Source organism: Paenibacillus validus NBRC 15382 (genome assembly GCF_004000985.1).
Classification (GTDB): Bacteria; Bacillota; Bacilli; order Paenibacillales; family NBRC-103111; genus Paenibacillus_G; species Paenibacillus_G validus.
This window is the reverse complement of sequence record NZ_BIMH01000022.1, coordinates 1-57,671: the sequence shown is the minus strand read 5'-3', so window position 1 is coordinate 57,671 and position 57,671 is coordinate 1. Positions and strand designations below refer to the sequence as shown.

Annotated in this window: 46 protein-coding genes (1 of these 46 running past the window's edge); 3 read left to right on the top strand and 43 right to left on the bottom strand. The window is 48.7% G+C overall.

The window, feature by feature from the left end:
* From PVA01S_RS15505 to cyoE, 18 genes are all read right to left on the bottom strand, one after another.
* Nucleotides 1-64 carry the beginning of an amidohydrolase family protein gene (locus PVA01S_RS15505; protein ID WP_127608367.1) on the bottom strand. The gene continues 845 nt to the left of window position 1, outside the view, so only the first 64 of its 909 coding nucleotides appear in the window; the start codon lies at nucleotides 62-64; its stop codon lies off the left edge, out of view.
* A gap of 2 nt (nucleotides 65-66) precedes the next feature.
* Entirely contained in the window at nucleotides 67-1,596 is a 1,530-nt protein-coding gene (gene argH, locus PVA01S_RS15500) for an argininosuccinate lyase (RefSeq protein ID WP_412760901.1), read from the bottom strand.
* Between the two features lie 140 nt (nucleotides 1,597-1,736).
* Nucleotides 1,737-1,961 (bottom strand): hypothetical protein, encoded by a 225-nt coding sequence (locus PVA01S_RS15495; RefSeq protein ID WP_127608365.1) that lies wholly within the window; start codon nucleotides 1,959-1,961, stop codon nucleotides 1,737-1,739.
* Nucleotides 1,958-2,134, bottom strand: a complete 177-nt coding sequence (locus PVA01S_RS26675; RefSeq protein ID WP_155615143.1) for a hypothetical protein — start codon at nucleotides 2,132-2,134, stop codon at nucleotides 1,958-1,960. Before PVA01S_RS26675 ends, PVA01S_RS15495 begins: the two co-directional genes overlap by 4 nt.
* A 314-nt stretch (nucleotides 2,135-2,448) precedes the next feature.
* Nucleotides 2,449-6,084 (bottom strand): immunoglobulin-like domain-containing protein, encoded by a 3,636-nt coding sequence (locus PVA01S_RS15490; RefSeq protein WP_127608364.1) that lies wholly within the window; start codon nucleotides 6,082-6,084, stop codon nucleotides 2,449-2,451.
* A 102-nt stretch (nucleotides 6,085-6,186) separates the two neighbouring features.
* A complete protein-coding gene (locus tag PVA01S_RS15485) occupies nucleotides 6,187-9,264 on the bottom strand; it encodes a GH92 family glycosyl hydrolase (RefSeq protein ID WP_127608363.1) in 3,078 nt (1,025 codons plus the stop codon).
* Between the two features lie 81 nt (nucleotides 9,265-9,345).
* Nucleotides 9,346-15,243 carry a GH92 family glycosyl hydrolase gene (locus PVA01S_RS15480; RefSeq protein WP_127608362.1) on the bottom strand — a complete coding sequence of 1,966 codons (5,898 nt, stop codon included), beginning with the start codon at nucleotides 15,241-15,243 and terminating at the stop codon, nucleotides 9,346-9,348.
* Between the two features lie 146 nt (nucleotides 15,244-15,389).
* A complete protein-coding gene (locus tag PVA01S_RS15475) occupies nucleotides 15,390-17,423 on the bottom strand; it encodes a cohesin domain-containing protein (RefSeq protein WP_127608361.1) in 2,034 nt (677 codons plus the stop codon).
* Nucleotides 17,424-17,474: 51 nt separating this feature from the next.
* Nucleotides 17,475-18,494 carry an S-layer homology domain-containing protein gene (locus tag PVA01S_RS15470; protein WP_127608360.1) on the bottom strand — a complete coding sequence of 340 codons (1,020 nt, stop codon included), beginning with the start codon at nucleotides 18,492-18,494 and terminating at the stop codon, nucleotides 17,475-17,477.
* A 290-nt stretch (nucleotides 18,495-18,784) separates the two neighbouring features.
* Nucleotides 18,785-21,595 (bottom strand): glycoside hydrolase family 3 N-terminal domain-containing protein, encoded by a 2,811-nt coding sequence (locus PVA01S_RS15465; RefSeq protein WP_164751852.1) that lies wholly within the window; start codon nucleotides 21,593-21,595, stop codon nucleotides 18,785-18,787.
* Nucleotides 21,596-21,982: 387 nt separating this feature from the next.
* Nucleotides 21,983-22,804 carry a carbohydrate ABC transporter permease gene (locus PVA01S_RS15460; protein ID WP_054799339.1) on the bottom strand — a complete coding sequence of 274 codons (822 nt, stop codon included), beginning with the start codon at nucleotides 22,802-22,804 and terminating at the stop codon, nucleotides 21,983-21,985.
* A 1-nt stretch (nucleotide 22,805) separates the two neighbouring features.
* Nucleotides 22,806-23,789 carry a carbohydrate ABC transporter permease gene (locus PVA01S_RS15455; protein ID WP_127608358.1) on the bottom strand — a complete coding sequence of 328 codons (984 nt, stop codon included), beginning with the start codon at nucleotides 23,787-23,789 and terminating at the stop codon, nucleotides 22,806-22,808.
* A 64-nt stretch (nucleotides 23,790-23,853) separates the two neighbouring features.
* A complete protein-coding gene (locus PVA01S_RS15450) occupies nucleotides 23,854-25,197 on the bottom strand; it encodes an ABC transporter substrate-binding protein (protein WP_127608357.1) in 1,344 nt (447 codons plus the stop codon).
* Between the two features lie 136 nt (nucleotides 25,198-25,333).
* Complete coding sequence (locus PVA01S_RS15445) at nucleotides 25,334-26,113, bottom strand: response regulator transcription factor (RefSeq protein ID WP_127608356.1); 780 nt, start codon at nucleotides 26,111-26,113, stop codon at nucleotides 25,334-25,336.
* Nucleotides 26,110-27,462, bottom strand: coding sequence for an ABC transporter substrate-binding protein (locus tag PVA01S_RS15440; RefSeq protein WP_127608355.1), 1,353 nt, complete (start codon nucleotides 27,460-27,462; stop codon nucleotides 26,110-26,112). Before PVA01S_RS15440 ends, PVA01S_RS15445 begins: the two co-directional genes overlap by 4 nt.
* Nucleotides 27,463-27,464: 2 nt before the next feature.
* The gene (locus PVA01S_RS15435; protein WP_127608354.1) at nucleotides 27,465-29,267 is read right to left on the bottom strand and encodes a cache domain-containing sensor histidine kinase; all 1,803 of its coding nucleotides are present in this window, start codon (nucleotides 29,265-29,267) and stop codon (nucleotides 27,465-27,467) included.
* 235 nt (nucleotides 29,268-29,502) lie between these two features.
* Nucleotides 29,503-30,036 (bottom strand): RDD family protein, encoded by a 534-nt coding sequence (locus PVA01S_RS15430; RefSeq protein WP_127608353.1) that lies wholly within the window; start codon nucleotides 30,034-30,036, stop codon nucleotides 29,503-29,505.
* A gap of 39 nt (nucleotides 30,037-30,075) precedes the next feature.
* On the bottom strand, nucleotides 30,076-30,984 hold the full coding sequence (gene cyoE / locus PVA01S_RS15425) for a heme o synthase (RefSeq protein WP_127608352.1): 909 nt from the start codon (nucleotides 30,982-30,984) through the stop codon (nucleotides 30,076-30,078).
* 183 nt (nucleotides 30,985-31,167) lie between these two features.
* On the opposite strand from cyoE, the gene PVA01S_RS15420 reads away from it, so the two are divergent.
* Nucleotides 31,168-31,773, top strand: coding sequence for a TetR/AcrR family transcriptional regulator (locus tag PVA01S_RS15420; protein ID WP_127608351.1), 606 nt, complete (start codon nucleotides 31,168-31,170; stop codon nucleotides 31,771-31,773).
* A gap of 110 nt (nucleotides 31,774-31,883) precedes the next feature.
* Here the strand turns inward: PVA01S_RS15420 and PVA01S_RS15415 are convergent, their stop codons facing one another.
* The 8 genes from PVA01S_RS15415 to PVA01S_RS15380 all read right to left on the bottom strand — a co-directional run bounded on the left by PVA01S_RS15415 (nucleotide 31,884) and on the right by PVA01S_RS15380 (nucleotide 39,166).
* The gene (locus PVA01S_RS15415; protein WP_054796613.1) at nucleotides 31,884-32,543 is read right to left on the bottom strand and encodes an ABC transporter ATP-binding protein; all 660 of its coding nucleotides are present in this window, start codon (nucleotides 32,541-32,543) and stop codon (nucleotides 31,884-31,886) included.
* Entirely contained in the window at nucleotides 32,540-34,192 is a 1,653-nt protein-coding gene (locus PVA01S_RS15410; RefSeq protein ID WP_127608350.1) for an ABC transporter permease, read from the bottom strand. Before PVA01S_RS15410 ends, PVA01S_RS15415 begins: the two co-directional genes overlap by 4 nt.
* Before the next feature lie 2 nt (nucleotides 34,193-34,194).
* The gene (locus PVA01S_RS15405; RefSeq protein ID WP_054796612.1) at nucleotides 34,195-35,298 is read right to left on the bottom strand and encodes a Fe(3+) ABC transporter substrate-binding protein; all 1,104 of its coding nucleotides are present in this window, start codon (nucleotides 35,296-35,298) and stop codon (nucleotides 34,195-34,197) included.
* 123 nt (nucleotides 35,299-35,421) lie between these two features.
* Entirely contained in the window at nucleotides 35,422-36,843 is a 1,422-nt protein-coding gene (locus PVA01S_RS15400) for a HAMP domain-containing histidine kinase (protein ID WP_127608349.1), read from the bottom strand.
* On the bottom strand, nucleotides 36,840-37,517 hold the full coding sequence (locus PVA01S_RS15395) for a response regulator transcription factor (RefSeq protein ID WP_127608348.1): 678 nt from the start codon (nucleotides 37,515-37,517) through the stop codon (nucleotides 36,840-36,842). The genes PVA01S_RS15400 and PVA01S_RS15395 overlap by 4 nt, the downstream gene beginning before the upstream one ends.
* Nucleotides 37,518-37,689: 172 nt before the next feature.
* Nucleotides 37,690-38,331 carry an S-layer homology domain-containing protein gene (locus PVA01S_RS15390; RefSeq protein ID WP_127608347.1) on the bottom strand — a complete coding sequence of 214 codons (642 nt, stop codon included), beginning with the start codon at nucleotides 38,329-38,331 and terminating at the stop codon, nucleotides 37,690-37,692.
* Nucleotides 38,328-38,969, bottom strand: coding sequence for a hypothetical protein (locus PVA01S_RS15385; RefSeq protein WP_127608346.1), 642 nt, complete (start codon nucleotides 38,967-38,969; stop codon nucleotides 38,328-38,330). Before PVA01S_RS15385 ends, PVA01S_RS15390 begins: the two co-directional genes overlap by 4 nt.
* Entirely contained in the window at nucleotides 38,966-39,166 is a 201-nt protein-coding gene (locus tag PVA01S_RS15380; RefSeq protein WP_164751851.1) for a glycerophosphodiester phosphodiesterase, read from the bottom strand. The genes PVA01S_RS15385 and PVA01S_RS15380 overlap by 4 nt, the downstream gene beginning before the upstream one ends.
* 321 nt (nucleotides 39,167-39,487) lie before the next feature.
* On the opposite strand from PVA01S_RS15380, the gene PVA01S_RS15375 reads away from it, so the two are divergent.
* Nucleotides 39,488-40,180 carry a helix-turn-helix transcriptional regulator gene (locus PVA01S_RS15375; RefSeq protein WP_164751850.1) on the top strand — a complete coding sequence of 231 codons (693 nt, stop codon included), beginning with the start codon at nucleotides 39,488-39,490 and terminating at the stop codon, nucleotides 40,178-40,180.
* Nucleotides 40,181-40,269: 89 nt separating this feature from the next.
* On the opposite strand, the gene PVA01S_RS15370 is transcribed toward PVA01S_RS15375, so the two are convergent.
* From PVA01S_RS15370 to PVA01S_RS15360, 3 genes are all read right to left on the bottom strand, one after another.
* Complete coding sequence (locus tag PVA01S_RS15370) at nucleotides 40,270-41,361, bottom strand: NAD(P)-dependent alcohol dehydrogenase (RefSeq protein WP_127608386.1); 1,092 nt, start codon at nucleotides 41,359-41,361, stop codon at nucleotides 40,270-40,272.
* A 102-nt stretch (nucleotides 41,362-41,463) separates the two neighbouring features.
* Nucleotides 41,464-42,396 carry an alpha/beta hydrolase gene (locus tag PVA01S_RS15365; protein ID WP_127608343.1) on the bottom strand — a complete coding sequence of 311 codons (933 nt, stop codon included), beginning with the start codon at nucleotides 42,394-42,396 and terminating at the stop codon, nucleotides 41,464-41,466.
* 38 nt (nucleotides 42,397-42,434) lie between these two features.
* Nucleotides 42,435-44,087, bottom strand: coding sequence for a flavin-containing monooxygenase (locus PVA01S_RS15360; protein ID WP_127608342.1), 1,653 nt, complete (start codon nucleotides 44,085-44,087; stop codon nucleotides 42,435-42,437).
* A gap of 336 nt (nucleotides 44,088-44,423) precedes the next feature.
* On the opposite strand from PVA01S_RS15360, the gene PVA01S_RS15355 reads away from it, so the two are divergent.
* Nucleotides 44,424-44,618: a hypothetical protein gene (locus PVA01S_RS15355; RefSeq protein WP_054796608.1), complete on the top strand. Its 195-nt coding sequence runs from the start codon at nucleotides 44,424-44,426 to the stop codon at nucleotides 44,616-44,618.
* A 16-nt stretch (nucleotides 44,619-44,634) separates the two neighbouring features.
* Here the strand turns inward: PVA01S_RS15355 and PVA01S_RS26670 are convergent, their stop codons facing one another.
* The 14 genes from PVA01S_RS26670 to PVA01S_RS15290 all read right to left on the bottom strand — a co-directional run bounded on the left by PVA01S_RS26670 (nucleotide 44,635) and on the right by PVA01S_RS15290 (nucleotide 57,650).
* Nucleotides 44,635-44,772: a hypothetical protein gene (locus tag PVA01S_RS26670; protein WP_155615124.1), complete on the bottom strand. Its 138-nt coding sequence runs from the start codon at nucleotides 44,770-44,772 to the stop codon at nucleotides 44,635-44,637.
* Between the two features lie 210 nt (nucleotides 44,773-44,982).
* Nucleotides 44,983-45,396: a hypothetical protein gene (locus tag PVA01S_RS15350; RefSeq protein ID WP_127608341.1), complete on the bottom strand. Its 414-nt coding sequence runs from the start codon at nucleotides 45,394-45,396 to the stop codon at nucleotides 44,983-44,985.
* Between the two features lie 23 nt (nucleotides 45,397-45,419).
* Nucleotides 45,420-45,842 carry a hypothetical protein gene (locus PVA01S_RS15345; RefSeq protein WP_127608340.1) on the bottom strand — a complete coding sequence of 141 codons (423 nt, stop codon included), beginning with the start codon at nucleotides 45,840-45,842 and terminating at the stop codon, nucleotides 45,420-45,422.
* A gap of 591 nt (nucleotides 45,843-46,433) precedes the next feature.
* Entirely contained in the window at nucleotides 46,434-47,129 is a 696-nt protein-coding gene (locus PVA01S_RS15340) for a response regulator transcription factor (protein ID WP_054798517.1), read from the bottom strand.
* Between the two features lie 17 nt (nucleotides 47,130-47,146).
* Nucleotides 47,147-48,580, bottom strand: a complete 1,434-nt coding sequence (locus PVA01S_RS15335) for a sensor histidine kinase (RefSeq protein ID WP_127608339.1) — start codon at nucleotides 48,578-48,580, stop codon at nucleotides 47,147-47,149.
* A gap of 13 nt (nucleotides 48,581-48,593) precedes the next feature.
* The gene (locus PVA01S_RS15330) at nucleotides 48,594-49,346 is read right to left on the bottom strand and encodes an ABC transporter permease (protein ID WP_127608338.1); all 753 of its coding nucleotides are present in this window, start codon (nucleotides 49,344-49,346) and stop codon (nucleotides 48,594-48,596) included.
* On the bottom strand, nucleotides 49,333-50,070 hold the full coding sequence (locus tag PVA01S_RS15325) for an ABC transporter ATP-binding protein (RefSeq protein ID WP_127608337.1): 738 nt from the start codon (nucleotides 50,068-50,070) through the stop codon (nucleotides 49,333-49,335). The genes PVA01S_RS15330 and PVA01S_RS15325 overlap by 14 nt, the downstream gene beginning before the upstream one ends.
* Nucleotides 50,071-50,133: 63 nt before the next feature.
* Complete coding sequence (locus PVA01S_RS15320; protein ID WP_127608336.1) at nucleotides 50,134-51,408, bottom strand: hypothetical protein; 1,275 nt, start codon at nucleotides 51,406-51,408, stop codon at nucleotides 50,134-50,136.
* A 252-nt stretch (nucleotides 51,409-51,660) separates the two neighbouring features.
* On the bottom strand, nucleotides 51,661-53,190 hold the full coding sequence (gene ahpF, locus PVA01S_RS15315) for an alkyl hydroperoxide reductase subunit F (protein ID WP_127608335.1): 1,530 nt from the start codon (nucleotides 53,188-53,190) through the stop codon (nucleotides 51,661-51,663).
* Between the two features lie 12 nt (nucleotides 53,191-53,202).
* Nucleotides 53,203-53,766 (bottom strand): alkyl hydroperoxide reductase subunit C, encoded by a 564-nt coding sequence (ahpC, locus tag PVA01S_RS15310; protein ID WP_054799352.1) that lies wholly within the window; start codon nucleotides 53,764-53,766, stop codon nucleotides 53,203-53,205.
* A gap of 211 nt (nucleotides 53,767-53,977) precedes the next feature.
* Nucleotides 53,978-54,877: an NAD(P)-dependent oxidoreductase gene (locus PVA01S_RS15305; RefSeq protein WP_127608334.1), complete on the bottom strand. Its 900-nt coding sequence runs from the start codon at nucleotides 54,875-54,877 to the stop codon at nucleotides 53,978-53,980.
* 275 nt (nucleotides 54,878-55,152) lie between these two features.
* Nucleotides 55,153-55,794, bottom strand: coding sequence for a GntR family transcriptional regulator (locus tag PVA01S_RS15300; protein WP_127608333.1), 642 nt, complete (start codon nucleotides 55,792-55,794; stop codon nucleotides 55,153-55,155).
* A gap of 426 nt (nucleotides 55,795-56,220) precedes the next feature.
* Complete coding sequence (locus PVA01S_RS15295) at nucleotides 56,221-56,919, bottom strand: 4-carboxy-4-hydroxy-2-oxoadipate aldolase/oxaloacetate decarboxylase (protein WP_127608385.1); 699 nt, start codon at nucleotides 56,917-56,919, stop codon at nucleotides 56,221-56,223.
* Entirely contained in the window at nucleotides 56,919-57,650 is a 732-nt protein-coding gene (locus tag PVA01S_RS15290) for a PIG-L deacetylase family protein (protein WP_174817587.1), read from the bottom strand. Before PVA01S_RS15290 ends, PVA01S_RS15295 begins: the two co-directional genes overlap by 1 nt.
* Nucleotides 57,651-57,671: the final 21 nt, after the last annotated feature.

The window sequence follows — 57,671 nt, the reverse complement described above, 5'->3', positions numbered from 1 at the left end:
TAAACCCGAAAGGATAGGGCAGGTGTCCGTGGATGTCATAGACTCGGAATCCATTCGTGAACATAGCTAAGCTCCTTCCGTTTGAACGAATTGATGGGCCCATCCCTCGACGGTACGCTCCACCAGCTGCTGCGCAGAGCGGGCTGAGCTGTACGCTGCTTCGAGCCACTCCTGCCGCTCGTGAAGCGTTTGGCGCTGCTCTCCGATAGCGCGCCGGACTTCGTCCGGATTCGGGCCTCCCTGAAGCGCACGCACCTCGATGAAGTGCTGCGGATCGAGTGCGCGCCTTAGCTTTTCCTCGCCAAGCGTCAGCTGCCGCCCGATTACCGCCAAAGCCGCTTCATCGAGCAGCCTGAGTGAGATATGGCGGACCGTTCCGCCAAATTCGAGCACATTCCTGACCGTTCGGCTTACAATGTTGTGCGCTGTGCGGAAGGACAACCGCTCTTCGCGGACCAGGGTATCCGCCAGCTCGGTTACGGTGGCGAAGCTTTCCTCCGCCCTTATGCGCAGCACGTCTTTGCTGATCTCAAGCGTAGCGATAACGTTGGCGAGCAGCTTGTAGACCGATCCAAGCGTCGCCAGCGCTTTCCAGGCGTAAGGCTGCATATCGTCCTCTGTGTCGACAATGTCCCCGAACGGCGTGTTATGCGTCATCGTCAGCACGGTTTGTGCGTCCCCGAAAGCGGAAGACAGCAGCGACCGCATATGCTCGATCGAGACGGGATTGCGCTTCTGCGGCATGATGGAGCTTATTTGCACGTAAGGTGCAGCCACCCGCAGCACGGCAAATTCCTGCGTGCTCCACAGCAGCAGCTCCTGGACAAAGCGGCCGGTGTTGACCGCCGCAAGCTGCACAGCGGATGCGGCTTCGCCGATATAGTCAGCACCGCTGACCGCATCGTAGGCGTTGACGATGACGCCGTCGAAGCCAAGCAGCTCTGCCATCCGCTGCCGATTGATCGTGAAGCCGGATGTGGTCAGCGCAGCCGCACCCATGCTGCTGCGGTTGCAGCCGGAATAAGCAGCCTGCAGCCGCTTAATGTCACGGTCCAGCGAATCGGCCACCGCTGCAATGTAATGCCCAAGCGTCGTCGGCTGCGCTTGCTGTGTGTGGGTGTAGCCGATCATCAACGTATCGGCATGCGATTCGGCAAAGCGCAGCAGTTCCTGCCGCAGAAACAGCGCAGAGGAGATCGTCTTCAGCAGCTTTTCCCGCAGCGCCAAGCGATAGATGGCAATCCCCATATCGTTGCGGCTCCGCCCCAAATGAAGATTTCCCGCAGCTTCCCCGGCAAGCTCGGTCAGCTCGTGCTCAACCCGGAAAAACAAATCCTCGAACGCGCCCGTATATGCTTCAGCGCGGATTCTGGCAACAGGTACGACCGTTAATGCCGCTGCGATGCGATTCGCCTCATCCTCTCCGAGCAACCCTTCCTCGCGCAGCATAATCAGGTGAGCTTTATTGACAGCCAGCATGGGCTCCAGCAACTCCGCTTTTGCTTGCTCAAAGGCCGGTCCAAGCACGACCTCGGCATAGGTTGTTCCAGGAAAACGCTCACTTCCGTCCAATCGCCATTCTTTTGCTTCAGCCATCATGGCCCTCTCTTCTCCAACCCTGGGAAACAATGAAAGACACAACTCCTTCCGGTATTCCGTTCGAATGACGAGGCCTTAAAAGAAAAGAGATGCTCTCTCCGGTTGAGTGAAAACATCTCCAGTGATCTGAACGATAGTCAAAAGATAGGTATACGATACTTATCTCCGCCTGAGGAATATAAAAAAGCTTCCGAGCTAAATAAATCAATCCGTACCGGAGCTTCTTGAATAGAGGATAGAGTGATCTTGTTATTTTTCAAAGCAGATAGCAATGCTGGAATAAGCTTTTCATCGGTACCGACTAAATTAACCTGTACAGGAGCTTGATCGTTATTGTAAAGGATCCTCGTATGATTCATCATTCTAATACCCTCATTTCCAATTCTTTGATTATGCTTTTATTGTTCGTCATTAACCTGGATGAATCTTTAAACGAACGAAGATAACCCAAATGATCCTTACGATTTTCAACAGAGGATTGTCGTTTCGACTTTACCGTTTTTAAAAGCTTTACCGATTCCAATAAAATGGCCATGTGCTGCACCTCCTAAAGGATTATACAAAAAAAGCATGGAACGAAATCTCCATGCCTCCGGTTTTCCGGTCCGCTGCTATATCCAAGTTTATTAATAGGTATAATATGTTTTATTAAAAGTACCATTTTATTCCTCATATGTCAATACATTTTAATGTGATGCAATGCCGCCGTCGAGTGTAAAGCATCGTAATCACCAATCACCCGTTCTAGAGTAGAGGGAGTCACTGAACAAGTTTCTAAACGGGCAATCCCCAGTCATTATGAATGACCGGGGACTGCTTCGTTGTATCATAGTTCTCAACGAATAGACACTAACCGAGAATCTTTCTTGCCAATGCCGCAAGATCCGCAATGTCGATGATTCCATCCTGAACCAGATCTGCTTTTTTGTACAGATCCCAATTCGGGTCTTCTGATGTTTTGCCGTAATAAGCAGCCATCATACCCAAGTCGCCGATACTGTATTTATCGTCTCCGTTCAAATCATCCGGAAGCCTGGTAATGACGGATGCCCGGAACGCTTGCAGTGCAGCACTCAACTGTGCAGCGCCTTGATCCACCTGCGTTTGGGTAGCTGTCGGGCTGCCGGCGATCTGGCCCGCAGCCTGTATAGCGGTTTGCAAAAGAGCTTTCGTGCCTGCCGGATATTGGCCGCTTTGTGTGCCTTCTACGGCCGCGTCATGAACCTCTTGCGCCTCGGCGATCAAAGCTTGGAGTGCCGCTTTGTCTACGGCGTTAATTTGAATATGGTGGGAAGTCCCTTCAACTTCCGTTTCCGTTCCCTCGCCGTCAGAGATAACCAGATTGGATATAGTTATCGTTGCGGCCGATGATTCAGCAAGAAGCTTGGCGTTCCACTGCAGCCGCAGCAAATCACTGCCGGCGTTAAGTCCGCTTCCGATGCTTACGGCCAGGATTCGGATTTGGCCTGATGTCAGCTTTTGATCAGCAATCACAAAATCGTCCCGCAGAGAATCTACAGAAATAAACTCAACCTTATCCGGATCATACGTGAAGCTTATATCCTGAGCATAGACGCTTTGGCTCACGCTGCTCAAGCCGTAAGTAAGGTCGAAGGAAGCGCCCGTTGTAACACGTGCTGCGCCTTCTAATTTCGCCGTGTCTTTAATGGGTGCACCCGCTAAAGTAAAATGAACGGTATACGTTTGCTGCGTCATTTGGTCCTCTGCCGTAACTACAATCACCGTATTGCCGGGAAGGTTCGCCGCCGGTGTAATCTCAACGTCTGCATTCGAATCGGCCGCCGCCGCACGGACAACCGGTACTTGAGCTGCGTCTTCCGGAAGCTCGACCGTGTAGTTCAACGTGTCCTTATCGAATCCGGACAACGGATTGCCGTCTATCGTGATTCCGCTTAATGTCGCGTCATCGCCAAGAGGCTCTTCGCTTTCTCCGAGAGCAATGACCGTCACGTTAAAGGTTCTCGTCACGCTGGCAGTGCCGCTGCTGATCTTCGCCGTTAACGCTACCGTTACATTCGGTTCACCTAAGCATGGCCGCTCTACCCGACCCTGGAAATCAACGACCATCGGATCTGAGCTTGCCCACGTCAATACAACGTTCGGCATACCTGCAATGCTTATAGGCAATGCCAAATGATTCGTAACAGCTCGGGTGTTCCCCAAATCAAGAGCCTCCGCAGCCGATAACACCATTTCCTCATCCACGCTTTTCGCTTTGACGTTCACTGTAAACGACTTCGTATCGCTTTCGGCTCCCTTGGTTAGCGACGCTGTCAGCTGCACCGCAGCATCAAGCTGCCCTGTGCCGGGACGATATACATCCCCCGTCACACTAATTACAGCCGGATTTGAACTTGCCCATGCTATCCTCGAACCGTGCTGTCCGAAATCCGGCAAGTACAAGCTGCTTGTCACCTGACTGATCTCACCAAGATCAAGCTGCGCTCGGTCTGCCGCTACATCTCCTTTATCTCCCTCTGCAACCACAATCACCGTAAACGGCTTGGTTAGGGATTCTGCACCGCTGATAATCGTTGCCGTCAATGTGACTATCGCGTCCGGTTGACCCGCAGCCGGACGGTTCACATCACCCGTGCCGTCAATGATTGCCGGATGCGAACTTGCCCATGTGATCGTTGTGCCATATTTACCAGCAGCAGGCAATGCCAGATCATCAGCTGCCGCGCTTGTGTCTCCCAGATGAAGCTCCGCTTCAGCGAGGGCTGCCGCATCTGCATGGGTGATCGGCAGCACATGAACGGCAAACGTCTTCGCCGCAATCGAGTCTCCTTTTCTGATCGTCGCAGTCAGTATGACCTCTGCACTCGGCTCACCCGGAATCGGCCTCGCTCCAAGTTTGCCTGCATGGCTAACCATAAGCGGATTCGAGCTCATCCACGAGATTGTCGTTTGCAGCTCGCCTGCCGCGGGCAAATTCATGTCGCCGGATACCGCGGAGGTATCGCCTAAACTTAACGCGGCTTTCGCAGCGTTTACGGACTGAGTATTTGCTTCCCCGGCTGTTGAATCATGCTCGATCGTGATATCATCGACAGTTCCACGGAAATACCCGGTATCAGCGCCGCTGGAGTCAAATCCGAACAGGATTTTATCGATGATTTTCCCGTTCGCAACAGCGCCGATGTTCGAAGAAATGAAATTCCATTGATCTTCGATCACGAAACCGCCATTGCCTTGGGCATTCGGATGAAGCGTAACCTCATGTTGATCTTTCGCACCCAAATCATGCAAATAGGTGCCATCGGTAAAGAGGATATCGAGTGCTGTATATTTGCTGGTCGTTCTCACCAGTGTCGGCAGAACATCCGTTTCTTTTTCCGGGAAGAGCCAATATGACAGCGTAGTAGACGGTCTTACTACGATTTCATGATCGAATATCTGGTTGTAAGCATAAGACTCATCCCTATTCAAAGCACTTCCCGAAAACTGTAAGGCGCCCGCTCCGTTATGAGCCCCGTTGCCCTTTTTGGATTCCATTCCGCCGATCGAGCAGCAAAACTGTCCGACATTTCGCGTCATCGACAGCAGCCGGTAAGTATTGTCCGGTCCGGTCGTATCGGTGGGAGCGATATCGCCCGATTCGAAACCGGATTCAAAATCGATACCCGCTTCATATTGAAAATCGGCTGCGCTGAGCGCAAGCACCGTAACGTTAAACGGCTTGGTCTGGACGGCGGCGCCTTTATTCACCGTTGCCGTCAGCGTCAGCTGCGCGTTCGGCTGGCCGAGCTCCGGACGCTTCACTATTTTCCCGTTGTTATTCATCACGGAAGGATTCGAGCTTACCCAATTGACCGACGTGCCTTTCCGGAAATTCACAGGCAGCGCCAAGCCCTGGATCAAAGCTGTCGTATCTCCCAACTGAAGTGCCGCCACCGCGGAATCAACCGAAGCGTCATCATCGAGCTCCACGGCATACAATTTCCAATCCGCTAACTGCGTATTGGTAGACTCCCCGTTGTTATTCAGAATAAATAACCGGTAATAGGCGTAGTCCTTCACCTTATCTTCCGCAATCATATATTCCTTCGTTTGGAAACGGGCGCTGAAGGTTTGATTGCTTCGCTCATCCAGCACATCCCAATTCAATCCGTCATTGGAGCCCTCGACTCTCCAGTTTCTAGGGTCCCGTGTCGGCGCATCATTGGCTGACACCATGGCGTACTTGGGGACCGCCTGTGTGTCGCCAAATTTGAATTGGAGCTGAACCCATACATTCGTCGTCTGTGCGGCTAACCACTTTGTACCCGAACTGTTATCAAACAATTTCACGGCTGTTTCACTTGGCGGGTTTTCTCTGCTAAAGGTAACGTTCAGGTTGTTGGCCAGTGCGACGTTGATCAAATCGCCCGGAGCTGCCTGCACCGTTAGAGCCGGAAGCAGGATGGACAGGAGAGCGGTACAGAACATGACATTCAACATTCTCAAAAGCCTTTTGCTCATTCTCTTGGAACCTCCTTGTACAATGAATAACAGACTGGGCTCACCCCTAAAAAGGCTTTACTCCGGGATCTCGTTAAACACCCGCAATTAAGCGATATTAAACTATAGGTTAGGTGCACAAGAAGGTCCGGTCACCGCCCACTTCTGATAATCCCCTTCATGATCCGTTCCTGTCCGGACCCTTGTGCCATCGGAGACCGGGATTTCCCCTGCCGGATCAAGGCCCCTTCCGGCCGTTTGCGCTCCGAGGTAACCGTTGGACGGCGGCGCTAACGGCTCCGGCGGATGGGTTGCCCAGCTTGTATCAGGCGTTGTGCCCAGTGTAAAGTCCAGTACGCCTCCGTTCTCAATCAACCCGTAAGGCAGCCATGTGCTGTCATAATCATGTCCGTTCAGCTTTAGGCTATGGATATATTTCGCTTGTTCCGAAGCACCGTTACCGATAATCTTGAGCTGCTTACAGTCTCCCAGCTTGATGGTCGCTTCATCGAACAGCGGAGCATTCAGCGAAAAGCCGCCGACACCCGGAATGGACGGATACAATCCTAAAGCTGTTAATACATACCATGCTGAACCTGCACCCAAATCATTATTGCCGATCAATCCTGACGGACCGTCATGAAACAGCTCAACCATGCCCTTGCGCACGATTTCTTGAGTTTTCCAAGGCTGCCCGGCAAAGTTGTAAGCCCACGGGATCCCGTAACTCGGCTGATTGCCCAAGAACGAATGCGGTTCTCTGGATCCGGCATTTAATTTTTGGAAGAAGAAATCGAGACGAGCCCTGGCTGCTTCCAAGCCGCCCATTTTCTCAAACAATCCTTTGTAGTTAAAAGGAAGCACCCAGGTATACTGAGCGGAGTTGGCTTCCTGGAAGCCGTGCTCGCTTGCAGGATCGAAGCCGGCCTCAAAATTCCCGTTGGCAAGCCGGGGTTGAATGTATCCGTCTTTGAACGATTGCATCCAGCTCTGCGAACGGTTCATATAGATATTGTATTTTTCCTCATCGCCGAGCGCTTTGGCAAACTGGGCGATGGCAAAGTCCGCATTATTATATTCCACGATATAACCGGTCACCCATCCGCCTCTTTCGATCGGAATATAGCCCAGGGACAGATAGTCGGCCAGGTTAAACCGGCCGTTCAGGCTTGAAGGAGTCGACGCATGGAAGTCCATGACCTTCAAAGCTTCTTGCAAATTAAAGCTTCTGGCCCCGAATGCATACATATTGGAGATCGTAATCGATGCAGGATCGCCGTTCATGACATTCGTTTCGGAATTAGCTATACTCCATTTTGGTAAAAATCCGTTTCTGCTCTTGGCGTCATCGACAAAGGACTGTGCGATATCCGCTCCGATATCCGGGAAAAGAACGGCGATCAGCTGCATCTGCGTCCGGTAGACGTCCCATCCGGAGAAGGTCGAATAATGCGTATATTTGCCTTCCGTGTTATAGATCTTTTGATCGAAGCCTCTGTAATCGCCGTTCACATCGCTGTACACATTGGGGTGGATCAACGAATGATACAAGAAAGAGTAGAACATCCGTTTATGCTTCTCCGTTCCCCCCGATACTTCAATCGTACTCAGCGCCTTTTTCCATTTTGCCTGAGCCGATTGCTTGACAGCCTCAAAGTTCCATCCCGGGTTCTCGGTCTTCAAATTCAGCTTGGCATGCTCGATATCGGTATAAGAGATCCCAACCTTCACGTACACTTCTTTATTGTCGGTCGTATCAAACTTGACGAAAGCGCCTACTTTACGGTTGTTAGGAATATCCGATCTTTCAGAAACCTGATCCTTCATAATTTGAGCGCCCTTATAGGTGCCGACTTCAGTGAAGGGCTGACTGAACTCTGCGGCGAAGTAAACGGTATAGTTGTTCGTATTTTCCGCCAAGGTTCCGCTTCCCTTGCTGCCGCAAAAGCCGCCGGCATTCACAGAACCGGTTACGACCCTGTCATTGGTTTCAATATTCACGGTTGCATCTCTAACGCCCGTACCATTAATACCGGTATTGATCAGCATCATGGATTGCGTGGAGGAAGGGTAGGTAAATTTACCGATACTGGTACGTTCCGTTGCAGAAAATTCAGTCTTTATGTTGTATTTATCCAACACAACACTGTAATAACCAGGAACCGCTGTTTCATTCTCACGTTGAAAAGGAGAGGAATAGTCCTCAAAATGGGTTGCAGGAGACTTGCGTAAGTTACCTACAATCGGAAGAAACGGGATGTTCTGAGCGATGTCGCAGCCGGGTCCGTCAATGTGTGTCAAGCTGAACCCGGCAATGGATTTGCGGTCGTAATCATATCCCGAGCCCAGAGGCGCTTTACCGGTGCCTAGGTCGTTGTAGCCGGTATCCGGACTCCACTGAATCATGCCGAACGGCACTACCGCACCCGGGAACGTATTGCCCCTGTTGCCGCCGAAGCCGACAATGTCCAGCTTGTTATTTTGCGATCCGAGTAACGGGTCTGCATAGGGAGTCGGGTCGAATTCCGAGTTCCTGATTTGAATTTCATCGATAAAGCTGCGGAACGTACCGATTTTCCCCGTTTGTTCATAGGAAACGAGAATCCGCTTAATCGTTCTTCCATTCGCGACGCCGCCGATATCAGATGAAATGAAGTTCCAGGTGTCGAGTCCTAAATGCCCGCCCTTGCCCTGCTGTTCGGGATGCATGAGGATCCCATGCTGGTCCACTGCATGGGATCCGTGCAAGTAGGTTCCGTCTTCAAAGGCGAGATCAACGGCGACAAACGTGCTGTTTTTCCCATGGTTTATGCTCATGCCGTCTAGGGCCGATTTGCTTTGCGGGTATATCCAATAGGATATTGTGGTATTCGGTTTTACAGGTATGTTCACATCAAACACTTTATTGTAGGTGTAAGAGCTGCCGGTACTCGCAGCTTTACCGGAAAATAATAATGCCCCTTTACCCGATTGGCTTTTCTCGCTGCTTACTTTGGATTCCGGTTGAATCACATTGCTGCCGGCTTCCGCCTCATTCTCCCAAGTCGGTTTCCAAGTATCTTTATTCTCAAAACCCGAATAGAAGCTTGGCACCGCAGCATCGGCAGTCTGAACGAACGCCGGCGGAATAGAAAGCATTCCCCACATCAACATCAAACAAAGCAGCTGACTTATCGATTTCTTCATGGCCGTTGTGCTCATCCCGATGACCTCCACATTTTTTCTCCTTGCGACCAAAGCTTGGGGAGGAAGGCGTAAACGCCACCCTCCCCAACTGAGCAATTATTGCAAAACCTTTCTTGCTAATGCTGCAAGGTCTTCAATATCGATTTTTCCATCGTTGTTCAGATCCGCTTTTTTATACAAATTCCAATTGGGATCATCCGATGCTTTACCGTATAATGCCGCCATAATACCCAGGTCACCGACACTGAATTTGTCGTCTCCGTTCAGATCCTCCGGAAGCTGCGTATTCACGGATGCCCGGAACACTTGCAGTGCCGTAATCAGCTGTGCCGCGGCTTGATCCACTTGCGATTGGGTGGCTGCTGCATCGCCCGCGATCTCGCTGGCGGCATGAATGGCAGCCTGCAGAATCGCTTTCGTGCCTGCCGGATATTCGCCCGTTCTTGTGCCTTCCACAGCTGCATCGTGAGCCGCTTGGGCCTCGCTGATCGAAGCGTTCAGCGCCGCTTTATCCACCGTGCTGATGACCGAATTCTTGAACGTTTGCAGCGCTGTTCGCAGCTGAGACAGGGCCAGTTCAACCGCTTCCTGTGTGGCCTGCGCGTCAGCGGCTACAGCCTGGGCTGCGTTAATCGCCGTTTGCAGTATCGCTTTCGAGCCTGCCGGATACTCTCCGAATTTGGTGCCTTCCACGGCTGCATCATGCGACGCCTGGGCCTCGACGATCAAGGAGCTGAGCGCCGCTTTGTCGACATGCTTGATTTGTACCGTATGTGAAGCGCCGGTCAATTCGGTTTCCATTCCTTCGCCGTTAGCAACGGTCAGACCGGTTATCCTCATCGTACCGTTTGCCGGAAGTACGGATGTCTTCGCTTTGAAGCGAAGCGTCAGCAGAGCGCCGTTCGGATTCGACGCCTTGGTTCCGACATGGACCGCGATAAACCGGATTTGACCCGGCGTTTCTTGTTTATCCACGATCAAGAATTCATTATCGATCAAGGATTCCCCGGAGATCCACTCGAACTTCTCCGGATCATAGGTGACGGTCACGTCTTGGGCGTATACGCTTTGGCTCACACTGCTCAATCCATAGGTCAGATCGAAAGTCTCGCCGGGCGAAACGGCGTCTGTACCCGCTAAGAGCGCGCCAGGCTGACTCTTCGCATGCTCGATGGTGATATCATCGAAGAAGCCGCGTGCGTATCCGGTTTTTCCGGTCCCGTTATAAGAGATGAGAATCTTATCAACCGTTTTCCCTGCCGCTACCGCTCCGATATTGGACGTAACAAGGTTCCACTGATCCGCTGTCAGCTTTCCGCCGCTCCCCTGCGCATTTGGATGAAGACCTACACCGTTTTGATCGGTGGCGCCCAAATTACGCAAATAGGTGCCGTCCGTGAACTGAAGGTCAACGGATACATATTGACTTGTCGTTCTTGTGTTTTCCGGCAGTACGGTCGCGCCGCTTCCTTCCGGATAGATCCAATAAGACAACACCGTAGAAGGTTTAATATCGAAATGAGCCTCAAACATTTTATTGTACGCGTAGTTCTCCTCCGCACCCGTTGCCTGGACCGAATACAAAATGGAATTGGTGCTGTTGTGGCCGGTTACTCCGGCCTTCGTCTCGAATCCGGTGAGACCGCAGCAGAATCCCCCGATGTTTTTCGACTCGATGGTGTCGTTTTCCCAAGTCGGGATCACGTCGCCCGCCTCCAGGCCCGTCTTAAAATCGACACCTTCGCCATATTCAAGGTCAGCCGCGGTTAAAGCAAGCACCGTGACAGTAAATGACTTCGTCCCGCTTGCGCTGCCTCTCTTCACCGTTGCGGTCAGCGTAAGCTGCGCATTTGGCTGTCCGATACCCGGACGTTTTACGATTTTTCCCTCGTGATTGATGACTGACGGATTCGAGCTTACCCAGGTGATCGTCGTTCCGTAGTCAAAATTGCCGCCCGGTAAGGCTAGTTTTCCGGTAATCGCATGGGTATCGCCCAAATCCAGTCCTTGGATGGTCTCTGCTACCGCTGCTTCATCGTTTAAGGAAGCCGGCGGATTTGCCAGGAGCTCGATTTCAGCCAAAGAAGTCGTGGCAGTGCCGCTGTTTTCGGTAATCTCCAATTTGTAGAATCCGTATTTCCCAGGATTTTGAACGCTGAAAGGTCGGGTATATAAGCGCCACGCAAACGCTTCGTTGCTTCTTTGATCCAATACCGTCCAGTGTTGACCGTCATTGGAACCTTTCAGAACCCAGCTTTTCGCGTCGCCTTCCGTATTGCCCGAAGTCAGCGTATACATCGTCACCTGCTTCTGCACGCCGAGGAACTGAAATTGGATCCATGGCGTCTGGCTGTTGAAGGTTACACGTGTATTCGAGTTATTGTCGAACAAGCTTCCTATTGCAGAGCTGTTTTGGCTGTCGGTCGCTTTAGCTGCGCCTTGGGTTATCAGCTTATCGGTCGAATCTTTGAGTGGAGCCGGAGCTGCCGGGCCTTCGGTAATGGATGAAGGCACATCGCTTTCACCGCTGCCCCATGCGGATGGTGCCGGGCCCATATCGAAATCCAACGTTGCTCCGTTTGCGATGTCAGCATGCAGCAGGGAGGTTTTCGTATGCTCCTCGCCGTTCAATCTGAAGGATTGGATGTACTTGTTCTCCATGCTGTTATTCGGAGCATTGACGATGACTTTCTTCCCGTTCTCGAGGTTGATCGTCGCTTTCTTGAATAACGGCGACCCGATGGCATATTCCGGGCTTCCCATTTTGAGCGGATAGAAGCCCAACGCGCCGAAGATATACCAGGCGGACATTTCGCCGTTATCTTCATCGCCTGCATATCCTTGGCCGATTTCACTGCCGATGTAAAGTCTGCTTAATGCTTCCCGAACCTTTTCTTGCGTTTTCCAAGGCTGGCCGGCGTAATTATACATGTAAATGATATGATGGGACGGTTGATTGCTGTGTCCGTATTGTCCCATACGCACATCCTTGGCTTCTCTCATTTCGTGAATCACGCCTCCGTAAGAGCCCGCATTGGCCGTAGAAGCAGGTTCCGGTATGCTGAAGAATTGATCCAGCTTGTCGGCCAGCTGTTCTCTTCCGCCGTAAAGATTGGCCAGCCCCTGCCCATCTTGAGGGACATGGAATGCCATATTCCAGGCGTTTGTCTCCGTATAATCGTTACCCCAATCAATCGGATTGAAGTTCTCGGGTGTCGAGCGCCAAGCACCGCTTGAGGTTCTACCGTTGAAAAATTGCACATTGGGATTAAACATGTTGACATAATTTTGCGCTCTGTTGATGTAATACTGGTAATCTTCCCCGTAATGAGCGTTATATGGATCGCTCGGATCGTTCTTCACGGCTAGCGCTTGGGACAAGTTCGCAATGCCGTAATCGTTGATGTATCCATCCATAGCCCATGACAAGCCTTCACCTGTGCCGGTGTTTGTATAGCCGTCGAAAATAGATGTGGCCATCCCTTTTCTGCCGACATTGGCATTAGGCGGAGTCACGGCAGCGTCTTTCAACGCCGATTTGTAAAAGCTTTGCACGTCAAAATTCGTGATCCCTTTCAGGTAAGCGTCAGCAAAAGCGACATTCGCGCTTGTTCCTACCATCAGGTTGGCATAACCCGGTGAAGACCATCTGGAAATCCAGCCGCCATCCCGGTAATGTTGGACGAATCCGTCAATCATTTCGCCGGCTTTGGTCGGCGTCAGTAAAGCATAGGCCGGCCATGTCGTCCGGTACGTATCCCAAAAGCCGTTGTTGGCATAAGTTTTGCCGTCTGCGATGCTAGCGCAGGTCTGGGTTGCCGTACTCGTCGTGCAGGTTGTAATCGGTGTCTGGTCGGCATGCTTATAAACCGGTGCTTCGTTAGTGCCGACATTTTCAAATGTCGAGTTTGGATACAAGTATAAACGGTACATATTCGAGTATAGAGTGACTAACTGATCTTCTGTCGCCCCTTCAACTTGAATAATTCCCAGGAGCTGATCCCACTGCGTCTGAGCCTTCTCTTTGATCGTTTCAAACGTATCGCTTGGACCGATTTCCAACTCCAGGTTCTTCTTCGCCTGATCTAAACTGATCAAGGATGTGGCGATTTTCATTGTAACCACTTTATCCGCCGTGGTATCGAATTTGTAATACGCCTGCACATTCGACCCGCCGCCTCCGCTTCCGGTCAGCTTTGTACCGGCCGTTACCGGCTTATCGAATGCCGCGTAGATGAACATGCGCGTCGCGCCGGTGGAAAGGCCGCTTCGTTGATCCGTGTAGCCCGAAATGGTTTGGTTGACTGGATCAAGCGCAATACTGCCGTTGTTGCTCTGGTTATCAAAAATAAGGTTGGAGGAATCGCCGGTGAACGTAAATCTGAAAATGGCGGCATGATCCGTAGGAGTGAACTCCGTTTTGATGCCGTTCTCAAAGGTTACGCCGTAATAGTAAGGCTTCGCAATCTCGTTGGCATGCTGGAAAGGCAATGCCCGGGTTGTACGGCTGATACTTGGCGTCCCCGCCGTGTCTGACGGCATGACATGAAACGTTTGGCGGTCTCCCATCCAGGGACTTGGCTCATGGCTTAAGGCAAAGGCCTGAATGGTGGGGAGATTGTTCGCGTTATTGCTTTGATTGTAGTAATAAGTCCAATCCGAACCTGCATTTGTTTTGGGTATCCAGAAGTTGAATCCGTGCGGTACGGCAACGGCCGGAATATTATTGCCCCTGGAGAATGTGCCGTTCGATTGTGTGCCTCTGAGGATGTTGACATATTCAGAAAGCCTGTTGTAGGTTTGGGGAACGGGATTCCCTTCGATTTTGACATCGTCAATCGTCCCTTTGAATCCTGTGCCTCGAACAGCCGCCGGGTTATCATACGCAATCAGGATGCGCTTGATCGTTTTTCCGGCCGCAACGGCACCGATTCGGGATGTTTTGAAATTCCATTGATTGTTATAGAGTGTTTTCGAATTCCCTTGATCCTGAGGATTCACTTTAACACCGTGCTGGTCTACCGCGCCTAGACTATGAAGATAAGTCCCGTCGGAAAAAGCAAGATCAACCGCAGCGTACGTGCTGGAATAATCCATTTGAGCGTTGTCGGTAAACTCCGGAGCTATGTAGTAGGAAAGCTCGGTATTCGGTGTCACGGTAATGTCAACATCATAAAGTTTATTGTACGAATACGCCCTTCCATCCGCCAAATGGATTCCGGAATAAGTGAGGGCCTTCAAACCGCTCCAGCCGGCATTAGATTTCGCGGCATAGAGACCCGAAGGACCATTCGAAATAAACGATTTCATATCAGCCGGGGGCGGTGGAGGCAGTACGATCCCGTCGGAGAGCTGAAACTCTGCCAGCTGGATGTAAGAATCCCCGCTGTTAGCCGTGATGTTAATCCGATAATACAAGTACGGTGTGTCGTTCGAGAAATCATATACTTTAGTCTGGAAACGATTGCTGAACGTTTCATTTGTTCTTGTATCCACAGTAGTCCAGGTGCTGCCATCATTCGAACCTTCAAATTGCCAGTTTTTAGGATCCCTTCCCGGAGAATCGTTCGCCGAGGTCAGCGCATATCTCACGATGGCAATCGGTTCGGAAAGCTTGAATTTCACCCAACTGGTCGAGCTCGTATCCAGCCATTTTGAATTCGAGCTCGAATCAATCAGATTGGCTGCCACTTCGCCGGATGAAGCATATTCTCCTCTTGCCGTTACTTCCACGACCTTGTTCGTGACACTCCCCGGAATGCCTGCAAACGGGGTGTTACCGTCTATTCCGGCTGTCAAACGATTGCCCTCATGGTCCGTATCCACGGTGTTTTGCCATGTCACTGGCGGATCACCGGCTTCAAAGGATGAGAGAAAATCGCTTACTTCATTAGCCGCAAACGCCTGCTGATTCGAAGGGTCGTATAACCCCCCCGTCAGCAGAGCGACGCTCATAGCTGCAGCCAGGAATTTCCCGGCTCTTCGGTTACCCATTTCAACAAACCTCCCTGTAATTTTGTTATTGGTAAATCAATGAAAGCGCTTACTATAAACCATCTTACTTCATTCATTTGGCTTTAACTACGCGCTAAATCTATCTTTTCTTCCGAAAAAATAATCAGTTTTACTCGACGGCGCCACTAATCGAGAATTAATCTTGCGATCCATGCAAGATCCTTGACATCTACCTTACCGTCAAGGTTGACATCCGCTCTCGCCACCTTCGACCAATCCGGATCGGCCGGTGTTCTGCCGTAAGCCGCAGCCACAATAGCCAAATCTCCTACCGAGTACTTGCTGTCGCCATTTAAATCCCCCGGTTCAGACTTAATGACCGAGGCGATAAAGGTTTGCAGCGCCGCCTCCAGATCACCCGCCGCTTCCTGCACCTGCTGATCGTCTGCAGCGGGATTGTCAGCCACCGCTGCTGCACGGTCAATCACCGCCTGCAGAGCAGCTTTAGCCCCTGCCGGATACTGCCCGGACTTGGTACCTTCTATCGCAGCATCATGCTGTGTTTGGGCATTGGCGATTAAAGCCAGCAGCCCTGCTTTATTCACTAGGGTGATTTGTACGTGATACGATGTGTCGTTTAGCTTCATTTCCACGCCTTCACCGTTGGAGACTACGATGTCTGTCATCGTAACCGTAGCGGAGGCGGGCTCGGAAAGTGGTTTTGACCTCAAGTGAACGACCAGCAGCTCCCCGTCCTCATGAATGGCATGATCCGCTCCTTGACTCACCGTACTGATCCGGACCCGGCCCGGCGTATCCGATTGAATAACGACCGAGATCCCTTCTTTTAACGATTCCGCATCGATAAAATCCAACTGCTCCGGATTAAACATGAAGGTCAGATCCTGAGCATAGACACTTTGGGATACACGGCTCAGCCCATAGGTCAGGTCGAAGGATTGACCGGACGCAACGACTGCGGGACCGCTTAATACGACCGAGGGAAGAGCAATGGGCTGCGTCGTCACGGAAGCGCTCGGACCATCGGTACTCCAGAGACCGGATGCATTACCCGCTTCCACCTTAAAGGTATACTGCTTGTTGGGCGTGAGACCGGTAACCTGGTATACACTGCCGGTAACAGCAGCCAATTCGTCGCCATCCTGATAAATTTTATAGCCGGTCACACCAGCCGGATCGGAAGCTCCCGACCATGTCAGCATCAGTCCGGTCAGCGTGACATCGGATACGCTCAACTGCTTATCTGCCGACCATTCAGGCGCACGCGGAGGATTAGGCACTCCCTTGAGTATCTCTCTGGCTATCATGGAAAGGTCATCGATGTCGACCTTACCGTCATAATTAAGATCCATCTTCACATATCGCGTCCAATCCGGATCGGCGGACGTCCGGCCGTAAGCGGCCGACACAATGGCCAAATCTCCTATCGTATACTTGCTGTCGCCGTTTAAATCTCCCGGAAAAGGTGTATGGACCGAAGCGATGAAGGTCTGCAGCGCTGCATTCAGCTCATTCGACGCCTGCTGCACCTGCTCATCCGTAGCAGCCTGATTGTCAGCCACTGCTTGAGCACGGTCAATAGCCGCTTGAAGAGGCGCTTTAGAGCCTGCAGGGTACTGCCCGACGCCCGTTCCTTCAACTGCTATGTCATGTTTCGTTTGTGCGCTGGCGATTAAAGCCAGCAGCCCCGCTTTATCCACCACGGAAATTTGAACGCTGTGCGAAGCAGAGCCCACCCTCATTTCCACACCTTCGCCGTTGGAGATGGCAATGTCTGTCGTCGTAACCTCCCCGGTAACGGTCGAGACGAGCGCCTTAGCCCTCAAGCGCAAAATCAGCAATTCGCCATCCTCATGGACCGCATGACCCGCCCCTTCGCTTGCCATAATAATCCGGACCCGGCCCTGCGATTCAGATTGACCGACTACGGAGAATCCTTCTTTCAATGAATCCGCACGGATGAAGTCGAACTGTTCCGGATCAAACGTTAAGCTCAGATCCTGGGCATAGACATTTTCGGTCACACCGATCATTCCAAAGGTCAGGTCTAACGATTCACCGGCTTGTATCTTGTCCTTGCCGGTTAAGTTCGCTTGGAAGGATTCCTCGGCATGCGCATTTTGCAGCACATTCATCCAGTTCATCGACAAAAGCAAGAGGAGCACCCATACCATGAATATCCTTTTACCTTTTCTCATCGCCTGTATTCCCTTTCTGAATATAAGTAGGTATGTAAGAAAAATCAGCTTTTACAAAGCAAGCATAGACAAGATCAAAGTAACAGCTTCCGCCCGGGTTGCATGATCATTAGGTGCAAAAAGGTTACCCTCCCTGCCTTGGATCAAGCCCGCTTCTTTCGCTTCCGCAACGAAAGGAACGGCCCACTCGGGAATTTGATCCACGTCGGCAAATGCCGGTTTCTTTGCGGTATCCACTGCAATATCCGAAGCTCTGACAATCATAGCTGTAATTTCAGCACGGGTAATCATGTTTTCCGGGCGGAACGTGTCGTCTTCATACCCTGTCACAATGCCCGCTGCAACAGCTTTCGATATGCTTGATCTTGCCCATTGCGGAATGCTGTCCAGATCCGCAAAGGATATCTGCGCACTGCCGTTTTCCGGTAATTGAAGGGCTCGTGCCAGCATCACGGCGAACTCCGATCGGTTAACGAGTCCCTGCGGTTGGAAGGTGCCGTCTTCGTATCCGTTCACAAATCCGAGTTTTGCCGCTTTTTCTATCGCTTCTCTGGCCCAGTGGCCGGAAATATCGCTAAACGCTGTTGCCGATTTGTTCATTTGGATCTCGGCTGCCGTCTGTACGCCCGCTTTTTGAACATTGGAAACCAATTGGCTGGTAACGAGCTTCACATCGGTAAGCTCCACTGCAGCTTTCCCTTCACCGATAACTTCAAACGTGAGCGTACACAAGGTGACATCTCCGCTCTCCCCGGATATGCTGCCGATTTTGGTGGCTGCAAATTGGATAACGTTTTTTTTCAACATGGGGGGTACGGAAAATCCCTCGATGGCGCTTTTAGCCCCTTTAAGACGCAGTTGATCTTCGTTATAAGCAAAATTGACTTCGTAAGCGTATAAGTCCTGAAGATTTTGCCCTTTAACGGTGACTTGAACCTCTTGGCCGATCTCGGGTTTATCATTCGTAATGGTTAACGTGAAGGAAGCAGGGTCTGCCGCCAATGAGGTTAGCGGGATCAGGAGCATACACAGCAATAAGGCCAAATGAATGGATAAAAGTTTTCGTTTCATGTAGGTTCTTCCTTTCATCAACACTTTTCGAATCATCATCACTATTAGTAAGCGTTTTCAATTGTGAACCATCAAAAACCTATCCGGCCTCCCTTCCCCATTTCGAACTGGAACACTTCTTTAAATCACATGATACTTAAACAAATTCGCTTTAACTATGCGGTAAATCTATCTTTTATTCCATTAAAATATCCTGTTGTGGGTAAACCCCTGATTCTTCCAAAGAACAAACAGGGGTTTACCGACCAGCTGACGGGAGAAGCTCTGGATCTTCTCTTCTTTCGATTACATTATCCGAAAATCATTTTGGCTACAGCCGCAAGGTCGATAATGTCGATCTTACCATCATTGTTGATATCTGCGTGTTTGACTTGATCCCAATCCGCATCAGCAGAAGATTTGCCGTAATAGGAGGCCATGATGCCCAAATCGCCGATACTGAATTTATCGTCTCCGTTCAAGTCTTCCGGCTGTTTCATAATCACGGATGAATAGAACACTTGTAAAGCCGTACCCAGCTCAGCCGTTGCTTGCTCTACCTGCTGCTGTGTGGAATTCGGATTATCGGCTACTTCTCGGGCTTTATCGATGGCGGCTTGCAGCGCTGCTTTCGAACCAGCCCGATACTCCCCGGCTCTTGTTCCTTCCACAGCCGCATCATGCTTGGCTTGGGCGTCGGCGATCAAGGCATTCAAAGCCCCTTTATCTGCAGCCGCAATTCGTACCGTGTGGGACGCACCGATTATCGATGTTTCTACCCCTTCCCCGTCAGCGACAACGACGTTAGCCAAGGTTACCGTCGAGGAAGTGGTCTGGGACATCTCCTTGACTTTAAAGTTCAGCTTCAGCAAATCGACGTTGAGATTGGCGGAGTCCGCCCCCACATTTGCCCCAAGGATACGGATTTGGCCCTGTGCTGCCGATTTATCGACGAGCAAGAATCCATCCTTCACGGAGTGCGCAGAGATGAACTCCAGCTGATCCGGATTATAGGTGAACGTGAGATCCTGCGCATAGACGCTTTGGTTCACGCCTGTTAGACCGAAGGTCAGATCGAACGATTGGCCGGCATCGACAGCCGCCGCACCGGTTAATACGGCGGATGGATAAGCCAAACCATACCCTCTCGGAAACAACGGTGTCGGATCGGCAGGAGTTACCCCCGGCTGCAGCTGATCAAAAGCTTTGGGCCAGGTGTAAGGCAGCTTTCCTGAGAAGTTATAATCCCCGTAAAGGACATCGGCGATGCCCGTACCGCCTTCCGATCCAGGCAGCCATGCTTCCACAACGGCATCCCAATCATGGCTGTTGATTTTGTCTGTGAGGAGTAACGGCCTTCCGGATACGAGAACGATCACTACTTTCAAATTAGGGTTGGCGGCTTTGGCTGATTTCAGATTCGCCACGATACTTTCATCGCTGCTAGCTCCTCCCAAAGTGCCGTACGATAAGGCTGCGGCGGTATTTCTGTCGCCTTGGCCTTCCGCATAAGGGTCTTCGCCGATAACGGCAATTACAGTATCGTAACCGAGCACGTCGGCCCCGTTTTGATGCCAGTCGACGGTGACATTCGGACCCCCGACCTGCTTCAATCCATCCAGCACATTAACGCCCTTGGTGACTGTGTTTCCGCCGCCCTGCCATGAAATCGTCCAACCTCCGTTCAGATAGCCGATATGGTTCGACTTATCGCCGACGACAAGTATTTTCTGTGAACCGTCTTTCTTAAGCGGCAAGGCTTGATTGTTGTTCTTCAAGAGCACCAGTGATTTCCTGGCAGCTTCCCTTGCGAGCGCCGCATGCTCCGCGCTGTAGATGACACTTTCGGGATTCAACACACTGTCCGATAAAGGATGCTCCAGCAGCCCTTGCTCGATCTTGACTCTTAAAATTCTCGATACGGCATCATTGATTCGGTCCATAGAAACTTCGCCGTTGCCGACAAGAATTTTTAAATTATGGATAAAACCTATCCAACCGCTGCCCTGTCCGCCCCCGGCTGTCGTATTGCCTTTGGCGGAGAGCATAAACATATCGACTCCCGCATTGACGCTTGCTTTCACTTGATTCCTGTAACCGACTACGGGGTTGCCTTGATCGTCCACTTGAATCTGTTGAATGGCGTTATAGTCGGAAACAACCAGGCCGGTAAATCCAAGCCGCCCTTTCAACACATCTGTGATCAAATAAGTATCCGCGTGCGTTTTCAAACCGTTGATGCTGCTGTACGTGATCATGACCGTACGTGCGCCCGCCTGAATGGATTTTTTGTACATTTCGATATAGGGAGCCAGATATTCATCTTTTGCCTGATTCAACGTTTTACCTTCCGGCACCGGTATCGTGATGTTGCCCTGATCTTTACCGTTCTCCGTTAAACCGTCCCCGATATAATGCTTGATGGAGGCGGCAATTTTGTTGCCTTGCAAAAATCCGGAATCTGCAGGATCGCCCTGCAAGCCCTCCACCGCAGCAGCACCAAGCTTAGCGACGATTTTCGGGTCTTCGCTGAAGCCCTCGTACGTTCTGCCCCAGCGAATATTCTGTACGGCGGAAATAACGGGGGCAAAGGTCCAGGTCACTCCGGTTGCCCGAACTTCAGCAGCTGTAGCCGCCCCGATTCTCCTTACCAGATCAGCGTCGTTCGCTGCACCCAAGCCGACATTATGCGGGAACATCGTAGCATTTAGCAGATTGTTATGGCCATGAACGGCATCCACGCCGTAAATAACCGGAATGCCAAGGCGGGTTCCCAAGGCTTGATTTTGAAAATTATCATACATCGTGTTCCATGCAGCAGGCGTGTTCCCTGCGGGTACGGAGCCGCCTCCGCTCAGTATGGAGCCGATGAAGTAGGTTTTTACGTCTGAGATCGTGCCTAACGAAGCACGTTCCGCTTGAACCATCTGGCCGATTTTTTCATCAAGTGTCATGGTGCCAATCAAATCACTAACCCGCTCTTCGATCGGCCGGGCCGGGTCCTTATAAACCGGAACTGCCTCTTCCGCCAAAGCTGTACCGGCCAGATTGCTGAAAACAGCGCCAAAAAGCATTGTAGATAAAGTTAAATTAACGGCAAATTTACGTTTCCATTTTTTCACGTACCCTAACCTCCTCATAGTTTACTAAGGCACTCTCCTGTAAATTTCGGTGGACTACGACATCCGCCAATGCAACGATTCAATTCATAAACGCCTCCTTGAATAGCAGCATTTCTACCGTGAGAAAAACCTCCATCGGGGTCACTTCAACGATAGAAGACCACGTACAGAGGTTTTATGCCAGGTCTGTAAGCGCTTCCTTTTAAATATCTTACATAAGCGGGCTCGCTTTAACTATGAGGTAAAACTATCTTTTCTTCCGTTTAAACATCCTTTTCATACCTGATATCATGGGATGGATTTATTGAAAACGAAAGGGTTGTCCCTTGTCATGAATGATGACTTGCGGGACAACCCTGGCCATTTTTTTCAACTTACGGATAACCTTTATCCCTTGATTGAACCTGCAAGCAGCCCCCTGATAAAATACCGGCTCAGGAACATATAAACCAGCAGTGTAGGGAGTGCGGCCAAAATAGCTCCGGCCATCTGCACGTTCCACTGCACAATCTGACTTCCGGACAGGTTTTGGAGGGCGACCATGATGGGCTGCTGCTTCTGTGTCGTGAGAGTAACGGCAAACAAGAATTCGTTCCAGACGCTGGTGAACTGCCAAATACCTACGACCACAAATCCGGTTAACGATAAGGGAATCATCATATACCGATAAATACCGAAGAAGCCGTTTCCATCGATTTTGGCCGATTCAAGCACTTCATTGGGAACGCCGACATAAAAATTGCGGAACATCAAGGTACAAATAGGCAGGCCGTACACAACATGAACGAGTATTAATCCGGGAATCGAATTGTACAGCTTGATCATTTGCAAAAATTGTATCAATGGAATAAGTATGCTTTGGTACGGAATGAACATCCCGAACAGCATCAGCGTAAACAGGACGTCCGCGCCTTTAAACTTCCATTTGGATAAAATATACCCATTGAGCGATCCGAGCAGGGCCGATAGCAGCGTAGCCGGGATGGCAAGCAAGAAGCTGTTCGTCAAATTGGGGATCAGCTTCTTAAAAGCCTCCTGATAACCGCCCAAGTTAAAGTGCTTCGGCAGCGCCCACATTTGATCTAACGTAATTTCTTGCAAGCCCTTCACACTGGTGATCAGCATGACATAAATCGGAACCAGATATAAGATCGCAAGTACGATCAGTACCCCATACAACAGCGAACGGTTGAAGCGCTCCAGCGACATGTTACTCTTCCCCCTTGCGCATGTTGAAAATCAAGTAAGGAACAATAAGTAAGGAGACAAGAAGCAGCATAATCATGGCGATACCCGCACCTTGGGCATAATGATTGCCGCGGAAGGTCGTTTCAAACATATAGACACCGGGAACATCCGTCACAAACATGGCGCCTGGTCCTGTCATCGCATAGACCAAATCGAAAATTTTCAACGAAATATGCGCTAAAATAATAATCAAGCTCATCGTAATGGGCTTCAATTGCGGCAATATGACCTTCAACAGCACCTGCCATTCCGTCGCTCCATCCACCCGTGCCGCTTCCCGCAGGTCTTCAGAGATTCCCCGTAACCCGGCCAGATACATGGCCATCGCAAAACCGGACATTTGCCAGATCGCAGCGATCGCTACAGCAATAATCGCTAGCGGCAGTCCGAAATCAATCTGCCCCAGATGAATTTTGGGAACAATCTCCGTACTTACAAACCAAGACGGGACATTCGTCATCCCTAGTGACTTGAGAAGTAAATTGATTCCTGTCGTCGGGTTTAGAATCCACTGCCACACTACCCCGGTCACGACAAACGAAAGCGCCATCGGAAACACAAACACATTGCGAAAAAAAGCTTCGCCGCGAATTTTCCGGTCAACCATAATCGCCAGAAACAGTCCGATGAGCATCCCGCCCGCAATGAAAAGAATCGTAAATGTCAGTGTGTTTCTTAAATCCGACTGAAAACGAAAATCCTGAAACAGGAATTGATAATTGCTAAAGCCCGCAAAAGCAAAATTTTTGACTAATGTGTTCCATTCCGTGAATGAGACAAAACCTGTCCACGCAATAAATCCATAAACAAAAATGGCGATCGCCGCTAATGAAGGCAGAAGCATGAGGATGGGCACGAGCTTCTCCGACTTCCAGACGCTTCGCCGGCCTGACGCGGGAACGGGTTGTTTGGTATTCAATGGTCTGGTTGAACGGGTAGCGTTCATCTGATCACACTCCAAGACAAAGGGCCAGATGTCTGGTCTGCCATCTGGCCCCGTCGATTTTTCCCTACTTCTTCATACCGTTAGCATCCTGTGCCTGTTTGAGCGCTTTCGCCGCCTGCTCGACGTCGCCCTGCGTTACGAAAATATTGATGGCTTGATTAGCTTGGGTCGTAAAGCCTTCCGGTGCAGCGGAGCCGTGTGCCATACTTGGGGTCAGCTTGCTCTTCTTAAAGTCTTCAATCGTCGTTTTACCATAAATGTCGTATTTGGATGCATCTGCATCAATACGAGCCGGAATCGATCCCTTCAACGGATTGAATACATCCTGACCTTCTACAGAACCGAGAACCTTTAAGAATTCTTTGGCAGTTGCTTGATCTTTGGAAGCTTTAGGCAGTGCAAAAGTATCCGTTATGACCATAAAGCTGCCGTCTGAATTCGGCGATGCGACCCACCCGAAATCTTCATTAGCTTTTAATTTCAGATCCGTTGTAAAATACCCTTTGGCCCAGTCCCCCATGTTGTTCATGGCTGCTTCCCCTTTGGCGACCAGTTGGGCGGCATCCTGCCAGTTACGGGCAGCATGATCTTTATTGATGTAAGTCAGCATCTTTTTAAAGGTTTCCAGCGATTTTTTCACCCGTGCATCGTCAAAAGGAATTTCGCCGGTCCACAGTTTCTTGTAATCGTCAGGACCGAACTCGCCGAGCAGTACATTCTCAAACAGCATCGTTGCCGTCCAAGGCTCTTTGTCGCCGAGCGCAAGCGGAGTAACCCCTTTTGCTTTTAACGCATCCGCCACCTTGAAAAACTCATCAAATGTTGTTGGTGCTTTCAGTCCGTTATCGTCAAAAATTTTCTTGTTGTAGAATATCACATTTCCACGGTGAATATTGACCGGAACCGAATAAATATTGCCGTCCTTGCTGACCATGTCGATCAGGTCCTTCGGAAACTTGGCCTTCCAGCCTTCGCTATCATACAGATCGTTCAAAGGATTTACTTTATCCGCGGCAACCCATCCGGTGTTCAGCTCCGCACCGCCATGCACCTGGAATGAAGATGGAGGATCTCCGCCCTGCATACGGCTTGCCAGAACGGCCTTCGCATTTGTTCCTGCTCCGCCCGCTACCGCGGCGTTAATGACCTCGATATCCGGGTGCTTTTCTTTAAACAGCTTTATAAGTCCTTGAAGTCCCGCTTCTTCACCTGCTCCCGTCCACCAGCTGAAGATTTCAACCTGTTTTTTTTCCGCATTCGCCTTTGGGGCGGGCGTATTTGCCCCCGCTGACGGAGCCGGGCTTTCTTTTACCTCAGTCGTGTTGGCGTCAGTGTCTGCGCCGCAAGCCGTTAAGAGCGTGCCCGCCAGGGTTACAGCCGAAAGCGTAAGAGACAATTTTCGTTTCACAGTTACTACCCCTTTCAAGATTGCTTTTTATGAAAGCGCTTTACAAAATAATCTTACTCAATTGGAGAACCTCTTTGAATGAGGTAAATCTATCTTTTATTCTGTTTTCTTGCACAAAATTTGACATTCCCCTCCTTTATGCATGACGTGCGCGATAGTCGCCCGGCGACATCCCCGTCTGCTTTTGAAACCATTCGCTGAAATATCGGGGATTGGGATAGCCCACCGCCTCGCCAACCTGGTAAATTTTGAGATTGGTACAGCTTAGCAGCTCACAGGCTTTTTCAATTCTCATATGCGATAAATAGTCGCTGAACGATTTTCCTGTTTCCTGACGGAATAACCGGCTTAAATAATTGGACGTGACAAACAACTCTTCAGCAATTTGGGTGAGATGGAGATCTTCCGTGAATCTTGAGCTCATCATCTGAAGCGCCTTTTTAATCAGGTACGAAACGGGCTCCTCCGGCGCCTTTGGTTGTGCGGGCTGCCGCTTGGCAGGCTTCTCTTCTTTGCCGCACAGCTGCTTGGCTTTCTGTAAGACCGCTTCGATCTCTTCGACATCCGTGGGCTTAAGCAGATAATCCATAGCGCCGAGACGGATCGCTTCCTGGGCGTATTTAAAATCGCCATGGCCGGTCAGGAAAATAACTTGAATTTTCGATGGCAAGCGATGGTTATCTTCCAATAGGCGTAATCTTGCGACGAGCTCCAGGCCGGTCATATTGGGCATGCGTATATCCGACACAAGGATGTCGACAGGATGGCCTTCGATATAATTCACAGCCTCAAAGCCGTCCTGAAATACTTGCACCAGATCAATACCGAGAAGCTCCCAATGGATATGTTCGCTTAACCCTTCCCGAATCCAGGCTTCGTCATCGATAATAACAGCCCGGCATGCAGCAGCGCTCATCGATTTCCCTCCGTCCTATTCAGATTCTTTTTGATATGCCCGGAAAGCTGACGAAGTTCATGCGCCGCCTCCATAAAGGTTTCTCTCGGGTTGGCATATAAGGTAACGATTTTGGCCAGCGCCTTATCTTCGATATCAACCATAGCCGGATAATAAGTAATTGAAGGTTCTGCTTTCGCAATATCGATGCTCTCCAGAATTAATGAAAAATCGGGTCGCGACACTTTAAAGGACGGATCACTCAAAATGGAACGTCTGGCTGGAATCCCCCCTCGCTGAGCATAGATCATCCCTCCGCGTTTACCGGTCGCAAACTCGAGAAACTTCCATGCATCCAACGGATTCGTGGAACTGGCATTGATCGCGAGCGTCCAACCATGCTGAAACGGGATACGGCGGAGATTACCGTTCTGGTCCTTGGTGCCGGGAATTAAAGAGATTTGAATCGAATCTGTATAAGGACTAGCGGCTTGCTTGATCATCGGATATGCGGAATTCCAATACGGCGCCGCCATGGCCACTTCCCCTGAAATCAAGGCATCGCGCGTTCTGGAAAAATCCCAGCTCAGCATATCCTGCGGCACGAGCTTCTCTTTCACCAGTTGTTCAAGGTATTCACCGGCTTGAATGGACTCCTGTTGATCCAGCAGTACCTCCCCGTCGTTCTCCTTCAAAATATCTCCGCCAAACGACCATAATAGAGAGGCGAATATTTTGGAGCGTTCCTCCGGTACAACGGCAGGCATCGCTAACCCCCATGTCGTAGGGGATTCCGGGTTATGGCTTTTGGTATATTTCCGGGCCTCCTTGAACAAATCATCCCAGGTTTCAGGAACGCTTGAAATTAAATCACTGCGATAATAAAGAAAATGGGTGCTAATGTCCGTCGGCAGCGCATAAGTCGCTCCCTGGTAACGGTAGACGGAAAGAAAATCATCGACATCGAACGACGGCAAATCCGTCAAATGGGGATTCCTGATAAAGGAATCCAGTGGAAGAATCGCATGGGCGGAGGCAAATTGGGCAATGGACGTGTTCGGTACGGAGACGATGTCAAACGAGTCTGTACCCGCCAGCAGCTGCGTACCAACCGATGTAAAATACACATCTCTGCCCAATTCAATATATTCCACCTGGATACCCGTCTCCGCTTCAAAAGCCTGCGAAATCTGACGCATCGCCGCAGATTCCGTCCCCGTACGAATAAGCACCCTGATTTTTTTGGTTTCTGGTGGAACTTTCACCGTCTCGATGGTTACTTGATCCAGCAAAACCAAACTGCTCAGTGCCCAAATCAGAAGGAGCACGAACGCAATAAACATCAGTCCATTGTATTTAAAGCGCTTCAAAGCTATGCCTCCTCAAATAACGGGTTTGACGGAGACAAACCATAAGGTATGGTTATCTTGACCAGCGTTTCGAGTTGCTCGCTTTCCGTTAGCTGTATGCCGTACCTCTGACCGAATGCCAACTGGATTCTTTGCTGGACATTTCGAAGACCGACATGCACGCTTGGGGAAGCGTCCTGCAGTAAACGGTTCACATGTTCCAGATCGATAGGCGAACCCGTGTTGGATATTAAGATACAAACCCGGTTTTCCATTTTTCGGGCACTTATCGTCACTTTACCGCCCGCCGGATTTTTAGATACACCATGTTCTAAAGCGTTTTCAATTAAAGGCTGAAGAATAAGCGGCATTACACGTACTTCTGAAACAGAGGGCTCCAGATGAATCTCATATTGCAGCTTATCCCTGTAGCGAAAAGATTGAATTTGCAAATAGTTCTCGATATGCTCCACCTCTTTTCTCAGTGTTGTCCATTCCTGTCCCGCAGATAAGGTGAACCGGAAAAACCTGCCCAAAGCCGTTACCAGCTTGCTTATGGATTCCGCTTTATGTTTCTTGGCCATCCAGTAAATCATGTCGAGCGTATTATATAAAAAATGCGGATGAATCTGCATTTGCAGCGCCTGCAGCAGCGCCTCCCGCTTTTCTTTCTGCTGCCTTTCGTTCTCCCGAATCAGATCCTGAATCCGGTCCATCATACGATTGAAGTTGAATTGTAAAATACTGATTTCCTGAATCGAACCTTGAGTTTCCCGCACATGAAGACTGTCTTTCGAAGCAATGGACATTAAGCGGGCCAAATTAATGACCGGCTTGGAAATCGCGGTAGCCAGCAGGATCGAGACGATGACGGAGACAACGGCTCCGCAAGCGGCAATGATCAGCAGATATTGCAATATTTTTTGATTCGGACCAATCAATTCTCCTAAAGGAACAACTGCCGTCATTTTCCATCCGCTGAGTTTCGAGATGTCGGAGGCAAGCAGCCATTTCCCGTCAACAATCCTCAGCCCTTGTCCCTGGAGAGGCAAAGACCTTATCGCTTCATTTATTTTATTGTTCTGAAACAACTGGGGATCCTGCTGGTAAATAACATCTCCCGCTGCGTCCGAAACCAACAATGATCCTGTTGAGCCGATTTGAACCTTACGGAGATACTCACTGATAAACGAATCGTTAAATTGAACAAACAGATACCCGCGAAGCACCCCCGTATTGCTGTCAATAAGGCGCCTTGCTGCCGTCACGGAAGCGCGAACCGGGGTTTGGAAGCCGTCCTTCGGGCTATATATCGCCCTCTTTTCACTGAACCAGTTCATTTTTAAGGACTTGTCCTCTACCTGATCGATGACAAATTGATAGTTCGCATGATCGACCTGCTCGTAGGCATAAAATGAATTCTCCGTCGATAGAACCGTACGATCCGAAGTGATAAAAGAGATGGCGCGTATGTACTCCAGCCTGCCGCGAAACAAGTTGGAATAAACCAATTCTTTAAACCTTTGATTGGCATCAAACAACCGGTATGGAGAATCTAACGGACCCTTTAAAAAATCAAGCGACTGCTCATATAGTAAAGTCCATGTGAGCCGGTCGATTTCTGATAGATTGGCGTCCAGAGCCCGATGAGTCTGTTCAACGGTTTGCAGCAAATATTGGCTCATCTGCTTTTGAAAGATTTCATTTTCCTTCTTGTAGGTAATATACGTGATGACCACCAGAGGAAAAATCATGAGCAGAAGAAAGACGGACAGCAAAATAGTCCGAATGGAAATCGGTTTGCTGAAGGAAATGAAAGCACCCACCCTTTCTTAGATATCCGCATTAGGTTTAAATTAACATATATGGTATGAAATGTTTGTCGAAACGAGTTGCGAGAGAAGGAGTTTCTTGCAATATATAAAAACTTAATCAATCGTCATTGTTTTAATTTTTATAAATTTGGCTCTGTTCAACTTGATTGTAGATTTTCGGATATAAGAAAAACCACCCATTAAAAAGGTGGTTTAACTCCTTCTAAGGATGGAGCTCAATGAACGCTTAATCCTTATATCTTACAACGGTTCCCGCAATAAAATCATAAAGAGTTTGTTTATTTTTGCTGATAAAGGCGCATAGCAAGTAAATGAATACCCATCCGTAGACCGTGGCCAATAAAATATAAATTATATAATCGGGATACCCTGACGGAATGACCATGTGCCATATGGTGAAATGGGACAGCTCCCAAGGGATGAATTTAAGGGCAGAACGGAAAAGAGAGCGGCCAAGACCGCATGGTTGACCGTGAACGTCAACCACCACGATCCCCATTCTTCGCTTTCCCCATGTCGCGTGCGATTTCGACCCCTCACATAAAGCAAAATAAAGATAAACAGGAAGCGTAATTAATAAAAAACCAGTGATCTCCGCGGACAAAGCACTTGCTGTAAACAGTGGAATCAGTATAGGTTTTGCAATATAAAATACTCCGATCAACAGGATGATGTAGCCTAATATAATAATATAATCCCACAAAAAAGAAATGATTCGGGTGCCAAACGATACGCTTCTTAGATTACCATAACTTTGCATAAATCCAGCCCTCCTGACCCCCATAAGAACATAACAAAGTTAAGAAATTCCCATCAGAGAATAGATAATTACAGTTGAAAATAAGATCGTCATATGAAGCAGGGAATAAACAAACATTGATTTTGCCCATTTCTCTGAATCCATCTTTTTATAACCGAAAATACTTAAAATAAGCCATAGAACACTTAAAAGAAGCGCGACTAACATAAGACCAAGGCTTAAAGACCCAAAAAGAAAACTTATTGCAATTAAAACAATTAAATAAATATTAGTTTGTATATAGGTTCTTTTAACACCTTTGACTACTGGAAGCATAGGAACCTTCGCAGCCTTATACTCATCGTGCTTCCGGATAGCTATAGCATAGAAATGCGGCATTTGCCAAATAACTGTAATCGCAAACAGACCAAGAATGGCTGGATGTGTTATGTCCGGATAAATAGCAGCCCATCCTATAAGAGGCGGCATTGCCCCAGAAATACTTCCAATCTCCGTATTATAAATGGTTCTTCTTTTACTCCACATCGTATAGGGGACCATATAAAAAAACAAACCCAGAAACCCTAGGATTGCTGCCAGGGGAGTTGTTAATGCAAGAGTTGCTATGCCGAGAATAGACATGAAGATACCAAGCCCTAATACCGCTTTAGGCTTTATTTCTCCTGTTACAGTCGGTCTGTTTTTAGTTCTCTCCATAATAGAATCTATATCTCGGTCATATAGGTTATTAAAAGCTCCGGCTGCACCCATGACTAAAATCGAACCAATCAAAGCAAATAACATTTCCGGAAATTTCTCAATAGGACTGATTTGATAGGTATATAATGCCAAGGTTAATCCGGCAAACATCGGAATCAGGTTTGATTTAATAATTCCTGTTTTAATCGTTTGTGCCAAAATTTTTGACAAAGACTGTTTCTGCGTAGTAAGGCTTTCTTCCCTTCTCATGATGACCCTCTTCCCCTTTTACTGGATTATCTATAATGATCGTACGTCAATCCAGAATGACATTGTTGATGGTTACTTCCAGCATAATGATAAATGATAATTTGCATACCTTTCGGAATTTATATACTATATGGTATGTTAATGCTGCATGGTATGATTGTCAAGCGAGAGGGGGGAAGAAGAATGGCCAGACGAAGATTAACCCAAGAGGAGCGAAAAAAGGAAACACGGCAATTACTTTTAGAATCAGCTGTTGAGACCTTTGCTCAACTAGGCTTTCACGGAGCTTCTGTTGATAAAATTGCAGAATATGCCGGATTTAGCAAAGGGGCGGTTTATGCTCATTTTAATTCCAAAGAAGATCTCTTTCTAGCCATATTGGAACAACAAATGCTATTACATGTGGAAAACATCCATCAAGTCATAGACCAACAGCATTCACTTTCACATTTTATCGAAACAATGGATGAATATTTCCTTTCCGTTAGGCAGGAAAATCGAACATGGAGCATGCTGAACATGGAATTTCTTCTTTATGCGATGCGTGAAGAATCGGTACGCCATAAATGGTCTACCATGATAACAGAATCGGTAGAACAAATTTCCAAGGCCATTGAGAAATTGATGTCGAAAGAGAATCATGATTCTACTCTATCTACGAATGAAATGGCATGGACTATTCTTTCGTTAGAAAATGGTTTAGCTATCTTTTATTATATTAGTCAAGACCGTGTGCCCCTTCATCTATATGGAAAAGCACTACAAAATATGCTCCTGTCCCCACGTTAGTTCGAGTCTGCCGGATATTGGCCGCTTGGTATGCCTTCTCACCGCATCATAAAAAAGAGGGCCTTTCCCGGAAGGTCTATTTATGACCTTATGGGAAAGCCCCCTTACGTTTATTGGAACACCAGCTGTCTGGCTTCCATCTCGACAATCCGATCGCAGATCGCATCGGCATCTTCCCGGTCATGGGTGACAAGGATCGAGGTAATGCCTGCCGCCCGGAGCAGCGCTTGCAGCTCCCCTCGGATCTGGCTCTTCAGATCCGCATCCAGGCTGCTGAATGGCTCATCCATGAGCAGCAGCTGCGGCCGCGGCGCGAGTGCCCTCGCGAAAGCGACGCGCTGCTGCTGGCCGCCGCTCAGCTCATGCGGATACCGCTTGGCGAAGCCGCTCAGCTGGACAAGCTCCAGCATATCGGCCAATCGCGCCGCACGCTCCGAGCTCGGCAGCCGATGCAGGCCGAACAGGATGTTCTGCGCGACCGTCAGGTGCGGGAACAAGGCATAATCCTGGAACACCATGCCGACGCCGCGCGCCTCCGGCTGCACGAATACATTCGGAGAAACCATTGTCACGCCGTTAATGGTGATATGCCCCGAGCTCGGCTGCTCAAGGCCGGCGATCAACCGAAGCAGCGTGCTCTTGCCGCAGCCGCTCTGTCCCAATATTCCCACAATCTCCCCTTGCTTTAATTGAAGCGAAAAGCCGCTCAGCACGCTCCCGCCGGCCTTCGAATAATGATACGATATATCCTGAAGCTCTATGAAGCTCATCTCGCATTCCTCTCCCCTAACCAATGATAGAATACGACGGACAAAATCCCGACCGCGATAATCATGAGCGAAGGCACGGATGCCTGATGGATCTGCTCATCGCTCGCATATTGATAGGCCTTGGTCGCCAGCGTATCGAAGTTGAATGGCCTGAGCAGCAGCGTCAGCGGAAGCTCCTTCACGATCTCCATGAACACAAGCACTAGCCCGGCCAACACCGATCCGCGTATCATCGGCAGGTCTACCTTGAAGAACGTGCGCGTCATTCCGAGACCGAGCATGCGCGACGCCTCGCTGTATCGATTGCCGATTTTGTCAAAACCAGCCTCTACCGCATTATAACCCACCGCCAGAAAACGAACGGTATACGCAAATACAAGCATAACAAGCGACATGCTCAGCACGAGCTTGCCCGCTCCCAGGCCTAGCTGCTCATAGACGCCGGCAAGCTGCCGGTCAAGCGACAGGAATACGGCGAGCACGCCGATGGACAGGACCGCTCCCGGGATGGAATAACCCATCGCAATTACACGGCTCATCATCCTTGAGAAGAAGGTTCGCCCGTAGCGGTTCACATTCGCCACGATGACGGCCAGAAGCATAATAAGCGCGATCGAGACACCTGATAGGACGAGCGAATTATTCAGCATGCCTGCGAACCTCATGTCCAGCACGTCATGGTACGTCCACCCGGCCCAGACGATCATCTGGAATACCGGAATGATGAATGACAATGAAAGCACGATCGTACTGAAGACGACGGCTGCGGCAGCCTGAATGCCGCGCAGCTTCCTCCGGCGCAGCGGGGTCGAACGGCTGACGGTCGAATGGTATTTCTTCCGTCCGCGTAGCAGGCGTTCGATGACGAACAGCCCTATGATGACCATCATGAGCAAGGCGGACAAACGCAGCGCCGAATCGATGTCGCTCATGCCGAACCAAGTCTTGAAAATGGCGGTTGAGAATGATTGAATGCCGAAGTGCTTGGACACGCCGTAATCGTTCAGCACCTCGAAGGCAACCAGGCTTGCCCCCCCGACGATCGCCCCTTGCGACAGCGGCAGCACCACTCGAAGGAAGATATAGACGGGCCCCTTCCCCAGCAGTCTTGCATTGTCAATGAAGGCGGCGCTCTGCTTCTCGAGGAACGACTTCGTAATCAGATAGATGTACGGGAACAAGAACAGGGTGAAAATAAAAATAGCGCCCTTCATGGACATGATATCGAAGTAACTCTGATTGACGGTCCATCCAAGCTTATTGCGCATAAAGGTCTGCACGCTGCCCGTATAACTGAGCATGGAGCCGTACGTGTAGGCCGCGATATACGGAGGCATAGCCAGAGGCAGTACGAATGTCCAGGCAAAAAAGCGCCGCAGCGGGAAATCGTATGCCGCTACGAGCCAGGCTAGCGCAACGCCGATCATGACGGCAAACGCAACCGTGCCGCCCACGAGCCGCAGCGACTCCAGCGCGTAATCGACAAGCATATACTCCCTGATATGCTGCCAATTCTCATTCGGCTTGCGGAATAGGCCGATCAGAATATAAAAAGACGGAAGAAGGGCCGCCATGGCCCCAATTCCACTAAGGATTACCCATCCATTCAACTTTCGTTTCAAGTCCCTCAACAAGGTGGAAGCCATCATATTTATTTCCAGTTCACCTTGTTCATGATCTCTATAGCCTTCTTGTTATGCTCGCCCAGCTTCGAGAAGTCGAGCTGCTGCACCTTGAATTCGCCCCACTCCTTCAGCAGCGCCGGCTTCTCGGCTTCGACATTGACCGGGAATTCGAAGCTTCCGGCTGCAAGCGTCGTCTGTGTCTCCTTGCTTGTCAGATACTCGATCAGTTTGACGGCGTTCTCCTTGTTCTTCGCATGCGCAGTCAGTCCGACGCCGCTAATGTTAAGATGCGTGCCGGTCGTGTTCTGGTTCGGGAAGAAGACGCCGATCTGCTCGGCTACCTTGACCTCCTCCGCTTCCTTCGAATGCAGCATCTGTCCAACATAATACGTATTCATGATGGCCACGTCGCCAACCTTGGCGGCGATCGCCTTCGCTTGGTCGCGGTCTCCTCCATCCGGCTTTTGAGCCAGGTTGTTCACCAGCCCCTTCGCCCACTGTTCGGCTTGCTCTTCGCCATTCAGCTCGATCAGCGATGCGAGAAGCGATTGATTGTACAGGTTGGAAGACGAGCGCACGAGCACTTTGCCCTTCCATTTCTCGTTTGTCAGATCCTCGTAAGTGGACAACTGATCCGGCGTTACCCGGTCCTTGGCATAAACAATGACGCGTGCGCGGGTAGCATAGCCGATCCAGTTATTATCCTTATCGCGAAGGTTCGCCGGTACGTTGGCATTCACGACATCGGACTGGACGGGCTGAAGTACGCCGTTCTGCTTCGCGTAGTTTAATACGCCGCCATCAACGGTGATGAACAAATCCGCCTCGGAACTCTCGCCTTCCCGTTTCAGGCGCTCCACCAGCTCCTCGGCCGTACCTTTGATCTCATTGACCTTAATGCCTGTCCGCTTCTCGAATTCGTCGAAAATTTGGAAGTCGATATCGTAATGGCGTGCCGTGAATATATTAACGACCTGCTCCTTCTTCGGCGCTTCAGTGCTAGCAGGCGCCTCCTTTGCCGGAGCATTGCCCGCTTCTTGATTCCCTGTATTTCCAGCGCCGCAGCCTGCCAGCGCTATGGCCATCATTAGCGTTAGTACGATCATGCCCACGAAGTATTTCTTTCTCATTTCGGTCCGACCTCTCATTCTGATAGTTTATTTGTGATAATGAATATCATTACCAACTCATTGTAACGAACGAAAATGAGAAAATGCTGTGAAAACGAAAAAAGTTTTCTATTCGAGCCGCACTCACTTGATCTTCTCAGGAAACGTAACCGTTACGGTTGTACCTTCATTCAGACGGCTGTCTATTTGAATCGTTCCGCCGCAGCCCTCGGCCAGCCGCTTGGCAATGGGCAAACCGAGCCCATAGCCGCCCTGCTCTCCGCTTCGCGACTTATCCGCGCGGTAGAAGCGGTCCCAGACGTAAGGCAAGCTTTCCTCTGAAATCCCGATGCCGCAGTCGATCACCGCAAGGGTGGCTTGCCCGTCCGAAGCCGCTCCACGGATTCGAACGGTGCGGCTGTCGCCTGAATATTTGACCGCATTGTCCATGAGGATAATAAAAATCTGCTCCAGATGCTGTTCGGAAATCGCAAGCCTGATGCCCCCCAAGTCTTCGAGCTCCGCTTCGAATCGGAACGACGGGTACAGGGCGGCTGCATGCTTGATCAGCCGCGACAGAATCGGCGTCGGGTCTGCTTCCCTTGCTTCGTCGCCGCTGACAGACCGCTCCGCCCTCGACAGACGAAGCAGCTCTTGCACCAACCCCTTCAAGCGGGCCAGCTCGTGAAGGGAGATGTCCAGCGACTCCTCAAGAACGGCCGGGTCCTGCTTGCCCCAGCGCCGCAGCATGGCCAGATGACCCTCCAATATCGCGATCGGTGTCCGCAGCTCATGCGACGCGTCCTCGACAAATTGCCGCTGCTGTGCGAAGGAGCGCTCGACCTGGTCCATCATTTCGTTGAATAGGTTCATCAGCGAATGGATCTCGTCCTTCGATCCGGTAAGCTGGATCCGCTCTTGAAGCCCATTCTGCTTGACGCGCTGCATCGTTTCGTTCATCGCCTGAAGCGGCCGCAGCAGTTGGCGCGCCAACAGTCTGCCGCCGAAGGCACTGACCATGACCGCCCCCAGTCCGCATAGAAGCATCACTTGCAGGAAAGCGTTGATCAGCTTCCCGAAGTCTTCCATACTCTTCACGATTTCAACGGTGCCATGGAATTCGAAGATCGTAAACGGGCTTCGCATGACCAGCATGTTATCCAGACTGAACGAATGGTTATCGTTAGCCCTCAGTACAGCGTCATTGTCCGCTATCCACTCATTCGGAAAATCATCCGATACCGCAATGATCGGCAAGCCCTTCTCATCGAACACGCGGATAAGCTGGGAAGATTGATTCACCTTCTCCAGATAGCTGCGTATGCGCGAGTACTCAGACTCCTCGAAGCGAAACTCCTTCTCCAGCAGCACATTCAGTATTTCCCTCATATCCTGCTGTGTGCTTGCCTGCTCCTCCTTTATCATCCACCGCTCGACGAATACATATTGGACGATGTTATAAGCTCCGAACAGCAGGAACAGCAAGAGAGCTGACCATAGGGTCAGCTTCCATTTGATCGGCAGAGCGTGATAGCGTATAGGAAATCGGTAACGTTCCGCCTTCATTTGCGCATCACATAGCCAATGCCACGAACCGTCTGGATATAGCTGGCTTCTCCTTCGGTATCGATCTTGTTGCGGAGATAACGCACATAGACGTCAACGACATTCGTATCGACTACCGTATCGAAGCCCCACACCATATCAAGCAGCGTCTCCCTCGGCAGCACGCGGTTCAGATTTTTCATGAACGTCTCCAGCAAGGCATATTCCCGTTTCGTCAGCTCAATCGTTCTGGAGTCCTTGATTACAACTCTGGCATCCACATCGAGAACAAGATCATGGAACGCAAGCAGCTGCCGCTGCTGTTCCTCCGCCTCCTCCTGCCTGCGGAATACGACACGTATGCGCGCAAGCAGTTCCTCGATTGCGAACGGCTTTGGAATATAATCGTCAGCGCCGTTATCCAGACCGGATACGCGATCCGTCACGCTGTCTCTGGCCGTGATCATGATGATCGGCACCTTCTTGGCGGCTCTGATCTGCCTGCATACCTCAATTCCGTCCATTGCCGGGAGCATCAGATCGAGCAGAATAAGATCCCAGCTCTCCCGGATTGCCAGTTCAAGACCGCTCTTGCCGTCCGCTGCGAGCGCAATCTCGAACGCTTCATGGCGCAGCTCCAGTTCGAGGAACCGCGATAGATTCTTCTCATCCTCAATTAGCAATATCCGTTTCATCCTTCGCCCGCCCTAATCGCATCTACATTCTCTATTGATCTTCATTGTAAATGATAATATTTCTCAACGTCAATCATGAGAATTAACAGATGAGGCCCGATTAGCTTGAGATTCAGCTAATGCGGGCCTCGGCAATGACATGCTGGAAGATCCTCTATATCCTAAATCATGTTTACGGGAAAAGTTGAAGCTTGTTCATCAAATTGTAAACGGCTTGCACGCTTTCGGCACGGTTGGCTTGACCTTGAGGTACCATCAGTCCCTCGCTTCGGCCGGAGATTAGGTCGAATTGATAAGCCGCATTAACTCCTTCTTGCGCCCACGCACTCATATCTTTAGAGTCGCTGAAGGCGCTGATCGCATTGCCCGTTGCTCGCCGTTTCGTCTGAAGTTCATAAGCCCGTACCAGAAGGACCGCCATTTGCTCACGGGTTATGGTCCGGTCAGGCGCGAACAAATCCGGCTCTCCCCCTTGGACGAGGCCCGCCTGGGAGGCTGTGGCGATCGGGGACGCATACCACTTGTCGGCCGACACATCGCGGAATGATGCCGAAGGCTCGGGATTCAAGCCAAGCAGGCGTACCAGAAGTGCCGTAAACTCCGCACGGGTGACCGGCTGCTCCGGGGAAAAGAGAGTCTGGCTTGTCCCTTCCACAATATGTTTAGCCGCAAACTGCTTAATGACCGGCGCAGCCCAGTGATCGTTCGGAACGTCGGAGAACGTTTTCTCGAACTCCAGCACGCCATATTTGCTAAAATGATACGTTTGTCCTTCTACGAATTCGTCTTTTACCCGACCGCTGACGAATGTCAAGTCCCCGTTATCGCTAATATGGTATAAGCCTGCAAGCCTCGGATTCGTGTCTGCGCGTTTTGCTGCACATTCCCGTTCGACTGGCTTACCGCGTTTTTCAACACCGATGCAGGCAGGGTTATCTGTATTCCCGAAGCCTGCACTTCAAGCGACTTGGAAACCAGCCAATCATCAACATTGGCAGGCAGCACGAGCTGCTGCTGTTCGCCCTTAAGCTTGAATGAACTTTGGGCGGATTTGAGCTCTTCTGCTGAAGGTTCATACTTCTTCGGATCGGTATTGACGGATGAAGGGGTTGAACCGACTGAGGTGTCGGTATCCGTGTTGGTATTATTACGGTTTGGCAGCACTTGAATGGCCGCCTCGTACTTGGCGTTGCCATAAACGGCAGTGATCACGCTGGTTCCCGCCGCCAACGCCACAATGGAGCCCGGCCGCACAGCTATCGTATCCAGATGACTGCTTGTAACTGCAGCAAAGGCTGTAACGTCCAGGCTGGGGCCATTCCTATAATCGGCATAGACAGCCAGCGAAACCGTATCGCCCGCATACATGGATGCCGGAAGACCTCTGATTGCGACAGCCTTCAATTCAGGTTGTTCCGGTTGCTGCGGAGATTCCGTCTCTTCTCCCATCACCGTGTTTCCATCCAGTTGGCGTAATCCGTAATGATCCCTGGCAGTCCCATTTTCATCAAATCCTGCATATCTTTCTTGGTCTCAACCGTATAGGCGTAGATCGGGAGTCCCCGGTGCTTGGCACACGAGACCAATTCCGGCGTAATCGCATTGAAATCGATATTTAATAACGTGTTCTCCTGGATGTTATCCGTCACGACCTGTTCAGCGGATTGAAGCGCTATCCCCGGAGACGGCTTGACACCTGCATAATTGTAGCCTCGCCCCAGCTCCGGATTTAACCGGGCGTTATCTAGGTATCAACGGATTGTTAGGATCATGTAAAGACCACCGCCGTTCAGCAAATGTCGCTATTTCATCTCTACCCACAATTTCTTCTCAACATCCATCCTTTTTAGTGCCTGAAGATTTCATAAATATCACAATGTAAGCGGTTGTAAAATGTTTATTTATGCTTTATAATTTTTTCAACCGCTTGAGTTCATCTGAGAATGACTTTCCAAAAGGGAAGTGATTGGTTGCTCGATACTGTGATGAAAGATTATCTCCAGATGATTTACACGGCCGCATATCATGAAGACAAGATCGTCCTCACTGCAAGAGGATTCACGGAACTCTTCCCTTTTTCAGGTGTTCATTTATACAGTTATTCGCCGTTAAGCGAGATTATCGAAGGCATTTTGCAAATTACCGACCAGGGAACCAGCCCCTTGAAAATTCGAGACGATGTGCGCAACCTCCCCCTTCTTCGTAAAGCAATTCGAATACAACAAGCGGTGTATGCCGAAGGATCAGAATTAATTCGGCTTTCGCCTGAGAAGTATTTGAAAATGGAATTTTACAAGTCTTTTGTCTTAGCCGTTCCTATTCCTTGTAATACAACAGTAGTTGGATATGCTTGTCCCGGGCAATATACAGGCTCAAAACCGATAGGCGACGATCTTCTTCAGGCACTCACTTTATACGGGCAGCTGGCAGGTAAAGCCATTCGATCTATGAATCCTATTGATAACCCTAGTAAACTGAGCGACCGTGAGATCGCCGTTTTACAAAGAATGTCTTTTGGAGAGAGTGTGAAAGAGATGTCGGAGTTTATGGGGATTAGTCAATTCACCGTTCAGGATTATGTTAAATCCGTGACCAAGAAAATGACTGCGCACAATCGGGTTCAAGCTGTCGCAGAAGCGATACGGCAGGGAATCATAAAATAACATGTAAAAAGCGAGGCCATCTAAATGAAAATCAAGCTCCAGACAACTTCGCTGGAGCTTGATTCTCTGCAAGAAATACTTCGGAATACCTACATTTTCAAGACCGGCTTAACCGTTTTCCCCGTATGCGAATCCTCAAAAGCCTCATTGATCTCATCAAAATTGTAAAACTTAATCAGTTTATTGAACGGGAATTGACCACGTTTGTAATACTCAATTAACTTCGGAATAAATACCTGCGGAACAGCGTCGCCTTCAACCACCCCAACCATTGTTTTTCCATCCGCCATCAGATCTTGGTGGATATTGAACGTTACTTCTCCCGTTGCCCCGACAATGGCGACTGTCCCTCTGTTTTTTAACGCTTGTACGGATTGGCGCACGACCACAGGAACTCCCGTCGTTTCGATGGCATAGTGGGCCCCCCCATTCGTCATCTCTTTGATTTGTGCTACCACGTCTACCACTTCTTTTCCATTTAATGCATGGGTGGCACCCAGCTCCATGGCTAACTCTAAACGATGATCATGTACATCAATGGCTATAATTTTAGAACATCCGGCAATTTTCGCAGCCATGACTGCACTAAGCCCAACCGCGCCGCATCCATATATGGCAATCGTAGAACCGAATTCAGGCTTTAATTTATTCAATACCGTCCCGCTTCCGGTTTGGATTCCGCAGCCTAGTGGTCCAAGCAGAGCCAGATCTACATCTTTGTCTACTTTTACGAGGTTTTTCTCGTTGGCCACGACATAGGTGCTAAATGAAGATTGTCCGAAAAAAGTGGAAACTTCCTGCTCCTTATAGAAGATCCTGTGGGTGTGATCGCTCATCCTTCCGCCAAAATTCAATGGGTTTAACTCGTTGCACGTTGTTGGATGCCCAGTTAAACATTCCTCGCATTGGCCGCAGGAAGAAAAAGATAGGACAACATGATCCCCTGGACGCACAGTCCTTACATTGAATCCAATTTTTTCTACAATCCCGGAGCCCTCATGCCCTAGAACAGCCGGCAACGGTACAGGAGCGATTTGGTCTCTGACTATGGCATCCGTGTGGCAAACACCCGATGCCACAACTTTGATTAAGACTTCATTCTCTTTGGGTTCCGACAGAATCACCGTTTCTATTTTAAAAGCCGAGCCCTTATGATGGGTTACGGCAGCTTTGATTAACAGAGGAAGACCTCCCTTTTCCATGGATTAAATTTGTGGTTCGATGACCAGTGGGCCAATCCTTTCGCCATCTCCATAAATATATTTGCTAATCCTGTCTGGTATTCATCTGCCAGAGACCGTTCTCAAATAATTAGCCACCCGATCAATCGCATGCTTCCCTTGATCCAATATCCCTGCAAACCAAAAGAATCCGTGAATCATTCCTTCATAGCACTCGTATTCCACGGAAACCCCGGAATCTTTCAGACGGGCTGCATATTGAGCTCCCTCATCGCGAAGCGGATCATATTGAGCTGTAAGGATTAGTGCGGGAGGCAGCCCGCTTAAACTATTGGCGAGCAACGGGGAAACATATACGTTCTGAATGTCATCTTCGGATCCCAGATAGTGCTTCCGGAACCAAAGCATGTCATCTTCGGTTAGATTATATCCTTGGCCATTTTCTTTGTACGAGTTGCTATTGCAGGAAAAGTCAGTCACCGGATAGAGCAATACTTGAGAAACAATTGTAGGTCCCCCCCGCTCCTGTGCCAGGATTGCAACAACGGCTGCCAGGTTTCCCCCCGCACTGTCTCCGCCGACAGCTATTCGGGAAGCATCTCCTTGAAAGGTGGATGCCTGATTGCTTACCCATTCAAGGGCAGCGTATCCATCCTCAACAGGTACCGGAAATTTATATTCGGGAGAGAGCCTGTAATCTACGGAAACGACAACCGAACGCGCAGCATTGGTAAGATTTCGGCACGGTCTATCCACGGTTTCCAAATCACCGAACACATAGCCTCCACCGTGAAAAAAGACGAGAATGGGAAAGGGGCCTTCCCCCTCGGGTCTATAAATTCGGACTTTAATTTGACCATCGGGAACAGAAATATGGCGGTCTTCCACCTGGGCAACCGCTTCAATTTCTCCACCCAGAGCGTGCATCTGGGCGAATAAGGCCCGACTTTCTTCAGGTGTCATCATCTTCAAAGGCGGTGTGCCACCCGATTTGATTAAATCCAAGAATGCCGCTGCTTGAGGATCCAAAGTCATGATAATAAAACCTCCTTTGCCAATCTCTGATTATATGCTTAGTGGATGGAAAAGGATATCAAAGAGAATCCCTCGTAACCCTTATCCGCAACTTCGTTGCATATCTGGCGGTAGGGTCCAACACCCCCCAGATAAATCGGGAATCCAAGCGGCTTATCTGCGATATTCGCACCCGTGTACCAGGAGTCGGTCTTGGTATAGAGCGTGGAGTCGGCCACCTCTCTGCAATGCTTGCTCCATCCCTCTTCTGCCTCCGCCTTGGCCTCAATCGTCTCCACACCATGCTCGCGCATATATTGGATACAATCCGCAATCCATTCCACGTGCTGCTCAATAGATACAAGCATGTTGGTCACGACGGAAGGACTCTCAGGACCTGTAATCATGAAAAAATTCGGGAAACCAGCGGTAGCTATTCCGAGGTACGTCCTTGTCTGCGCTCCCTCCGCCCATTTTTCCTTTAACGCCGCCCCGTCTCTACCACGGATATCGATTTTGAACAACGGTCCTGTCATCGCGTCGTAGCCGGTAGCAAAAACGAGGATGTCCAGTTCATACTCCATATCCGATGTTCGCAGCCCCTTGGGCGTGATCTCCTGAATAGCCGCTTGCCTTACATCTACTAAGGTAACGTTCTCGCGGTTATAGGTCTCGAAATAATTGGTGTCTATCACTGGACGTTTGGTGGCGAAATAGTACTTTGGCATCAACTTCTCGGCCACCGCGGGGTCAACTACGATCTCCCGTATCTTGGAGCGGACGAAATCGGCGATAGTCTCGTTGGCTGCTTCGTCAAAGACCAAGTCCTTATAGGTAAACGGAAGTGCTTGCCCGCCTTGCTCCCAGGCCTCCTCGAATACCCGCTGGCGTTCTTCCGGTGTATCATCGAGCACCGACCGATCACGGGGCATATACGGAGTGCCCATGAACGATTCGCGTATTTGTCGTTTAATCGTACTGTAGTTGTCTTTCGTTTGACGTATGAATTCCGGGTCCAACGGATGGTTTTGCGCTGGCGTGCTATACTGTGGGGTCCGCTGAAAGACCATTAGGCGGTCTGCCTCTTGTGCAATGGCCGGTATGACCTGAACGCCCGTACAGCCGGTACCGATGACACCGACCCGTTTACCCTGGAAATCCACCTTGTCGTGCGGCCAATGTCCGGCGTGGTACCAGTCACCCTCGAAGCTATCTAAGCCCTTAAATGTAGGAATACTGCCGGCAGAAAGACAACCTACTCCCGTGATGAAGTACTTAGCCGATACGCTAGTGCCATCGTCCATGTTGATTTGCCATCTATTCGTCGTCTCGTTGTAATGAGCAGCAGTGATGCGCGTCTTGAATTGGATGTCCCGACGCAGGTCGAACTTGTCTGCCACGTAGTTGAGATAGCTTAGGATTTCAGGCTGTTCGGCGTATCTGGAAGACCATGTCCATTCCTGAAGAAGCTCATCAGAGAAAGTGTAGTTATAATAGATGCTTTCAATGTCGCAGCGCGCTCCGGGATAACGATTCCAATACCAAACACCTCCAACCCCATCGCCTGCCTCGTAAGCACGGGTGGAGAAACCTGCCTCACGTAGGCGATAAACCATATACAAGCCCGAAAATCCTGCCCCGACAACGACCGCGTCGAAGTTGGCAACCTCCTTCGTTTCTGTTTTCTGGTGTTTCTGTTGAGCAGCGTTCATTCTTGTTCCTCCCTTACCTAAGTAGACTCCTATGTTCGCCGAGGCAGTTGTCTTACCTTGAAGTTAAGCGCTTACATGTTTCATTTTAGAGCTTAGCTCCCGATAGGAAAATTCCCAAAATTCTTTAATTTTCACACCTTAAAATCTACATGTTTTCCTGATATTGGGCATAGCCCTCCCCCAAAACAGGGGTGCATCCAATACTTGATTTCCTTAAGCTCTCGTAGCAGGCCCTTTGCAGCTGAACAAAAAAAGCTGCCAGTCGGCAGCATCAATTATTTGTATGATTTTAACTTCCAGTAAACCCAAAGCCATTTTTCCATAGGAGATTAGACAATGAAAAACGAAACAAAGAAGATGATCGCATACTGGGTAACTACCATATTCGGCCCGGTGAGTTTCGTAATCGGCGATTTCCTCTTCATCACCCACGGGGAGCACCAAGTGGAGCAGCTGAACCACAAAGAACAGATCGTCAACACGATCTGCCGCCAATTACTATGTAGTAAAACAAGCGGTGAGATACGATGATTCACCTTCAGGGGGTTCACTCCCCATCCTTTGCTGTCATGGGCTTTTTTCCAAGGTTCAATCGATCCACAATTTGATCGACTGCTTCTTGTTTCATGCTGCTGTTCGTTATCAGCTGAGAGAGAATTTTCGTTACATCGATAGATGTCTTCATGATTTATCCCCTATTCAGTATTTTTTGAGGTGTTGTAACCAGCTCAGCGAGCTTGTTACGTACTGCCTTTATGGAAGGACTCCGCAGATCCCCGTTGGCCTCCCATTCCTCCGCGGTCATCATGGTCTTTCTGAAGAATCCGCACTCTGGTCGCTTTTGTTCATCTTCACCAGTGACCGAACACCAGGTTATCATACTCATACTATAGACTTATTCTACCCATAAAAAAATCCCCAAAGCGGGGGAGAAGGAGGGGGGAATTTCCGTGCTCCGAGGGAGATGAATACATGCTTCTATAGCAAGTTCAGTTCCTTCCCCCGCTGCAGGGCTTGCAGCCTGCTGTTGCAAAGCTTCCGGATATGCCCCATATTCCGTAAGCACCTTGGCTAGCTGAAGATATTCTATGACATGATGCAGTGAAACTGTATCCGTGTGTTTGTAGCCGCAAGTTTGCAGCCAAGCGTCCACGTCTTCCAGGGAACCTTTATTGAGTGACAAAAAAGCTTTCTCCCTCTCCAACTTTTTCAAAAAGAGATGCTTATCCGGCGAATCGATCTTCGGCTTTATCTGTTCAAGTTTCGGCGTAGTGCTGCCCCATAAGAAAGTGCTCCACGACCTCTTCAAAAAAGCCTTGCTTCTCCAACCAATTAGCCGCATGCAAATTCAATCGTTTGAAACGTTCGGGATACTTTCCAAGAGAAAAGACTGAATCTCTTGAGACTGATGGCGAAGCACTTCCTGAAAAAGATAATCGGATATAATGCGATGCTCACCATTGAAAGCATGAATAAATCCGTGAACATCGTCACTGCCTTGCAGCGATATCGCAGCAAGATGCAAACCGCTGATCCACCTGCCGCAGGGAAGGGCAATTGAATGCGACTCGCTATATATAAATGGATATTCTCCGGCACATTCTCAAGCAATCGCACCACCGATGCGTGAATGGAAGAAAGATGAATCGTGTGATAATCGTCTAAAATGATCGCCAATTCCTCGCCGCGGATGCTAAACTCATGAATCATCGCTGCAAGTAAAGGCTCAACAGCTCCGGTTTTCAGCGCAGACAAATACGGATCCATAGCCGTGGCAAAAGAAGGAGTCTTGCTGTCAAAAGCCGCGATGATATAGCTCCAAAACTGATACAGATCATTATCTTGCGAATCCAGGGAAACCCATGCGGCGGGTATCTCGCTTTACTGTACCCACTGACTCAAAGCTGTTGTCTTTCCGTACCCCCCAGGGGCCGTCACGAAAGTCAGTTTCGTATGCAATCCCTCATTCAGCATCTCCATGATCGGTAGGCGTTCCATAAGCACATGACGTCGTGAATACGGAATGTGTAGCTTTGTCGATAAAATCATCGCCCGATACCCCTTTTTGCCGCTCTTATCCTTAAATAGATTATATATAAATAATAGCAACTTTCGTAGAGCAAACATAAAATACCCGTTATCAAAAAAGGATAGGTCGCTGAGATGAGCTTTTTCGAAATGCAGCCACAATAAAAAAAACTTTGCAAGAGATTCCTTGCAAAGCGTTTACGATTCTTCAAATGCATCTCATTATTCAGCTATTCATTATTATTCATTCACATTTCAGAATCACTGCCGCCTGTCAAGGCGAAAACCGTACCTGACAGGCTCTCTTTAGATTCGTTGTCAAACCATAAACCTGTACCCGGATCCCCAGACCGTACCTATATATTGAGGCTTGGACGGGTTCTCCTCGATTTTCTCCCTGATCCGGGCGATGTGTACCGTAACCGTAGACGCATCACCAAGCGCATCCATCCCCCAAATCCGTTCGAAAAGCTCTTCCTTGCCGAATACCCGATTGGCATTTTGCAAGAGAAACAGAAGCAGGTCAAATTCCTTATGAGCCATCGTTACCTCTTTCCCGTTCACAAAAACCCTTCTGGAATCTTTTTGGACCTCTAGTCCCCTGACCTGGATCTTGCTGACCTCATCAACCTTACCAAACCGTTCTTTCATCCGCTCAAACTTGTTCAGATGAGCGTTAACCCGAGCCACCAGTTCACCGGAGCTGAAAGGCTTTGTAATATAGTCATCCGCGCCGAGACCGAAACCGTTAATTTTATAAATTTCCTCCGCCCTGGCCGATACAAGAAGCACGGGAATGTCCTCCTTCTCGCGGATCGTTTTCAAAACCTCAAATCCGTCCATCCCCGGCAGCATAATGTCCAGAATAATAAGGTCAAACGCTTCCTCCTCAAGGACTTTCAAACCGTCCGTTCCGCTATTCACGATCTTAACTGAAAAGCCGCTCAGCTCAAGATAATCCTTTTGCAGATTTGCTATACTTTGATCGTCCTCAATAATCAGTATCCTTTTCATCCTAACCTCCAAAAATGCTAAAACTTTTTCAGAGATATCATCATGCGGGTTCCTTCCCCTACTGAGCTTCTGACCCAAATTTTTCCTTCGTGACCTTCCACAATTTGTTGAGCAATAGCCAGCCCAAGGCCGCTGCCGTCCGCACTCTTTCTTGACGGATCCGCACGATAAAATCTCTCAAAAATATGGGGAAGGTCGTTCTCGGGTATTCCTTTTCCATTGTCCCTGATTTCTATTATAGCGGATGTCCGTGTTTCCCTTAATATAATATGAACCTGTCCGTCAGCCTTTTCCATGTACTTCTTGGCGTTGTCAAGAATGTTTTGAATGACCCGTTTTAACCTTTCTCTATCGATTAAGACATAGACGGTCTCCTTCAATTCACTGATAAGCGCCAGTTTTATATTCGCCTTTTCATATTCATAGCGATGGTCAGAAACGCAATCCTCGAAGTATGGCTCCAGATTCGTTTTCTCAAAATGATAAGGGATTTGGTTCAAATCCAGCTTGGAGTACAACAGAAGATCATCAATCATGGCGTTCACCAGAATCGCCTTTGATCGTGCCGTTTCCAGGTATTCCTCCATTTTTTCCGGTGTTTTGGCTACCCCGTCGATAATGCCTTCGATATATCCTTTAATGGAAGTAACAGGGGTCTTTAAGTCGTGAGAGATGCTGGATACCAGAAACTTTCTGTTTTCATCGTATTTCTGCTGCAGATAAATAGACTCCTTCAGCTTAATCCTCATGAACTCCAGCGTCCTGCACAGTTCCCTGACCTCTCCTTCGCCTTCCTCCGCAATCCCGCAGCTTAAATCGCCTTCACTAATTTTAACAGCGGCATCCCTCAGCCTGGAAATAGGTGTAATGATGCCGCGGGAGAACCGGTAGGAAACCCAAAAGTTCATGATCAAAAAAGAAAGGATAAAAAAGCAGACCGTAAAAATGCCAAGAAACAGGTAAAAGCCCGTTTTCAGCTTGATCGGCGCAAGCAGCAGCAAAACGCCCTCATCTCCCGAATGAAGGCTATAGTCCGCTCTGGCAAACATAAAGGTTCTGCCATCCAGCTCTAAAGTATCAAGATTAGGCGCATTGTCGGATAGCATCAAGCTTTTTTCAATATCGATTTCATTAAACTTTTTTGTGGAATATAATACTTCTCTGTTTTTCAAAATAACGGCATTAGCCCCCAAAGCCTTAACCCGATCGGACAGCTCCTGCTGATAGGGTTTATCAAGCAGCTGTTCGAACTCGAGTGTCTGCGCTGCCCTCTTGATCTCACCGATCCCCGACCTGACTTCAAAGATCCTTTTCAAATCGTTGATATCCGCTTCCGGGCCAACCACTTTCGTATAAGCGGCAACAAATATAATGACAGCCAAAACGGTTAATGCAATGGAAACCAGCACGGCGAGCGCATTCATCGTAAAAAAGCGTTTGGTTAATTGCATTGGAATTACCTTTCTATATATCCTTGCGGTCAAACAAATAATAACCCGCTGTAAATAACATTATACCACAGCCCGACATGATTAAGATCTGGCGGAAAATTTTAAAACCATTGACCGTTTCCGAAATCCAGAGCGTGTACCAGTCAAACATGGATGTGATAAAAAAACTCGAATAATTGGAAAAAACGATGCCTAAAAAGTTAAACCCGATAAAAACAATAATCGAGAGAAAAAAAACCGCCAGTCCTCCCCGAAGTATATTGGATAGCAATACAACGAGAAGGGCAAACACAAAAACAGGAAAAAACGTTGCGGCATATGACAAAACGACCCTTACGATACCGATCAGGCTGGCGGACGAAGGATTAAATATGAGCCCGGCCAGTAAAGAAAGAATCATGACAAACAGCAGGTTTGCAATAATGAACAAGGCTAAATTCAAAACCTTCGCGCTAAATACGCCGAATCTGGAAACAGGCCTTGTGAGCGTTATTTTCATTGTATTTGACGAAAATTCGCCGTTAAACATATCGATGGCTACAAAGGTTGCAAATAGAGGCAGGATCGTGTAAGTAAACATCGATAGAACCACTAAAGGAAATTCGTTGCTGCCTACAACTCTTAATCCAAGGCCATGCTTAATCGCCGTTACGGCAATTTGTCCAATCACAACGGCAAGAATGGACAAAATGGCGGCCGCTATCATTTTTTTCTTTTTCAACAGCTTGACGATTTCATTGATAAATGCAGCCTTAAACCCTGCCATTCCGGTCCACCTCACTAACAAAATAATTTTCAAGCGAAGAATAATTGGATAGGATATTTTGGGTATAATCCACATTGACAAGCTTTCCGCCGTAAACCACTCCGATTCTGGTGCAGGTAAGCTCCACATCATGAATCAGGTGACTGGAAATAAAGAACGTCGTGCCTTCTTCCTTGGCAAGCCGTTTAATCATCTTCCGCATATCCAGCATACCCTCGACATCAAGTCCGTTCAATGGCTCGTCCAATATTAACAGCTTTGGCTTCGACAGGATCGCTGCCGCTACCCCAAGCCTTTGTTTCATACCAAGCGAGAACTTTCTTGATTTTTCATGTTTATATTTTAACATGCCGGTGATTTCAAGACATTCGTCAATTCTTTGCTGGTCAACCTGCGGATAAAACCTGGCAAACAGCTTCAGGTTTTCGTTTGCCGTTAAATAAGGATACGACTCCGCTGTCTCGATAATACAGCCCACATGCTTCATAGCATTAACATAGTCCTCTAAAATGCTGGCGCCAAAAATCTTCACATCGCCGCGGTCCGGTTTCAGGAGTCCCGTCATCATTTTCATAGCGGTCGTCTTTCCTGCGCCATTTGGCCCCAAAAAACCGAATATATCGCCTTGATCGACTTCCAAATTCAAATCGCTGATTCCCCGGCCGTTTTTATATACTTTGGTTAAACCGGTGATTTCAATAGCTTTATTCGTCAATGATAACATCCCCCAATAAATATGACATGGCTGTCCCTAAAGTGAAGGTTCACTTTAGGGACAGCCTTTCGATTACTCTTCAAATACGCGGCTAAATTCCCCATCGAAATGTTGGTGACTGGTGTTGGATCTATACGAGTTATTGTCCAAGATCTCGATGTTCAGGTCGAGATAAATTTTTCCGGAGCCGCTCGGATGAAGCTGCCCGTTTTCTTGCTCGCCTTTAGCATTTGTATAAGTAAAGAAAGACATAGGCTTTGAATTGCTCGGATTATATTCAAAAGTAAAGTTATACTTGTCAGGATATTCGGCTTCGAATCCGGGCTTCACGGTTTCGTAATACTTGCCGGTCACTTTATTATTTTCCACGCTCGTGATTTCAAGGATTCTCTCACCGATTTTCACGAATTTCCCGTCTTTCTCGATAATGATGTTATTTTTATATTTCCCCGCATACTTACTGCTAAAGCCGCCGGACTGGCTTACCTTCTCGACGTTTGCGCCTGTCAGGTCAGGCTTTGTAATCTTCGTATTTCCAATGTCGGAAAGCTTGAGAACCACATTCAGCGATAAATCATGCTGTACTCCGCTTTTATCTTTCCCGGAGAGAATCACATCACCCGTCAAATTTTCCAATAATCCCGCTTTGTTTTCAACGGCTGTGCCCGATACCTTTTTAACAAAAATATCACTATCAATTTCCGGCAGCTTCGAATTTCTATCCATGCGGCTTTGGTCGCTAATCATCTGCTTTATACCGAAGGAAGAGACAGCATTTACTACGGCAGGCACTTGCGCCTCAGACAAGCTTCCCGAGTAAACTCGTCCGCCCTCAGGCCTTTCTTCAACCTGCACATAGTCTTTCAGATTGCCAACCAATGCGTCAACGATCTTCTCGACCTCTGGCGCCCCCTTCTCGTTAAAAGGGTTATCAAATCTGTTCCCGCTCCCCCTGTCTATATCGTCGGGGTATTCCGTCACATAATATTTGTCGTCCGTTCCGCTTTTCCAAATCGAAAGCTTTTGATCGGAATACGAGTAATTGGTTGTCGTTTCGCCATTTGAATATTGAGTCTTAGTAGAATTTTCAGATGCCTGCTTTTCATTATCGATTTTATTGAAGGTGGAGGCCTGAAGGAAGGTTTGATCGTTATCCTTCAGCGTGAACAGCGCCTCGACCGTGTAGTTGTTCAATCCCTTCTCCATCTGCGCGGAGGTATTTTTTACGGAATTCTTTAACCGGTCATAGCCTGAGCCAAGCGCCATATCGGCAAAGGCTGTGGATACAAAGACACACGCTCCGATCGTAAATGAGAGGACGCTAATCGATTTTTTACTGAGTTTCATTTCGGATCTCCTTTATTTCATATTGGGGAAACGTTTCCTTCCCTTTCATTATAATCAGGGCTTATTGAATCTATCTAAATAAACTATTAACAAATTATAAACTCAAGCCGGTGCAAAAATAACGAGGGCTGTGCTTGCATAACTTTGTCGTATTCTAGCCATAATAAATATCCCCTCCAAGATCAACAGTAAATGTCATTCCTTTTACTGTCTACTTAAAGGGGATAATATTAACGTAATATAATAATCTGGTTAATTACGGATTAGATAATCGAATGCGCCTAAGGCTGCATTAGCACCCGATCCCATAGAAATAATAATCTGCTTATACGGACTGTTTGTGCAGTCACCTGCTGCAAACACTCCAGGTACGTTCGTAGCGCCATGGCTATTTACAACGATCTCCCCGATGCGATTGCGTTCGACCGTATCGCCTAACCAATCGGTATTGGGTACAAGACCGATCTGAACAAACACGCCCTCCAATTCAATATGCTGAACCGCTCCTGTATCGCGCTCAATGTAGGAGATACCGTTTACCTTGTCAGTACCGGTAATTTCTTTGGTTTGAACGTTCTTTAGAACCGTTACGTTAGGCAGACTGTAAAGACGATCTTGTAATACAGCATCAGCTTTCAGCTCCGGCATAAACTCAAGAACGGTGACATGGCCCACAATGCCTGCAAGATCAATGGCCGCCTCAATACCGGAGTTACCGCCGCCAATAACCGCTACGCGTTTTCCTGTAAACAAAGGACCATCACAATGAGGGCAATAGGCTACACCTTTGTTCTTGAACTCCGCTTCGCCGGGTACGCCAACATTGCGCCAACGGGCACCTGTTGAAAGGATGACGGTCTTGCTCTTTAGAACAGCACCGTTTTCGAGTTCAACTTCGATGAAGTCCCTTTTTTCCAAACGCTTGGCGCGCTGTAATTTCATTACATCAATGCCATACTCTTTCACATGCTCTTCAAGACTCGCTGCGAGCTTAGGACCTTCGGTATATTTAACGCTAATAAAGTTCTCTATACCTACGGTGTCCATGACCTGACCGCCGAAGCGTTCCGCAACAATGCCTGTGCGAATGCCTTTACGTGCCGCATAGATCGCTGCACTTGCACCAGCTGGGCCGCCCCCGACAACAAGCACATCGTATGGATCCTTGTTATCAAAATCTGAAGCATCCGGAGCATTCCCCATCTTGGCAAGAATTTCCTCAAGCGTCATACGACCACTACCGAAGAATTCACCATTGAGGTAAACAGATGGCACGGCCATGATGTTCTTGCTTTCTGCCTCCGCTTTAAACGCCGCCCCGTCAATCATGCTATGCGTAATGCCTGGATTGAGGATGCTCATCAAGTTCAGTGCCTGAACAACATCGGGACAGTTGTGGCAGCTCAGGCTGATATAAGATTCAAAATGATATTCACCGCTGATGTTTTTAATCTGGTCAATTACGTTCTGTTCAACCTTCGGAGCTCGTCCACTAACCTGCAGCAGAGCTAACACCAATGAAGTAAATTCGTGTCCCAGAGGAATACCGGCAAAAGTTACCCCAGTATCTTCGCCCACACGATTCACACTAAAGCTCGGCGTTCTCGGTAATTTTGTTTTTTCTACCGTAATTCTGGACGACATGTTGGATATTTCATCCACTAAGGCCAGCATGTTAGTAGATACCGCATCGGACTCTGCGCTAACTTTGATTAGCACGTCGCCTTCCATGAGCTGAAGGTATTGGTTTAATTGTGCCTTGATATCCGCGTCTAGTATCATATTTCGAGCCCCTTAAATCTTTCCTACGAGTTCAAGGCTTGGCTTAAGTGTTTCAGCACCTTCCTGCCATTTAGCTGGGCAAACTTCGCCCGGGTTGTTTCGAACATACTGTGCTGCCTTGACCTTGCTAACAAGAATGCTTGCATCGCGACCGATGCCGCCAGCGTTGATTTCAACGGTTTGGATGATACCGTCCGGATCGATGATAAAAGTCCCGCGATCAGCCAGACCCTCTGACTCGATCAGCACATCGAAGTTGCGGGAAATCGTATGTGAAGGATCTCCGATCATAACGTAGGTAATTTTACCAATCGTTTCTGAGCTGTCGTGCCATGCCTTATGTGTAAAATGGGTATCGGTTGAAACGGAATACACTTCAACCCCGAGTCCCTTTAGGGTCTCGTATTGGTTTTGAAGATCCTCCAGCTCGGTTGGGCAAACGAATGTAAAGTCTGCAGGATAAAAGCAAACTACACTCCACTTCCCTTTTAGATCGGCTTCTGTAACTTCGATAAACTTACCATTTTGATACGCTGATGCTTTAAACGGTTTTACTTCGGTTCCAATTAGAGACATAATCCTTTTCCTCCTAAATGTACATCAAATCTTTAGTTGTATTTAGTGCTATAGAGATAATATCACTGTCAGCCATTATGTTCATGAAGGAACCATGAAAATAAAATGAAACCTTCATGAAGATGATGGATGAATCAGAAATACGATATAATCGTCCCCCTAACTCTCACATGATTCTCGTAAATTCTTTAAGCGTATACAGACGTCGCCATTAATTCGATACTTGTGAGATTTCATTTATCGCTTCAAGAACCTGCTCATACCGCTCAGGCGCATTCCCATTAAAGTACAGCTTTAAGTCCAGATCCACCAGATGCTGGAGCTTGATTTTGGTCGCTGCGGAAATAGCAAAATCAAGATTCAGCTCCCTTAAAGTGTTCGTGACCTCCTCCATTTCCGCTACTCTCCGTTCCGCATGAACGGCAGTACGAGTTATGAGCAGGTTAGCCAACTCCACTATGGAGCGATCACTCAAAGTCCCCCCGATGGATTGGATAATTTCCCGCTCAACACCGGATTTATGGGCCGCCGAAAGTGTTTCGAGCAACAATGCCGTAAACCCCTTCATAAACACACTACGGACCATCTTCATTGCGGAAGAACTTCCCGCCTTGTCATTAATGACAGTTATGTTCATTCCGTATGCGCCCATCAGATCCGCAAACCGCGAAGCTCCGTTGCCGCTCACGGAAATCGGAACTTTGTGCCGATAGGGCGGCACCGCTTCCATTACTGCCGCATCCACAAATAGTGCGCCCGAAGCACCTATTATCGTGGCTATCTCCTTTTTAACCGTCGGTGATGCCGAATTCAAATCCGCATACAGTTGGTTATCCTTCACAAATTTAACGGCATCTTCAGCAATTTTTACCGCATATTTCGCACTCGTTGCACAAAGGATGACATCACTGCTTTCTATAAGCTGCTGCAGCGATGAAACTAACGATACATGCGCAGCTTGTGCGCGTTCTTTGATGAGCGGACCGTAGGCTAAATCCTCCAACATCGCATCAAAGGCAACTATTTGTTCAATTCCTTCCGACCATAGTCCGCTGCTGATATGAAACGCCGCTTCTCCGAAACCGATAAAGCCAATTCTCGGCACACCCATGATTCATTACACCTCGTTGTTTAGTATATAGACGGTCGTTATCAGTTGATTGCCCATGTTTTTTTCCCGTTCAAAATCTACTAAATTGCGCTTCCATTTTCACCCGTAACCAACGGCTTACCGTCAGAGCGTAAAAAAACAAACAAAAACAGACGTGACTGAAAGTTTCGCCTACCCAGACCAAATTTCATTTTCACGTCTTATTTGTTTTCTGAAAGAAGTTCCTTATTCACATTCCCGCGGAATGGATTAATACCGAAAATAGGGAGGGCCTTTCACAATAAAATCAAATGATTGTCCCGTATGGTACGACGTACATTCGAGATATGTGCCCTCATCGCTTCTTCCGCTTCTTTCTCATCGCGATTTTTTAGTGCTTGAAATATTCTTGTATGCTCTTCGAGCGACTGTTGATTTCTTCCTGGGACCAAAACGGAACGAATATCCACTCTTGACAATTGAGTTTTGATCAGATTAATCAGTTCTACTGACTGTATGTTTTTTGAGGACTTATAAATAATATTGTGAAACTGTTTATTCAGGGCCGAGTATTGAGTAAAGTTGCCGTTTTGAACTTGTATTTCCATATCCTTCAAAATTTGACCCAGTTCCTTGATATCCGCATCGCTCATCTGATGGATGGCCGATTTTATAGTGAGAACTTCCAAAGCTTCTCTAATTTCCAGATAATTTAAAATTTCCTCCAATGTGAAGGATTTAATGGTTGCCCCTTTATTTTCCTCCATCTCCACCAAATTTTCCTGTTCGAGTTTTAACAACGCTTTTTTTATTGTATTTCTGCTCACGCCTATTTCATCAGCAAGTTGAATTTCAGTCAGCTTTTGAGAAGGTTTATAGGTATTGTTTAAAATTCTTTCTTTTATATATACATATGCGGTTTCCATTTGTGCGCTCATAATTAACCCCACGATACAAAAGTATTAAATCAAAATCGTACTACAATTTTGATTTACAAAAAATATACTGGTTTTGTTGAAAAAAGTCAACAAATGTAGTTCCTTTCATGCATAAAAAAAGAATAAATACCTTTCAATGATTTGTGGAAACAGTCGAAAATCCTTTATATTTCGAACTATTTCCACAACCACTTCCTTCTCTGCGGCTAACTATTCTTGGACGGACAGCAGAATGGAGGCCAGCTCCTCAGGTGCCGAATAAAATGGAGAATGATCGGTGTCTATTGTGAAAACTTTTTTACATGGCGATTCCATGCCAAGCACCATGAATCAACACATAAGTCGACATTGTTTTATTCACCCTTATCATCTTATTCACATTCGAATGAAGACCGATTCCCGTTACAATTCCGGTGCTGTATGCGCTTATGCCTTCACTTGATCTTCGTCCTCATAATAATGAACATTCTCCCGCTGCAAAACTTCCCGCAGCTGATAAAAATCGAGGCTAAGCTCTCCTCTTGCAATTTTTTCTTTCGTGCCTTCCTCTTTCCGCATTCTCTGTTTAGACGCTTCCAGCGTAGATCGTATGTCATCACGCTTCACAACCACGATACCGTCATCATCCGCCATCATAAGATCCCCCGGATTCACCGCGGCGCCGCCACATACCGCCGGAGCATTTACCCATCCGCCCCGGGTTTTCACCGCGCCCTGTGAGTGAATCGCTTTCGTCCAGATCGGAAACCCGAGCTCCCTGATTTGAGCCGCATCGCGAATTCCGGATTCTGTGATGACGCCTTTTACGCCGCGTTTCATTAACGCCATGACGATCAGCTCACCGATCATTCCGATGGCATTTTCACCAATGGTGCTGATGACAAGAATATCGCCGGGCCTGCACACTTCAATGGCGGCGTGGATCATCAAGTTGTCCCCAGCATAGCAAACAGCCGTTACCGCCGGGCCGCAAATTGCGGCCCCGCTTGATATCGACTTGATCTCCCGGCTCAAAAGGCCTATCTTCCCCTGAGCTTCGTGAACGGTAGAAACATCCAGCTTCGAATATTCTGCTATAAGTTGCTCATCCGGCCGCTTGATATTTTTGACGACGTACTTATTCATCACACAAATTCTCCTCCCACATAAGGAAAGAACCGGCTGAAAGCCTCCGCATATTTATACTGGTTGTTTCCCGATACCCGGCGTGCATGGTTGCCTCTCAGCCTGGCTTTTGCATCATAGTAATCATGCAAATGTTTTTGCGCTTTAAAAGCTTCCATCGCAGCTAATTTTTGTTCATAGGTTTCCGTAATATCAAGGATAAGTTCAGGTTTAAAGTCACTAATTTCCGATTGATGCGGCTCGAAGCCGAATATACGTGATTGTTTAGCCGTTGCCGTTCCGTCGATTCTAACGCCGTTAGAGGTTGACAATACGCTCGCATCAAAAACGAATTTACCCACCGTTTCATGATCCGGATTGAAGGCGTCTTTGAATCCGTGCGTCAGAATGTCGTGCGGCCTCACTTCCCTAATCTTGCGTACGAGCCGCTCCATCCGCTCTTCGCCCAATTGCATATGGTAATCCTGATAGTCCCAGTACTCCATATCGGTTATTCCCAAAGCCTGTGCGGCTTCCTCAATCTCGCTTCTGCGTATTTTCTTCACATTGTCATAGGTTTGCCCTTCGATGTTCCAAAGATCGTTGGATTCCCCCCGGATCCCATAACTCAAAATGACGAGGGATACATGGGCGCCATGCTTGACGTACTTCGCAATGGTGCCGCCTCCCCGCCATACAAAGTCGGCGGCGTGAGCGCTTACAACTAATAAATTCGTATTGCTGTCAATCATAGTCTATCCCTCCTTGGCTGA

Coding starts and splice junctions, on each gene's coding strand:
- argH (WP_412760901.1), bottom strand. CDS start 1,596: ATGGCTGAAGCAAAAGAATGGCGATTGGACGGAAGTGAGCGTTTTCCT.
- PVA01S_RS15495 (WP_127608365.1), bottom strand. CDS start 1,961: ATGATGAATCATACGAGGATCCTTTACAATAACGATCAAGCTCCTGTA.
- PVA01S_RS26675 (WP_155615143.1), bottom strand. CDS start 2,134: ATGGCCATTTTATTGGAATCGGTAAAGCTTTTAAAAACGGTAAAGTCG.
- PVA01S_RS15490 (WP_127608364.1), bottom strand. CDS start 6,084: ATGAGCAAAAGGCTTTTGAGAATGTTGAATGTCATGTTCTGTACCGCT.
- PVA01S_RS15485 (WP_127608363.1), bottom strand. CDS start 9,264: ATGAGCACAACGGCCATGAAGAAATCGATAAGTCAGCTGCTTTGTTTG.
- PVA01S_RS15480 (WP_127608362.1), bottom strand. CDS start 15,243: ATGGGTAACCGAAGAGCCGGGAAATTCCTGGCTGCAGCTATGAGCGTC.
- PVA01S_RS15475 (WP_127608361.1), bottom strand. CDS start 17,423: ATGAGAAAAGGTAAAAGGATATTCATGGTATGGGTGCTCCTCTTGCTT.
- PVA01S_RS15470 (WP_127608360.1), bottom strand. CDS start 18,494: ATGAAACGAAAACTTTTATCCATTCATTTGGCCTTATTGCTGTGTATG.
- PVA01S_RS15460 (WP_054799339.1), bottom strand. CDS start 22,804: ATGTCGCTGGAGCGCTTCAACCGTTCGCTGTTGTATGGGGTACTGATC.
- PVA01S_RS15455 (WP_127608358.1), bottom strand. CDS start 23,789: ATGAACGCTACCCGTTCAACCAGACCATTGAATACCAAACAACCCGTT.
- PVA01S_RS15445 (WP_127608356.1), bottom strand. CDS start 26,113: ATGAGCGCTGCTGCATGCCGGGCTGTTATTATCGATGACGAAGCCTGG.
- PVA01S_RS15430 (WP_127608353.1), bottom strand. CDS start 30,036: ATGCAAAGTTATGGTAATCTAAGAAGCGTATCGTTTGGCACCCGAATC.
- cyoE (WP_127608352.1), bottom strand. CDS start 30,984: ATGAGAAGGGAAGAAAGCCTTACTACGCAGAAACAGTCTTTGTCAAAA.
- PVA01S_RS15420 (WP_127608351.1), top strand. CDS start 31,168: ATGGCCAGACGAAGATTAACCCAAGAGGAGCGAAAAAAGGAAACACGG.
- PVA01S_RS15415 (WP_054796613.1), bottom strand. CDS start 32,543: ATGAGCTTCATAGAGCTTCAGGATATATCGTATCATTATTCGAAGGCC.
- PVA01S_RS15410 (WP_127608350.1), bottom strand. CDS start 34,192: ATGATGGCTTCCACCTTGTTGAGGGACTTGAAACGAAAGTTGAATGGA.
- PVA01S_RS15405 (WP_054796612.1), bottom strand. CDS start 35,298: ATGAGAAAGAAATACTTCGTGGGCATGATCGTACTAACGCTAATGATG.
- PVA01S_RS15400 (WP_127608349.1), bottom strand. CDS start 36,843: ATGAAGGCGGAACGTTACCGATTTCCTATACGCTATCACGCTCTGCCG.
- PVA01S_RS15395 (WP_127608348.1), bottom strand. CDS start 37,517: ATGAAACGGATATTGCTAATTGAGGATGAGAAGAATCTATCGCGGTTC.
- PVA01S_RS15365 (WP_127608343.1), bottom strand. CDS start 42,396: ATGACTTTGGATCCTCAAGCAGCGGCATTCTTGGATTTAATCAAATCG.
- PVA01S_RS15360 (WP_127608342.1), bottom strand. CDS start 44,087: ATGAACGCTGCTCAACAGAAACACCAGAAAACAGAAACGAAGGAGGTT.
- PVA01S_RS15355 (WP_054796608.1), top strand. CDS start 44,424: ATGAAAAACGAAACAAAGAAGATGATCGCATACTGGGTAACTACCATA.
- PVA01S_RS26670 (WP_155615124.1), bottom strand. CDS start 44,772: ATGAAGACATCTATCGATGTAACGAAAATTCTCTCTCAGCTGATAACG.
- PVA01S_RS15340 (WP_054798517.1), bottom strand. CDS start 47,129: ATGAAAAGGATACTGATTATTGAGGACGATCAAAGTATAGCAAATCTG.
- PVA01S_RS15335 (WP_127608339.1), bottom strand. CDS start 48,580: ATGCAATTAACCAAACGCTTTTTTACGATGAATGCGCTCGCCGTGCTG.
- PVA01S_RS15330 (WP_127608338.1), bottom strand. CDS start 49,346: ATGGCAGGGTTTAAGGCTGCATTTATCAATGAAATCGTCAAGCTGTTG.
- PVA01S_RS15325 (WP_127608337.1), bottom strand. CDS start 50,070: ATGTTATCATTGACGAATAAAGCTATTGAAATCACCGGTTTAACCAAA.
- PVA01S_RS15320 (WP_127608336.1), bottom strand. CDS start 51,408: ATGAAACTCAGTAAAAAATCGATTAGCGTCCTCTCATTTACGATCGGA.
- ahpF (WP_127608335.1), bottom strand. CDS start 53,190: ATGATACTAGACGCGGATATCAAGGCACAATTAAACCAATACCTTCAG.
- ahpC (WP_054799352.1), bottom strand. CDS start 53,766: ATGTCTCTAATTGGAACCGAAGTAAAACCGTTTAAAGCATCAGCGTAT.
- PVA01S_RS15305 (WP_127608334.1), bottom strand. CDS start 54,877: ATGGGTGTGCCGAGAATTGGCTTTATCGGTTTCGGAGAAGCGGCGTTT.
- PVA01S_RS15300 (WP_127608333.1), bottom strand. CDS start 55,794: ATGAGCGCACAAATGGAAACCGCATATGTATATATAAAAGAAAGAATT.
- PVA01S_RS15295 (WP_127608385.1), bottom strand. CDS start 56,919: ATGAATAAGTACGTCGTCAAAAATATCAAGCGGCCGGATGAGCAACTT.
- PVA01S_RS15290 (WP_174817587.1), bottom strand. CDS start 57,650: ATGATTGACAGCAATACGAATTTATTAGTTGTAAGCGCTCACGCCGCC.